Genomic DNA, 56,242 nt, shown 5'->3' with positions numbered 1-56,242 from the left:
GTGATGGACATCTGCCCGCTGGAGTTCCCGGCCGAGTACGGCAGGCTGAAGCGGCTGTACTTCGGGGTGCAGTTGCCGAGGGTGCTGCGTACGGCCGAGCTCATTGCCACCGGCAGCGACCACACGGCGCGCAAGTTGGTCGATATGCTTGAAGCTGACCCCAAGCGCCTCATCGTGGCACCCCTCGGATTCGATAGCGCACGCTTTTCCACCCAGCACAAGCCTGGCGAAGCGGGCCGCCTGTTCGATGCCTACGGGCTGGCGCCCAGGTCCTACCACCTTTTCGTCGGCCGCATTTCGCCGCGCAAGAACTTCGCGCTGGCGATCGAGGCGGTGAAGCGGCTGAAGGAACAAGGGCAGCAGCCGCTCATCGTGGTCGCAGGGCCGCGCGGGTGGCGCGACGAGGCCGACTGGGAAACGATCCGCGTGCTCGGGCTGGCCGATCACTTCCGCAAGATCAGCTACGTGCCGGCAGAACTGCTTCCCGCGCTGTACCGGCAATCGCGGGGCCTGCTCTACCCATCCTTTTCGGAAGGCTTCGGCATTCCGGTCCTGGAGTCGCTCGGCTGCGGCACGCCGGTCGTGGTCGCCCGTGCCACGTCATCCGCGGAGGTCGGCGGGCCGCTGGTGGATGTCATCGATCCGCTGGACGCCGAAGCGCTGGCGCGCTGGATGCAGGCCGACCATGTCCTTGACGACGCGGCGCGGCAGAAGTGGCTGGCGCAGTTCTCCTGGGACAAGACCGCCGAGGTGCTGGCCGCCATGCTCGCCCCGACGCTCGCCGCGCTGCGCACCCGCCGCGGATTCGCCCCGCGCCGCACCCTGGAGCAGCCATGAAGCCGCTGTTCATCAGTTCGCTGTATCACCCGAACCAGGTCGGCGGCGCGGAAAAGATCGTGCGCATCGTCGCGGAGGGCATGCGCCAGCAGGGCCATGATCCCGTCGTGGTGACCGTGCAGCAGGAATCCGGTCACCGGATCGACCAGGTCAACGGGGTGAAGGTGCACTACCTGGGACTGAAGAACCTCTACTGGCCCTGGGCCCGCGAGGAACGGTCCGGCCTGCTGCGCGCCGCCTGGCACGGCATCGATCGCCACAACGTCTTCATGGCGCGCGCGGTCGGCCGCGTGCTCGATCTGGAGAAGCCGGACATCGTCAACAGCCACCAGTTGACCGGGCTCTCCTGCGCCGTATGGGGCGCAGTGAAGGCGCGGCGGTTGCCGCTGGTCCACACGCTGCACGACTACTCGCTGATGTGTCCCAAGACCACCATGTTCAGGGACGGCACCAACTGCCAAGGCCAATGCGCGACGTGCAAGCGCTACACCTCACCGAGCCAGCGCCTGTCCGACAAGGTAGACCACGTCATCGGCGTCAGCCGGTTCACGCTGGATCGGCACCTCGTGGCCGGTTACTTCCAGCGCGCCCAGGCGCGCGTGATTCACAACGCCCTGCCCAAACCCGCGCAACAACACCCTCTGCGGCCCGATCCGGCGCGCCCCCTCCAGCTGGGTTATGTCGGGCAACTCCTTCCCAGCAAGGGCATCGCGCAACTGATCGAACAGATGCGGACCTGGGACCCTTCCCGGTGTCAGCTGGTGGTCGCTGGCAAGGGCGCCGCGGCCTACGAATCCGCACTGCGCGCCACGGCACCGCCGAACGTTCGCTTCCTCGGATTCGTGGATCCGGGCGAGGTGTACCGCGCGATCGACGTGCTGGTCGTGCCGTCGCTGTGGCAGGAGCCGTTCGCGACGACAGTGCTCGAGGCCTGCATGCACGGCGTGCCCGCAATCGTCTCGAACCGGGGCGGCTTCCCCGAAGCGGTTGAGGCCGGCCGAACGGGGCTGATCTACGAACCGCTGCAGCCGCAGGCCCTGCGCGAAGCCATCGAAGTGTTCCTGCGCGACCGCAGCATCCTGGAGGAGATGCACCGGCATGTGCGCAACCGTGCCAGCTACTTCCAACTCGAAAGAATGCAGGACGAGTACCTCCATGTCATGACAGAAGCCCAGGCGGGCGGCGGTGCAGGTGACCCCTCGATCTTGCGAAGGAGACATGCGTGAAGCCCCTGCCCAAGACCCCCTTGGTGTCGGTCGTGACGCCGTCTTACAACACCGGCCGTTTCATCGAGGAGACGCTGCGAAGCGTCGGCGACCAGGGCTACCCGCGCATCGAACACATCGTGCTCGATTCGGGCTCCACCGACCAGACCCCGGAGATCCTGGCCCGTTTTCCGGCGCTGCGTGTCATCTCGCCGGCACCCGCCGGCCTCACCGCCAAGATGGACCATGGCTTCGCCTTGGCGCAGGGCGACATCGTGGGCTGGCTTTGCGCCGATGACTGCTACCTGCCGGGCGCCATTGCGCGGGCCGTTGAAGCGCTCAAGCAGCATCCCGAGGCCGGAATGGTCTATTGCAACTTCCTGCACGTGGACGAAGACGGCGTCGAAATCGACCGGGAACGCAGCCGGCAGGCAGGCCTTCGAGAACTGCTGGAGGAAAGGAACTACGTGCCCACGCAGGGCGCATTCATCCGCCGTGAGGCACTAGAGCGCGCGGGGGTCTCCGTCGACGGCCGGTACCCGCTGGTATGCGACTGGGAACTGTGGATCCGCATCAGCAAGCTCTACCCCATCCTCCATGTCGACGACTGGTGGGGCGCCTTCCGCGTCCGTCGCGGGCAACTGTCCGACATCCACAAGTACGAGTATTGGATCCAGGGGCGGCGCATGGCGCGCGGGCACGGCGCCTCTTTCTTCTCGCCCATGTTTTGGAACTACTGGGGCGGGAAGGCCTGGCGTGCGGGACTGATGCTGCTGAAGGGCCGGTTCCGGGCATTCAACTCGAAGCTGCGGGACCTGGTGGCAGGCTTGCGCAACTGGATCGCTACACCGCGACAGGGGTAAAACCGTTTCCAAAGCCGATTTGCACGGGAGTACACAACATGAAAGTCGTCTTGTTCTGTGGCGGGCTTGGCCTTCGCATCCGTGATGCCGAAAACATCCCCAAGCCCATGGTGCACATCGGCTACCGGCCGTTGCTGTGGCACGTGATGAAGTACTACGCCCATTTCGGCCACAAGGACTTCTTGCTGTGCCTGGGGTACAGGGCCGACGCCATCAAGAACTACTTCCTCAACTACAGCGAATGCGCGTCGAATGACTTCGTCCTGTCGGGCGGCGGCAAGGACCTGCAGCTGCTCAACCGTGATATTCAGGACTGGCGAATCACCTTCGTGGACACCGGCGTGCATGCCAACATCGGCATGCGGCTGAAGGCAGTGCAAAAGCACCTGGCCGGCGAAGAAGAGTTCATGGCCAACTACAGCGACGGACTCACCGACCTGCCCCTGCCCGAACAGCTCGACGCCTTCCGGCAACAAGGCCGGATCGCAAGTTTCCTGGCCGTGCGGCCCAACCTGAGCTACCACGTGGCGGACGTCGAGAAAGGCACCGGCCTGGTGACGGATATCCGCCCGATCGACAGCGGATCAGCACGGCTCAATGGAGGCTTCTTCATCTTCAAGCGTGAGATCTTCGAGTACCTGCGCGAAGGCGAGGAACTGGTGGAGGCGCCCTTCAAGCGCTTGATCAAGGACAAGCAGCTGGGCGCCTACGTCTACGATGGCTTCTGGGCCAGCATGGACACGTTCAAGGACCGCCAGCAGCTCGAGCAGCTGTACGCGACAGGGTCCGCTCCGTGGGAGGTCTGGAAAGCAGGCCAGCCCACGCTTTGACCGCGCTGCGCGCGGCCTCAGGCGGCGTGTCCGCTCGCCCCCGGCGAATCGGCCTGGGGCTGCTCGGCCTCCACCGGCTTGAGCCAGATGGGGCGCCAGTACGGATAGATGGCCCGGGGGCAGAACATGCGGTTGTCGCTATAGGTGCCCTGGCAATGCACGCCCTGCAGGATGATCGAGGGCGACTTGAAGTGCAGCATGTAGCCCGTCTTCTCATCGATGATGTGCTGGACCAGAGCGCGCACGGTGAACTGCTTGTCGCAGTACGGCACGTTTTCCGCATCGAAGTACAGGCCTCGCGTCTTGTTGTCCGCGTTGAGCGTGGCCAGGATCTCCCGATAGGACTTCACGCGCACCTGACTGCCGGGTACCAGCTGACCGATGGCGACATCCGGCGTCGGCTGGCCTTGGAGGATCGTACCCCTGCGCCGCGGGAACGGAACGCCGCCAGGCAGCAGCCGTTGCAGTCCGTCATAGGCTTTCATCAAGCCTTTTGCGAGGCGATCCCCCAGCCCGATGCGCCGCCCAAGCCGCTCGCCCCGCCGCACCACGAACACACCCAAGCGATAGACGAACCCGCGCAACAAGGTCGCCAGATCGGCATTGCCCGAACGGTAGTCTTCGACGTATTGGCGAAGGTCATAGGGCGACAGCGGCTTTGTCGCATGCAGCAGCTCGGTGGCCTGGCAAGCGTAACGCGGCCCCTTCTCGGGATCATGGCCCCCCTGCGTCGCACGTGCCAGCTGCTCCATGCTGCAGCCGCTCGCATGCCGCCGCAAGGCTTCGCGGCGCACCGCCCGGCGGCCGGACACCGGGTCGGCGGCCGGTTTGAGCCAGGCTTCGTTCCAGTACAGCGAACATGCGGCTTGGCACCCTCCGTGCGCGCTGCCGTCGCAGCGTGATCCTTCTAGGTGCACCGTGCGTTCGAGCTTGCGTGCCCCGCTGTAGCAGACAGTGTCACAGGTCTTGTGGGCTCGCTTGAACACGCGCAGTGTCTTGCCACAGGAAGCCAGCATCTCGGGCATGAATGGCATGCCATCGAGCCGTCCGTGCTCGTCCAGCGTCGCGAGGATCTCTTCGCGGCTGCGGACCTGAACCCACTCGCCAGCACACAGGGAAGGAGCTTCCACCCCATCTTGTGCCGGCCCGCTCAAAAACTGTTGTCTTGTGTAATCCATGAGCGCCTCTGCGCGACGGGTAGTCGCTGTTCAAAAGCATTTCGGGCTTTTCCATTCTCCAACAATTCGCTTCTAATTTGTGGATCCGGAATTGCCGTTTTCACTCTGACGATGAATAAGAATGCGTTGGATTGGATAAGACCCGGTCGAGCTCAGCCATGGAAACGATTGCTGGAAAACCGCGATCCAGGTGCCACGCCCCCGGGCATCTGGAAGTAGGATGCGGTAACTGTTTCATCGCGCCATGCTGCCCTTGAACCTGCTCCCCCGCGACCCGGCCGTCCCGCCATCGCTCCTCTTCCTGGGGGCCCACTGCGACGACATCGAGATCGGCTGCGGCGGCACCATCCTGCGCCTGCTTGGCGATTTGCCGCAGGCGCAAGTGACCTGGGTGGTCTTCAGTTCTTCCTCGCAGCGGGAGCGCGAAGCGCGCGCCAGCGCTTCGCTTTTCCTGGAACAAGCCCATGGACCCAAGGATGTGCTGGTCCATCAGTTCCGCGACGGCTTCTTTCCCCACGAAGGTGCAAGGATCAAGGACGCTTTCGAGGCACTCAAGAAAACGGTGAATCCCGACCTCATCTTCACGCACTACCGTGACGACCGGCACCAGGACCATCGCACCATCAGCGACCTGACCTGGAACACCTGGCGGCGCCACCTGATCCTGGAGTACGAGATCCCGAAGTACGACGGCGACCTGGGCGCGCCGAACTGCTTTGTGCCGCTCGATCGCGCGGCCTGCGAGCGCAAGGCGCGCCTGATCTGCGAGCAGTTCCAGTCCGAACGCAACAAGGGCTGGATGACCGAGGACACCTTCCTGGCCCTGGCGCGCCTGCGCGGCATCGAGTGCGCGGCGCCAGGCGGGTTCGCCGAGGCCTTCTACTGCCGCAAGTTCACGCTCAGTGCGGCCTGAGCTGCGGCTGCATGCCCAATGTCCGTCAGTACGACTTGAGCTGCGGCCGGATGCTGATGTCGGTCACTTCGATCCGGCGAGGCAGGGTCAGGGCATGGGTCGCTACCGCGGCCACGTCCTCGGGCTGCATCAGGAGCTCGGGACGATAGGTTCTGCCCTCCATGGCATGGACCGCGGCCTGCATGGGGCTTGCCGTGCGGCCCAGGAACAGGCTGACGACTCGCACGCCGTCCGGATTGACCTCTTCACGCAGGCTGTCCGCGAACGCCTTGAGCGCATGCTTGCTGGCCGCGTACTGGGCGAGGCTCGCCCGTGCCGCGAGGCCGGCGCTCGAATTGACGAAGAGAACCTGGCCTTGCCGTGACCTAAGCTCCGGCAGAAGCCCCTGGGTCACGAGGAAGGGCGCCCGGAAATTGACCCTGTGGTGGGTGTCCAGGTCGTCAGCCGCAGTGGCGGCTACCGTCGACAGCCGGATCACCCCGGCGCTGTGCACCAGGATGTCCACTCGACCCGCGTCGCGCAGGATCCGATCGGCCAGCCCTTCAACGTCCCGGTCCAGCGCCAGGTCCGCCTGCAGGAAATGGGCTTGCACCGGGCCGGCTTCGGCTGACACCGCTTGCAAGGTTTCCAGCTTGCGTCCCACCAGGCAAAGGGTGGCGCCTTGCTTCGCCAACCCCAGGGCGATGGCACGTCCGATGCCGCTGCTGGCGCCGAGCACCACCGCGACCTGCTTGTCCAGGGCCTTCATGGCGTGCCGGGCGCGAGGGCCAACAGGTCGTGCTCCCGCAGCATCTGCGCAGCGGCGTGGATGGCGCCGAACGGGAGCCCGGACCGCTCGGCGATATCGAGCAGGCCGCAGCTGCCGTCCGAGAGGTTCAGTACCCACAACATCGCCATCTCGATCTGCCGCACGCCGCTGCCTCCCATCGCGCCATAAAGGCCGCGCTTGCCCAGCTGCGGTTCGCACTGCGGTTTGAGGTTCAGGTACCGCAGGTCGTGTTCGAGCACGTCGAACACCGACAGCACCGTCTCGCGGGCCTCCGCCAGCGACCCTGCATCGACGAACCCCGGGTTGTCGGCCGAGGTGTGGTACTCGGGAAACTGGCCCCACTGGCTGCGCATGAGGCAACCCACCGGAAGGTTGAATCCGGGGGAGCAGTATTGCCGCTCGTCGTAGCCGTAGGGCGAGAAGTCCAGGGTCGCATGGGGCCGGCCGGCGTGCTCCAGGACATGGGCGATGGCGCGGTCGATCTGCGCGTCGCCGCGCCGGCTCTTCTTGTAGGTGAAGCCCGCGCGGTCGCCGACGCAGGTCAGGACCAGGCCATGGCGGATGGCGCGCGCACGGTCCTCGTTTCGGCTCAGCCAGGTGATCGACCCGATGGTGCCAGGAATGAACAGGAAGCGGTACGAGTAGCGCCTGCGCGATCCGGCCAGCGCCTTCGCGAGGAAGGTCGCGACGGACACGCCCGACATGTTGTCGTTGGCCAGCGAGGGATGGCAGACGTGGCAGGACACCAGCACCTCATCGGCGGTGTCGCCCTCGAGCAGGCATTCGCCATAGCTCAGGTGCCCGTCCTCCAGGGTCGAATCGATGCAGACCTCGTACTCGCCTTCGGGCAGGCGTTCGAGCGTGCTGTGCGGCAGGCAAAAGCCCCAGGCCTCCTTGTAGTAGGACGTGCGGTAGGGAATCAGGTCCGGTTGCGCCGGCAGCGAGTGCAGGTGCGGCCGCAACTCGGCCAGCGACATGCGCTCGTGCACCGGCACGCTGTAGCTCACGACATGCAGGTTGTGGCGCCGGAAGTCGATGACCCGCTCGCCGGCCGCGTTCTTCACCCAGGCGTCGCGGATGTTCCACTCCCGCGGAACCGTCCAGTCGAACACCGGGGTGCCGCTGGGGACTTCATGCACCGTGAGCGGAATCTCCTGCGCGATCCGCGCCAGGGTCGCGCGCACGCCGTCGCCGGTGATGCTGCGGCAGAAGGGATAGAGCTCGCGGACCAGCGCATGCATCGCCGCGCCGAGCGCATCGGCGTCGGCGGCAGCGTCGGACCGAGCGGTCACTCCAGCACTTCCACGTCCGGAATCGGGACCACCAGTTTGCCGCCCCAGTCATGGATCCAGGCCAGCTGCGAACGGATCTCGTCCTTCAGGTTCCACGGCAGGATCAGCACGTAGTCCGGCTTCGTCTCGAACAGCTTCTCCGGCGGGAACACGGGGATGTGCGTGCCCGGCAGGAACTTGCCGTGCTTGTAGGGATTGCGGTCCACCGTGTAGTCCAGCAAGTCGGTGCGGATGCCGCAGTAGTTGAGCAGCGTGTTGCCCTTGCCCGGGGCGCCGTAGCCGGCGACCGTCTTGCCGGCCTGCCTGGCCTCGATCAGGAAGGCGAGGATCTTGCGCTTGGTCCGCTTGACCTGTTCGTCGAAGGAGCGATAGGTCGACAGCCTCGTGAACCCGGCGTTCATCTCGCGCTCGGCCAGTTCGCGTACACGCTCGGTGACCGGCCGCGACCCGTCTTCAGCGTGCCGCGCGTACAGGCGCAGGGAGCCGCCGTGGGTGGGCAGCTCCTTGACGTCGAACACGGTGAGCCCGAACTGGCCCAGCACCCGGCAGGCGGTGAGGAAGGAGAAGTAGGAGAAGTGCTCGTGGTAGATCGTGTCGAACTGGTTGCCTGCCATGAGGCGCATCAGGTGGGGAAACTCCAGCGTGATGACGCCGTGCGGCTTGAGCAGGATCTTCATGCCCTCGGTGAAACTGCACAGGTCGGGGACATGGGCGAACACGTTGTTGCCCACGATCAGGTCGGCCCGCTTGCCGGCCTTCACCAGTTCCGTCGCCGTCTCGCGACCAAAGAATCTGACGAGGGTGGGAATCCCCCTTTTCTCCGCCTGCCGGGCGACGTTGGCGGCCGGCTCGATGCCCAGCACCGGCATGCCCCTTTCCACGAACCAGCGCAGCAGGTAGCCGTCGTTGCTGGCCAGTTCCACGGTCAGGCTGTCCAGCCCCAGGTCGAAGCGTTCGATCACCTCGTCGCTGTAGGCCTTGGCATGGGCCAGCCAGCTGTCGGAGTAAGACGAGAAATACGCGTACTCGGTGAAGATGCTTTCCGGGCTGACGTACTCCTGCAGCTGGACGAGCAGGCATTCCTCGCACACGAACGCGTGCAGCGGATAGAAGGCCTCCATGTGGTTCAACTGGTCGGCCGACAGGAAGCTCTCGCACGGCGGTGACATGCCCAGATCGGTGAAGGTATGGCGCAGGGGCGTGCCGCAGAAGCGGCAGGGCGCGCCGTTGGCGGCGTGCAGGCTGGTCGGGACGGCATCGTCCATGGTCATTCGCATAGATCCTCCCTTGCTCATGTGACAGTCGCGATTCAATACCGCCAGAACAGCCGCTCGTCCAGCTGCCCGGATGCGCTCAGGTACTTCAGCTGCTTGAGGCGCGTGAACGGCCGGCCCTCGAAGGTCGCGCGCTCCATGCCGATGCGCTCGAACACGTCGTGCAGCTGGCGCGCGCCCTTGCGCGCGTCCCAGGCGCAGCGGAAGCCGGGCAGCCGTTCGTGGATCTTGGCGAAGCTGACCCGGTAGCTGCGGTTGTCGCCGCCCGGAGGCCCGAAGCTCAGCTCGCAGCCGGGATAGACGCCGGCCACGATCTGCGCGATCTCGCGCACCTGGTAGTTGTCGGCGTCGTGGCCCACGTTGAACACTTCCGCATGGATACGGTCTTGCGGCGCCACCAGCGCGCAGGCCACCGCCTCGCAGATGTCCAGCACGTGCACCAGGGGCCGCCAGGGCGTGCCGTCGCTGGTCATCGCGATCTTGCCGCTGGTGCAGGCCACGCCGCACAGGTTGTTCAGCACGATGTCGAAACGCATCCGCGGCGAGGCGCCATAGGCGGTGGCGTTGCGCAGGAAGGTCGGGGCGAACTCCGGCGTGGCCAGGGCCGCGACGTCGCGCTCGACCAGCGTCTTGCATCTGGCATATGCGGTCTGCGGATTGACCGGCGAGCGCTCGGTCATCGGCTCGGCCCCGTCGGCCACGCCATAGACACTGCACGAGGAGGTGTAGACGAAGCGCTTGACGCCCGCCGCCTTGGCCAGCGTGGCCAGCCGCACCGAAGCCTGATGATTGATCTGGAAGGTCAGCTCGGGATCGTTCTCGCCCAGCGGGTCGTTGGACAGCTCAGCCAGGTGCACCACCGCATCCAGGCCGCGCAGCAGGTCCGGCTGGATCTCGCGGATGTCGCCATTGATGGTGCGCGGGAAATCCGGCACCAGCGTGCGGTCGCTGAAGAGCCAGCCGTCCCGGTAGTAGCCGGTGTCGAAGCCCACGACCTCGTGGCCGCGCGCGGTGAGGAATGGCGCAAGCAGGCAGCCGATGTAGCCTTCCACGCCGGTGACGAGCAGTTTCATGCGTTGATTCCTTCCCTGAGGATCTTCGAATCGGGCGCCGCCGCGCCGGCCTCCCTGTTGAAGTCGGGCCAGCAGCGGTCCTTGTCCGACATTTCCTTCACCTGCACCGGCCACTCGATGCCGAATGCAGGATCGTCATGGCGGGCGCCGCGGGCGGCCGCCGGCGCGTAAAACTCGGACATGAGATAGCTCACAGCGGCGGCGTCGGTGAGCGTGACGAAACCGTGGGCGAAGCCCTTGGGCACCAGCAGCATGCGGCCGTTGGACTCGCTCAGTTCCACCCCGAACCACTGGCAGCAGGTCGCCGATGCGGGACGGATGTCGACGATCACGTCCCAGATCGAGCCATGGACGCAGCGCACCAGCTTGTCTTCCTCGTGCGGCGGCGCCTGCCAGTGCATGCCGCGCAAGGTGCCCGTGCGCTGCGTCAGCGACAGGTTGCCCTGCACCATGCGGGCCGGAAGCCCATGGGCCGCGAACTCGCGCTCGCAGTACACGCGGGCGAACCACCCGCGATCGTCCTCGTGCGGCTGCGTCTCGACCAGGACCGCACCCGGCAGCGGGGTCGGCTTGAAGTTCATCGCCGGTTCATCACGACGCCCGCAACCAGCGAGTGCCCCAGGTTCAACTGGGCCAGCAGGCGCTTGAGCAGGTCCACGCGGCTGTGCCCCTGGCGCCCGACCAGGAGCGCGGCTCCCGCCTGGGCCGTGATGATGCGCGCATCCGGACCCGCCCGGTTCGAAGGCGTATCGAACAGCACGTAATCGAATCGCTCCAGCATCTCCTGCACCAGCACGCCCAGCCGCGGCCCCTGCAGGAGTTGCACCGGATCCGGCATCAAGGTCCCCGCACCCATCAGGTGCAGTCCGTCGACGCCCTCCACCCGGACCACCGCCTCGCCCTGGCCGCTGCCCGCCAGCAGGTTGCTCAGGCCCACCGGGGTGCCGAGCGAGAACAGCCGGTGCAGCCTCGGACGTCGCAGGTCACCGTCAATCAGCAGGGTCCGGCCGGCGAACTGGCTCAGGCAGATCGCCAGGTTCGCGGCCAGGTAGGTCCGGCCATCACCGTCCTCGGAGCTCACCACCGCCAGCGCGGGCCTCTCGACCCCGGCCAACACGCCGGCAAGCAGCTGCGAACGCAGGACGCGGAACTCCTCGGCGCGGTCCGAGAAGGGGTCGCGCGCGGCGACCAGTTCGTCGGGCCATGTCTGCACCACCGGGTTGGGGACACCCGAGGGGTAGTAGAACTGCCGGACATCATCCTGCGTCGCGATGCGCGTGCTGGTGGGAAGCTCGGCCAGGCGCAGCTTGCGCTCGCGCTCCCAGGCGACGATCTTGTCGACCTGCTCGCGGCTCAGGTCACGGCGCCGGCGAATCAGCTGGCGGTTTTCGGCCGCGGTGTCGGAGATTTCGGGGTCTTCCGTCCTGCGGTTGGCGTCGTTCATGTCGTTTCCCATCACGGGCTTGCATAGGTCAGGCGGTGCCTTTCCCGGTCACCGTTGGACATCACACCGATCAGCGGTTGGTCGAGCAACTGCAGGACATCGTCCTCGAGCCGCAGGCGCCGGTCGCGCGACTCACGCCAGAAGGCCGCGAGCACGCCGGCGAACGTGCCGATCACCAGCGAGGCAATCAGGTTGACGATGAGGCGCGGCGATGACGGCAGCGCCGGCGCCGTTGCCGGCTTCACGATGGAGATGGATTCACGCGGCCCGCCGGTGTCCAGGACCGACTCATTGGTCCGCATGACGGCGCTGTCATAGGCGCGGCGCGCCAGCTCGACGTCGCGCTGCAGGCGCAGCGCCTGCTCGCGCTTGGATTTCAGTTCGATGACCTTGGCCCGCTGCGCCTCCAACGCCGACTGGATGGTGGCCACCCGTTCAGCCGCGATCTTGCTCTCGCCGGCGATGGAAGAGGTCACCCGCCGCGAGGCGGCATCCACGCGCCCGCGCAACTCCTCCAGCGCGTTGCGCTGCTCGATCACCGAGGGGTGCTGGTCGCCCAGCCGCGATCGCAACTCCACCATCCGCGCCTCCTGCCGCGCCAGGTCGGCGCTGAGAAGAGACACCACCGGGTCGCGCAGCACTTCATCCATGCCCGCGCGGTTGGCCTGCGACTGCCGCTGCCGGCCGGCTGCATTGGCCGCGACGGACTGCAGCGCGACCAGCTGTGTGTTCAGTTCCGACAGGCGAAGGTTCTCCACATCCAGCTTTTCATCGGTCACCGAAATGCCGTTCTCGCGCTGATAGGTGGCCAGTTTCTCTTCCGCCGTGTCCAGCGCGGCCTTGAACCGGCCTGTGCGGCCGCTGAAGGCTCCGGTCGTGCGTGTCGCGGTTTCCTCGCGGATCTGCCGCGCGATGTCCACATAGGCCTGCACGAAGGCGTTGGCCGTTCGCGCGGCGGAGCCGGCATCGCGCGAGGTGTAGGAGATCGTGAGCATGTTGGACTCGCGCGAGGGCTTGACGTCCAGCTTCTTGAGCAACTGCTCGCCGGCCCAGGTCTCGAAGTCGCCCTCGCCGCCGATCGATTCCTTCCACTTGTTCTTGAGCTGCTCATCGTCCTGCAGACCCAGCAGCCGCAGCGCGGCGATCGCGACGCGCACGCTCTCGATGAGTTCGGCCTCAGCGGCGACGGGACTCGAGATCGAGGGGATCGGCGAGGCGGGAGCGCGCGACTCCACCATGACTTGGGCACGCGCCACGTATTGCCGCGGCATCAGCATCGTTCCAAGCACGGTCAGCAGGACGATGGCGCTGAACGCCAGGAGGAAAGCCCCTCGCCTGCCGGCGATCACGGAAAAGAATCTGCTCAAGGACATGGTTCCCAGGCCGCGTCGCGCCCTGCTCCTCTCATGTCGCAGGCGGCGCAAGCTTCAGGCTCTGCGTCCGACTCTAAGGTCGGACATATGCCTGTGCGTGTAGGACGCAGCCTCGGCAATCTCCTAGGCTATTTCTACTGTGGTGTGCGTGTGCGTTGCTCAGCTGATCCGGACGAAACTTGCGACCGAAGGAATACCTGCGGAGTCGAGCACGAACAGCATGTAGTAGCCGGGCGGTACCATGGCGGCTGAGTTCGGTACGGTGGCCGTCAGGGTGGTGTTGTTGACCTGCACGGGCAGGCGGATTGCACGCTGGTGCATGTCAACGCCGTGGGTGGTCGCGCCCGGCGCCACCAGCATCGCCGACGCCACCTGCCGGTCGGTGGTGACGACGAAACCCTGCCCACGCGTGACGGTCGCGGGTGCCGAGACAATCTGCGGCTGTGCGCCCATGAACAGATAGGGTGGCCAGTACACCTGCGCCTTGTGCTGGGCGGCGGCAGCGGCGGACTTGTCCATGTCGTCCTGGGACAGCAGGACCGTGGCGTCAGGCAGCAGGATCGCGCTGGAGTGGTAAGCCGCCTGGATCGCGTGGGGAAGCATCTGCTGCCATTGCCCGATCGTCTCGCTGGCCTGGGTGGAATACATCTCCGCCTGCAGTACGGGGCCGTCGTAGGTGTTCTGGCCGCTGTTGCCTCCCATGGTGAGCAGCTTGCCATCGGGCAGGATCACCGTGTTGCTGTTGTGCCGGGGCTGGATCCAGCGCGGATACGCATTCCAGCCGATGCCCGGCGCACCGCCGTCCAGCCATTCGTTGCCCGAGGTCGGCGCCCGAAAGTCATCCTGGCCGCCTGCGACCATCACGACCTGCCGCGTCGTGGTGCCTGAGGCATCGGTGTAGATGATGCCGTTGCCATAGCTCCAGTGGGAGCCGCGCAAGATGGGCAGCGGTGTCCATTGGCCGTTCGCCGGGTTGAACAGGTAGCTCGAATAGTTGGACGGCCCGGCTTCCAGCATCGACCCGCCCAGGAGCTGGTACTGGAATGGATACAGACCGGAAAAAGTGTGAGTGCCGACGAAGGCGATCGTCCCCACGCCGTCCGGGCTCGCGGTGGGGGTGAAGATCTCGACCTCGCGGCTGATCGCTTCTGAGCCGGTTTCGTCATAGCCGCTGGTAATGACAACGCGGTTGTCGCCCAGCTTGGTGGTGGTCGGATACCACCGCCCTGTGACCATGTCGGGTTGGCGCACGAAGGTTTCGGTGGCGGGATTGAAGGTGTAGGTGGTCAGGGTTCCCTTCCAACCCTGGGTGCCCGGCGGCGCGTTCGGATCGGGATAGCGCAGGTTGCCGCCGGCGATGAAGACCCGGCCGTCGGCCAACACCGTCTGCCCGGCGCACCAGATGTTCTCGGGCGGCGCAATCGAGCGGCCCGTGCGGGTAGCCGGATCCCAGATGTAGGCCACGCCGTTCATGGAATTTGCCGGCTTGTCCCAGTCGTTCGGGTTGTACGACCAGAACATCACCTTGCCGGTGTGCAGCAGGACTGCCGTGACGCCGACAACCGGAATGGTGAACGGGTCGCTCCAGCGGCCTTGCGGGTAGGTCGGCGGTGGCGGTGGCGGTGGCGGTGGCGGTGGCGGTGGCGGTGGCGGTGGCGGTGGCGGTGGCGGTGGCGGTGGCGGTGGCGGTGGCGGTGGCGGTGGCGGTGGCGGTGGCGGTGGCGGTGGCGGTGGCGGTGGCGGCGGCGGTGGCGGCGGCGGTGGCGGCGGCGGCGGCGGTGGCGGTGGCGGCGCGGGTGGAGGCGTTGGAGCCGGAGTTGGAGCCGGCGTCGGCGCAGGAGTTGGCGCTGGGGTGGGCTTCGGCGGCTTGCCCTTGCCCCTGTCAGCCGCAGCCAGGAAGCCAGCGGCGAGTTGGTTGGCGGCCGCGACCTCGGCGAGGTCCTCCTGCAGCGTCTGCGGACCCGATTTGGGTTGACGACCGCGGGCGGGCACCGCGCGCTCGCCGCGCTCGACCTCGCACTGGGCGGCCCGCACGCGCGCGTGCTCCCTCGCGTGGGCCGAGCCCAGCAAATCACTTTCGCGCTTGAACACGGCCGCCTCAACCTCTGCCGGCTGGCAGGCCTGGCCCGGCACGTGCAGTGGCGGGGCTGCAGCCGTCGGCTGTGCCACCAGCAGTGACAAAAGCGCTGCCAGCTTTGTGCGCGCGCTGAAGCGGGTCGATGACATGCCCCGTCCTTTGAGTGCAGTGCCGCTCAACGTAGGATTTCTCTGTCACGGGGGCAAGCACAGCCGTCTTGGATGTCGCCGCTGTTACTTTCGTTTGCACGAGCGTCTGCTCAGCGAGGAATCCGGCCCACCCCAGCCGTCGGGCAAATGCCGGCGTCTGGCTCGACCGAGGCGCTAGGCCAGCGGCCCGGCCAGCTCGCGCAGGCGCTCGGGCGTGGCCACCGGCAGGCCGAAGAATTCCAGGTACGCCGGGATCATCTCGAACAGCATGTCGGTGCCGACCTGCGTGCGGCAGCCGCGCGCTTGCGCGGCCTGCAGCAGGGGCGTGAGCTCGGTGCGCATCACAACCTCGCCGACGAAGGTCTGGGAATCGAGGCGGTCGGCATCGAAAGGCAGCGGGTCCTGGTCCGACATGCCCAGCGGCGTGCAATTGACCACCACGTCGAAGCCGGCCGGGTCCTTGCTGCCCGTGCTCACGCGCAGCTGCGGATGAAGCGCGCGCAAGCGCGCGGCCAGCGCCTCGGCCGCGGGCGCGTTGAGGTCATGCAGCGCGATCTCCGCCACACCCGCGCCGGCCAGCGAAGCGGCGATCGGGCAGCCCACGCCGCCGCAGCCGACGACCAGGGCGCGCGCGCCGCGCAGCACCAGGCCCTTGCGCTGCGTGCCGCGCACGAAGCCGGCGCCGTCGAACTGCTCGCCGCACAGGCGCCCGTCCGGCAGACGCTTGACCGCGTTGCAGGCGCCGGCCACCTTGACCGCATCGCTGGCCTCGTCCAGCAGCTGCACCACCCTCACCTTGTGCGGCATGGTGATCAGCGCGCCCCGCACGTTGTCCAGCCGGAAGAGCCCTTCCAGCACCAGCGGGAAAACCTCGGCGCGGCAGGCCATGGGCACCACCAGCGCGTTGATGCCCTCGGCCTCGAAATACGGGTTGTAGATCAGCGGCGCCTTGAAGGAATGCGTCGGGAAACCGAGGTGCGCGATCACCTCGGTGTGGCCATCGATGCGCATGAGCGCCGAGCCCTTACTTGCGCGCCTTGTCCAGCTCGGTCATCAGCGCCTTCACCGTGGCGTCGCCCACGTTGGCGGAATGCTTGGCGATCACGGGCTTCATCTTTTCGCGCATCTTCGCGACTTCCGCCGGCGGCAGCTCGCTCACCTGCATGCCCGCTTTCTTCAGGGCGTCGAGGATGCCCGCGGCCGCGGTGCGCGACTGCTCGCGCTGGTACTTCGCCGATTCATGCGCGGCGTCCGCCAGGACCTTCTTCTCGTCGGCCGACAGCGCATCCCAGAACTTCTTGCTGATCACCACCGACTGTGGGTTGTACTGGTGGTTCGTGAGCGTCATGTACTTCTGCACTTCGTACAGCTTGGCGCCCTGGATCGTCGCGACCGGGTTCTCCTGCCCGTCCACCGCCTTCTGCTCGAGCGCGGCATAGAGCTCGGGGAAAGGCAGCGGCGTGGGATTCGCGCCGAGGGCCGTCACCCAGTCCACGTTGATCGGGTTGGGGATGACGCGCAGTTTCAGGCCCGCGATGTCCTCGACCTTGGCGATCGGCCGCTTGCTGTTGGTGAGCTGGCGGAAGCCGAGTTCGTAGTACGCCAGGCCGACCAGGCCCTTCTCTTCCAGCTTCTGGTGCAAGGACTGGCCGAAGGGGCCATCGGCCACCGCGTCCGCCTCCTTCGGGCTGCCGAAGAGGAAGGGGAAGTCGTAGACCGCGAACTCCTTGACCACGCTCGCGAAGATGCCGGAGTTCATCGCGGCCATCTCCAGCGTGCCCCCCTGCAAGGCCGAGACGTTGGCCTGGTCGCTGCCCAGCGCGCCGCCGGGGAAGACGTTCACCTTGAGCTTGCCGCCGGACTTCTGCTCGACGATCTCGGCGAACTTCTCCATGCCCATCACGACCGGATGGCCCTTGGCGTTCTGGTTGGCGAACTTGATGGTCTTCACCTGCGCCTGCGCGATGCCGGTGGCCAGTGCCAGGGCGACGAGCGCGGCAGCCTTCAGTGTTGTCCTCTTATCCATGGTGTTGTCTCCTAGTGGGCAGAAGCTTAACCGTAGAACCAGCGCGCCGGAACCATGACGAGTTGGGGGAAGAAGACCATCAGGAACATCACGGCGAACTGGGCGACCATGAAAGGCCACACGCCTTTGGTGACCTCATCCATGCTGATCTTGCCGACGCCGGCCACGGTGCTCAGGATCGTGCCCACCGGCGGCGTGATCAGGCCGATCGAGTTGTTGATCATGAACATCACGCCAAAGTAGACCGGGTCGATGCCCGCGGCCTTCACCAGCGGCATGAGCACCGGCGTGAGGATCAGGATGGTCGGCGTCATGTCCATGGCCGTTCCGACGACCATCGTGAGCACCATGATGGCCACCATCAGCAGCGTGGGGCTGTCGAGCAGCGGCTTGAGCAGCGCCACCAGTTCCGCTGGCAGGTTGGCGACCGTGATCATCCATGCGGACACCATGGCGGCCGCGACCAGGAACATGACGACGGCGGTAGTCCGCGCGGCCGACAGGAACAGGCCGTGCAATTCGGACCACTTCAGCTCGCGGTAGATGACCATCGACACCAGCAGCGCGTACACCGCGGCCACGACGGCGGCCTCGGTCGGCGTGAACACGCCGAACTTCAGGCCGACGATCACGATCAGCGGCAGGCCGAGCGCGAAGGTGGCGTCCTTGAGCGCGACAAGCACCTCGGCACGCGTGGCGCGCGGCGGCGGCTCGCCGCCCTTGTCCTTGCGCACCATCCACCACCAGGTCACCCACAGCGAGGCGCCCAGCAGGATGCCCGGGAAGATGCCGGCGATGAACAGCTTGGAGATCGAGACGTTCGCGGCCACGCCGAACACCACGAACCCGATCGACGGCGGGATGATCGGCCCCATCACGGCGGCCGAGGCCAGCAAGCCGGCGGAGCGCGGACGGTCGTAGCCTGCGCGGGTCATCATCGGCAGCAGCAGCGCGGCGAGCGCCGCCGCATCGGCCACCGCCGAACCCGACAGCGCGGACATCAGCGCCGCCGCGATGATCGCGACATAACCCAGTCCGCCGCGCACGTGGCCGACCAGCGTCATCGCCAGCTTCACGATGCGCCGCGACAGGCCGCCGGTGTTCATGATCTCGCCCGCCAGCATGAAGAAGGGCACGGCCAGCAGCGGGAAGCTGTTGGCGCCCTCGAGCGTGTTCTGCGCCAGGATCTGCGCGTCGAACATGTTCATGTGCCACATCAGCGCGGCGCCGGAGGCGAGCAGCGCGAAGGCGATCGGCACGCCCAGCGCCATCGCGCCCAGCAGCGACCCGAGGAAGATGGCGATGGTCATGCGGAGCGCCTCCCGAGCGGCGCGGCTTCGGCACCTGCGGACTCTTCTTCGGATTCGACGATGCCCACCAGTTCGTCCTCGGCGAGTTGGCCGCTCACGAGCTTGTAGAACTCGTGCGCGATCACCACGGCGCCGAGCACCGCGAACACGACACCGCTGGAATAGAACCATGCCATGGACGCCTCCATCACGGCGCTGGTCGTCTGGTAGTTGATCACCGTCTGCTGCCACCCGCCCTTGGCCATCAGCCAGCATATGTAAAGCATCAGCAGGTGCGTGGCCGCCAGGCACAGCTTCTTGCCGGCCACGGGCAGGCGCGAGACGAGGGTGTCGGTGCCCAGGTGGCCGTGGGTGCGAAGCGCCACGACGGCCCCCAGAAAGGTCATCCACACGAACAGCCAGCGCGACAGCTCCTCCGACACCGTGATACCGGAGTTGAAGCCGTAGCGCAGCACCACGTTGCCGAACACCATGAGCACCATCAGGGCCAGGCAGGCGACCATCAGGTGGCCGAACAGGCGGCACAGTGCGTCGATGGCTCTCTGGATCATGGTCGAGTCTTCCAGTGTCCTGTCCCGCAAATTTCTGGGCCCTCGTTCGTATGCATGCGGGGATGAGCGGTGGTTGGCCAGATAGGGTCAAGACTGGGCGTCTTGACCCTATCTGGACGGCCGCCGGGCGCCCCGCAGGCGCCGAACCCTTCGGGCTGCCTCGTATCGGGCCGCATGCCGCGTTGCGTCCACGGGTCAAGCCGGCCAGGCTTGACCCGCGCCCGCGCCTTGCCTGCGGCCCGATACGAGGCAGCGAGAGCCCAGGAATTTGCGGGACAGGACACTAGGCGCCATTCTCCATGCGCCGGCTCGATTTGGCGCATGGGGTCAGCCCGCGGTCTCGCGCACGATCTCCACCAGCGCCCGCAGGCCCGCCGTGTAGGAACGCCAGCCCAGGCCCTGGATCGTGGCCTTCACCGCCGGCGAGATGATCGAGTGCTGCCGCCAGGACTCGCGCGCCGCGATGTTGGACATGTGGATCTCCAGCACCGGGAAAGGCATGGCCTTGATCGCGTCGTGCAGCGGCACCCCGTGCTGCGTGAGCCCGGCCGGGTTCAGCAGCGCGCCGGCGGCCGAATCGATGTTCTCGTGGAACTTGTCGACCAGCGCGCCCTCGTGGTTGGACTGGAAGATCTCCAGCTCGACCTGCAATTCGCCGGCGAGCGAGCGCAGGCGCTCGTTGATCTCGGCCAGCGTCGTGTGGCCGTAGATGTGCGGCTCGCGCCGGCCGAACAGGTTCAGGTTCGGCCCGTGCAGCACCAGGATCTTCAGCTGCTGCGTCACTTGCGCGCCTTGGCCAGTTCGTCGTTGTAGAGCTTGACGATCGCCGGGTCGTAGCTGGCGGAGAACTTCTCCGTCACCGGGCGGGCGATCTCGCGCATGCGGCCTTGTTCCGCGGCGCTGACTTCGTTGTATTGCATGCCGCGCTTCTGCAACTCGCCCACCGCTGCCTGCGCCGCGGCGCGGCTGGTTTGCCGCTGGTAGGCGCGGGCCTCGTTGGCCGCATCCTGCATGATCTTCTGTTCGGCCGGGGACAGCCGGTCCCAGAACTTCTTGCTCACCAGCATGATGTTGGCCGCGTACACGTGGTTGGTGGCGCTGACGAACTTGTTTACCTCGAAGAACTTGTTCGACAGGATCACCGCGAACGGGTTCTCCTGTCCGTCCACCGCCTTGGCTTCCAGCGCGCCGTACAGCTCCGCGAAGGGCATGGGCACCGGGTTGGCCTTGAAGGCCTTGAAGGTTTCCAGGAACACCGGATTGGGGATCACGCGGATCTTCAGGCCGTCCAGGTCCTCCGGCCGGGCGATCGGGCGCTTGCTGTTGGTGACATTGCGAAAGCCCAGGTCCCAGTAGCCGAGCGCGACCAGGCCCTTTTCCGGCAGCTTGGCCAGCAGCGCCTGCCCGAAGGGGCCGTCCAGCAGCGCGTCGGCCTGGGCGAAATTCGCCACCGCGAACGGAAAGTCGATCAGCCCGAATTCCTTGACGATGCCGGCCAGCGATGTCGTGGCGGGCGCCGACATCTCCTGCACCCCGCCCTGCAGCGCCGACTGCTGCTGCAGTTCGTTGCCCAGTTGATTGGACGGGAATTCCTGCACCTTGAGCTTGCCGCCGCTCTTGGCGGACACCAGTTCGGCGAAGCGCTTGACGCCCAGGCTCACCGGATGGTCGGTGTTGTTCAAGTGCCCGAACTTGATGGTGCGCTCCTGGATGTCCTGCGCGCCGGCGGCGAATGCGGCGAGGACGAGAACCGCACCCAGTGCGGTGCGCAGCAGATTTGTTTTCACGCAAAGTCTCCTTCGTTGGATGTGCGGCATGATAGGAACGCGTCCAGAACAGTGTTCCGAACTGGAAACTCATTTCACATGGCAAACACACCGCCCGCCTCCGGCACCGGCGCCCTCGCCCGCGCGCTGCGCATCCTCGAAACGCTGGCGCAGGCGCCGGAGGGACTGCCGCTGTCCGCGCTGGCCGACGAACTGGAGCTGCCGCGCAGCGCCTGCCACCGTCTGCTGGCCGACCTCACGCGCTGCGGCTACGTGCGGCAGGTGCGCGCGCACGGCGACTACGCGCTCACCACCAAGCTGCCCGCACTGGGCCTGAGCTACCTGGGCGGCGCTGGCATCATCGACATCGCGCAGCCGATCATCGACCGCCTGGCCGACGTCTCGGGCGAGCTGGTGCGGCTGGCCCTGGTCGACGGCGACCGCCTCACCTTCGTGGGCAAGGCGCAAGGCGCGCGCTCGGGCCTGCGCTACGACCCCGACATGGGCATCGACGTGCGCCTGTCATGCAGCGCCGGCGGGCATGCCTGGCTGATGACACTGTCGGAGGAACGGGCCACCGAACTGGTCGCGCACCAGGGCTTCGGCAGCCCGAAGGAGTTCGGTCCCAAGGCGCCCACCACCTTCAAGGCGCTGATGAAGGTGCTCGAGGAGGACCGGCGCCGCGGCTTTTCGATGATGACCGAGATGTATGCGCCGGGCATGAGCGCGATGGCGGCGCCGGTGCAGCGCCGCGGCCAAGGCACCGTGGGCGTGATCACCATCGCCGGGCCGCTGATGCGCCTGACGCCTGCCCGCATGCAGGTACTGGGCGAGCCACTGGTGGCCGCCGCGCAGCAGCTGGCACTGGCCAGCGCCAGTTCGCCCTTCTTCTCGCACCGCCGGCACTCATAGGCCGAACGCAGGCCTGCAGGTTCTCACCACCGAGGCGCAGAGAGCACAGAGGGTCGCAGGGGAAACGAATCAAGGGACTCAAGGCACGTCTCCCGGCGGGCCTCTGCGCGCTCCGAGCCTCTGCGGTGAGTGAATTCGGGTTGCCACTACGCCCCCGGATACCCGCGCAATACAAAACGAGTGCAAATCAGCGCCCGCCTGAAATGGCGCGAATACCGCCGTCGCCCAAAGTACATACACCCCACGGGGCAGGCGGACACCGAGCGAAGGCCGCCACGCCGCCGGTCCATCCCACCCTTCGCTCAATGGAGAAAGTCATGAACCGCCGCACCTCTTCCGTCCTCGCCTTCAGCTCCACCATCGCCGTCGCCATGCTGGCGGCCAGCGCGATGGTCGGAACCGCCCGCGCCGACGACATCACAATCGACAACACGCCCTTCGTCAGCACCAAGACCCGCGCCGAAGTGAAGGCCGAGCTCTTCGCCAGCAAGGTCAGCAGCGCCGGTGGCGAATATGCCCTGCAGCAGAACGGGCAGCACATCGCCAGCGACTACACCCGCGAGCAGGCCCGCGCCGACTACATCGCCTCGCGCGACCAGGTCCGTGCGATGAACGCCGAAGACAGTGGCTCTTCCGCGCTGGCCCAGGGCCGCGCCAAGTCCTCCGGTGTCATGGTTGCGAAGGATTCCCGCTGAGCTTGACCGGAGCTTGCGCCACCCCCTCGCCGTCCGCCAGCCCCGTGCGGACGGCGAACTCCCCTCCCCCGCTTTGCAACCGGCGCGTATCGCGCGTGTATCCGCAAGGCAATTCCCGCCCCAGCCGCCCCAGCCGCTTGCCGCCCGGCCTAGACTTCGGCCCATGAGCAGGTCAGCGCGACGGCGTCCATCCCCGGCTGAAGGGATTCCCAAACAGCAGGCGCTGCACGACCTGCGCCAGAAGGAGGAACAGTACCGCGCGATCTTCGAAGGATCGCTGGACGGCCTGTTCCTGTGGGACGAACACCTGCGCATCGTGGACGTGAACCCTGCCGGGCTCGCGATCTACGGCTATCGGCGCGATGAAGTGGTTGGCAAGACCTATCCGAGCTACATGCCCGAGGAGTACGTGCGCGAGCGCCGCGAGATGGTGCGGCGTGCCCTGGCGGGCGTGAGTACTCATGTGGAAACCACCGTGCTGCGGCCCGACGGCAGCACCTTCGATGCCGACCTGCGGGTGATACCTTTCGTGCAGCGCGGCCGGCCGCACGCGCTGGCCGTGGTGCGCGACATCAGCGAACGGCGCTGCCGCGAGCGGCAGCTGCAGCGCAGCGAGGCGCGCCTGCGCGCCACCGTCGATGCCGCGTTCGACTGCGTCATCAGCATGGACGGCGAAGGGCGCATCGTCGAGTTCAACGCCGCGGCCGAGCGCGTGTTCGGGCATCGCCGGCAGGACGTGATGGGGCAGTCCTTCGCGGAGCGCCTGATGCCGCCCCGCCTGATGGACGCCTACGAGCGCGAGATGCGCAGCTTCCGCGAGCAGGGCAACGCGCCAATCATCGGCCGGCTGGTGGAAAGCCGCATGCTGCGCGCCGACGGCAACGAGATTCCGGTGGAGATCGCGGTCAGCGTGGCGGCTGTGCCCGAGGGGATGATCTTCGTCGGCCATGTGCGCGACATCAGCGAGCGCCAGCGTGCCGACCGCCAGTTGCGCGACAGCGAGGAGCAATACCGCGCGATCTTCAACGCCTCGATCGATGCCATGGTGCTGCGCGACGCGGATTTCCGCATCGTGGACGTCAACGCCACCTATGAGGCCATGAGCGGCTTCACCCGGGCCGAAGTGCTGGGCCTGGACCGCGTGCTGGCCAACCCCCCCTCGGCCGGCGAGACCATCCGCGCCCTGCACGGCAAGGCGCTGGCCGGCGAGACGGTGCGGCTGGTCACCCAGTTGCTGCGGCGGGACGGCCAGCGCTTCGACCTCGAACTGCGCGGCGTGCCCATCCAGCACCGCGGCAAGCCGCACGTGCTGTATATCGGGCGCGACATCACCCACGCCACGCGCGCCGAACGCGCACTGCGCGACAGCGAGGAGCAGTACCGCGCGATCTTCAACGCTTCGGCCGACGCGCTGGTGCTGCGCAATGCCGACTACCGCGCCGTCGAGGTGAATCCTGCCTACTCCACCCTGACCGGCTATTCGCGCGATGAAGTGCTGGGCGCCACCTTCGTTCTGACCCAGATGGACCCGGCGGTGCGGGCGCATCACCGCGCCCAGCACGAGCTGGCCCTGCTCGGCAAGGAATTGCGCTTCGAGGTCACGGCTACGCGCAAGGACGCCACCAAGCTGCAGGCCGAGGTACGCGGCACGCCCATGATGTACCGCGGCGAGCCGCATGTGCTTTACGCGGTGCGCGACATCACGCAGCGCATCGCGGCCGAACAGCACCGCGCCGAACTCGAGCGGCAGCTGCGGCAGGCGCAGAAGATGGAAGCCATCGGCCAGCTCACCGGCGGCCTGGCGCACGACTTCAACAACATCCTGACCAGCGTCCTGGGCTACGTGGCCATGGCGCAGGAACACCCGGCCGCCGAAACGGACCTGGCGCTGGGCCGCCAGCTCGGCCAGGCCCGCCTGGCGGCCGAGCGCGCGCGCGAGCACGTGGCGCAGTTGCTGGCCTTCTCGCGGCCCCGGCGCGGCGAACGCCGGCTGCTCCATGCGTCGCAGGTCGCCCAGCAGGCGCTGCAACTGCTGCGCCCCAATCTGTCGTCCTCGATCACGGTCAACTGCTGCGACAAGGCGCCGGGCACCTCGGGCACGCTGCCGCCGGTGCTGGCCGACCCGGTCCAGCTCGAGCAGGTGCTGTTCAACCTGTGCATCAATGCGCGGGACGCCATCGGCGAGCACGGCACCATCCGCGTGCGGATCGGCCATTCGCTCTCGGGCGGCTGCTGCGCCTCGTGCGGGGCGCGGCTGGGCAGCCACCGCTGGGTCTGGTTCGAGGTCGCGGACGACGGCTGCGGCATGACACCCGAGGTGAGCGAGCGCATGTTCGAGCCCTTCTTCACCACCAAGGAGGTGGGGCGCGGCAGCGGCATGGGGCTGGCGATGGTGCACGGCATCGTGCACGACCACGGTGGACACTTGCAGGTGACCTCCGTTCCGGGCGAGGGCTCGACCTTCCGCGTCCTGCTGCCGGCGGCGGCCGAGGAGGCGCTGCCGAGCCACGAGGCCCCACCCGCGCAGCAGCCCTCGCTGGCCCTGCCGCGGCTGCACGGCTGCGTGCTGCTGGTCGAGGACGAGCCCATCGTCAGCGGCTACATGAACGACCTGATGAGCGCTTGGGGCCTGGACGTGGTGATGGTCCAGGATCCGCGCGCGGCGGCCCGCCGGCTGGCGGCGGGCGAGGAGCATTTCGACCTGCTGCTGACCGACCAGACCATGCCCGGCATGACCGGCCTGGCGCTGGCGCGGCACGCCAGGCAGCACCGGCCGAACCTGCCGGTGCTGCTCTATACGGGGAACGCTGCCGACATCGCGCAGGAGGACTTGTCCGCCAGCGGCGTGGCGCGACTGCTGCGCAAGCCCATCGATCCTGCGGTACTGAGGGGGCTGCTGGGCGAGCTGCTGGCGCAGCCCGCCCGCGTGTCCATCCCCATGGGCTGAATCAGCAGTCTCAGCAGCCGATGCGCCGCCGCGTGCAGTCGGCCAGCCCGTGATGCTCGGCCCAGTACGAGTCGAACTCCGAGGGGCTGATGCCGAGGTCGCGCAGGGCGGCGGCATCCAGGCGTTGGAACTCCCGGCGCGCGACGGCGTAGCGCCAGGCGCGGGTCAGCTCGGTCACGATGTGGGTCAGCGTATTCATTTCAGTCAGGCCGCAAGCGGCAATGGGGTATCGGGTTGATCTGGCAGGGCGTAGGTCAGCGGCGCGATCGCGTTCTTGATGCGCATGCCCTGCTCCTCGTCGATGAGTCCGAACAGGACTTTCTGGAAGCGCGGCTCCATGACGCCGGAGACGAGGAACTGCCAGCGGTAGGCCTTGAGGAACTTGGCCTCGACCTGCTCGCGTTGTTCGCTGGTGAACGGCGTGCCGCAGACCTGCAGGAAGTAGCGCGCGTCGGATTCGGCCTGCCCCTGCAGGATGCCGTCCACGGCGCCCACCAGACCGATCAGCTGGTCCACGGCGGCGGAGCGCTGTTCGCGGTCCAGCTTGGCGTCTTCGCGGATCAGCTCCATCTCGTCCAGGATCGCGTGCTGCGCCTCTTCCTTGGCGTGGAACAGGAACACGTCCTTCCATAGCGGCGACAGGTCTTCCTGCGGATCGATGCTGGCGCGGTAGTGCGCCAGCACGAACAGCTCGATGTCCAGCGTCAGCGCCATCACGGCCCAGGTGCTGTTGCCCAGCACGACCTTCGCCACGTCATTGGGCGAAGCCGTCTGCACGTAGCCGGCCGGCATGTCCTTCTGCATCTGCATCTCGAGGCGGCGGAAGAGCTCCTGGTGCTTGATCTCCTCATCGCCCATGCGGACGATCGCCTCCAGCGCGACCTGGTCACCGAACCAGTGCTCGCGGCTGATGTCCAGCACCTTGGCGCTGATGAAGCGCTCGACCAGGCCGAACAGGTAGGCGTAGGTGCGACCCTGCACCTGGCTCATCAGTCGGCGCTGGGCAGGCGTCAGGAACGCCAGCTCATTGACGAGCGACAGGCCATCGGGCATGAAGCGCTTGGCGTAGTCGAAGCGTCGGCCGCGCACGACGTCGCGCTCGATCTCCCATCGCACGCGCTTCGAGACCTCGATGACGCGGGCATAGCGGTCGGTGTTGGGGGCGGCGGTTTCCATGGCGGGGCTCCTGGGTGAATGGGAATCGCCAATGTGTCCGGCACGGGTATCGCGCACGCGTCCGGTGGCCGCCGGTGTGTTGCGCCTTTGTATTGCATGGCTGGGCACCGGACCGGCCTCGGCCGGCTTTTGTAACGGCCTTGTATTTGGGCTTCCCCATCGCCCATGCGGGACGGCAGAATTTCGCGCATGAACGTAAGCGCACGCGTGCTGGTGGTCGACGACGACCCGTCGGTGCGCGCGCTGCTGCGCGAATACCTGCAGGGCCATGGGTTCGAGATTGCCGAGGCGGCTACCGGATCGGAGATGCGCGAGCAGATCGAGCGCGAGCTGCCCGACGCCGTGCTGCTGGACGTGCGGCTGCCGGGCGAGGACGGCCTGGTGCTGGCTCGCTACCTGCGCGAGCACTACGACCTGGGCATCATCATGGTCACGGCTTCCGGCGACGTGGTGGACCGGGTGGTCGGCCTGGAGGTCGGCGCGGACGACTACATCGCCAAGCCCTTCGATTTGCGCGAACTGCTGGCCCGCCTCAAGAGTGTGCTGCGCCGGTCGCAGGCGACGCCGGGCGGCAAAGGCCCCCTGGCCGAAGCCGAGCCGCAGCCCAGCGCGCCGCCGTCGCGCCGCAAGCGCTTCGGCCGCTGCGAGGTCGACCTCGAGTCGCACCGCATGTTCGAGGTGGGCGGCCCGGAAGTCACCATCACGGCGATGGAGTTCGACCTGCTCAGCACCTTCCTTGCGAACCCCAACCGGGTGCTGACGCGCGACCAGCTGCTGCAGCAGACGCGCCACCGCGAGTGGGAGCCGTTCGACCGTTCGATCGACATCCGCATCGGGCGCCTGCGCCGCAAGGTCGAGCCCGATCCGGGCGGCGAGCCGCAGTGCATCCGGACCGTCCGCAACGCCGGCTACATGTTCGTGCCCGGCAGCAGCAGCAGCGGCTGAAGCGCGCGCGCAGGCGACGCGCGCCGCCTGCGATCCGCACTCATTTGATCTGAATCAGGATGCGCCGGGCGGCGTGGTGACACCCTTGCCGCATGGCTGGCACCGCTCTTCGCATCATCCGTGACGAACACGTGGCGATCGCCGCGATGTTGCGTTCACTCGAAATGCTCGTCCTGCGCGGACGGGGGCGCAGCCGTGATCGCTTCTTCGACACGGTGCGCGCCATGCTCTTTTATCTCGACGAGTTTCCGGAGAAGCGGCACCACCGCATCGAGTCCGAGCTGCTGTTTCCGCCGCTGGTGCGCTGCGCCCCCGAACTGCTGCCGGTGATCGAGCGGTTGGAGATCGACCATGGCGCCGGGGAAAGCAAAGTGCGCGAACTGCAGCACCTGCTGCTGGCCTGGGAGATCGTCGGCGCCAGCCGCAAGGAGGCCTTTTGCCAGGCCCTGCACGAGTACGTGCGCTTCTACCTGGAGCACATGCAGGTCGAGGAAAAGCAGCTGCTGCCCACGGCGCAGGCGAAGTTCAGCCCGCAGGACTGGGAGAAGCTGGACGCGGCCTTCGTGGCCGGGCTGGACCCGCTCGCCGGTGGCCCGCGCGATCCCGTCTATGACGATCTGTTCACGCGCATCGTGACGCAGACACCGGCGCCGATTGGGGTCGGGGACGACTGAGGGAAGCGCCCGGAAGCGCGTTGAGGAGCGCCCCCACCCCTGCCCTCCCCCGGAGGGGGAGGGAGGAAATTTCAAAACAACCCGCCGGCGCGAAGCGTCGGGCGCTGCACGGCTTGTTCGAGCAGGCCGTCCTTCAGCGGACCGGCGAGGGTGAACCAGGACTTGGCGCGTGTGACCGCGGTGTACACCAGTTCGCGCGTGAGCACCGGGCTGGGCCGGTCCGGCAGGACCAGCGCGGTGTGCACGAACTCCGAGCCCTGCGACTTGTGCACCGTCATGGCGAACGCGGTTTCCACCGATTCGAGGCGACTGGGCAGCACCCAGCGCACGCCGCCGCCATTGGCGGGAAAGGCCACGCGCAGCATGGGCTTGCCCTGTTCCGGCACCTGCAGCGCGATGCCGATGTCGCCGTTCATCAGGCCCAGCGTGTAGTCGTTGTGCGTGACCATCACCGGCCGCCCGGCGAACCAGCCCTGCGCCGCGGCAACCAGGCCTTCGGCGTGCAGCAAGTCGGCGATGCGCTCGTTGAGGCGCTCGACGCCATGGCGGCCGCCGCGCACCGCGCACAGCAGCTGGAACGACAGGCTGGCGTCCAGCACGCCGCGCGCCCAGGTGTCGATGTCCTCCTGGGCGTCGCTGCGGGGACCGCGATTCATCACGCCCAGGTAGTGCGACAGGCCCACAGGCGGCGCGACCACCCCTGAACTCTCCAGGCGGCCCTGCCCGCGCCCGCCGAAGAACTCGGGTCCGCCCTCCAGCACCAGCCGGCGCAGTCCCGCTTCGCTGTTCGCCAGGTCCAGCCACGCGAGGTCGGCGCGGCCCTTGCTGCGGATCTCCTGGATCCGCTTCACGTCGCCCTCGTTGACGGCCTGGGCGAGCTGCCCGATCCCGCTGCCTTCGCCGAAACGCCAGCTCTTGCGCAGCTTGACCACGCACTGGTCGAGCGGCCTGCCGGCATCGTCGGCCTGGGCCGGCGGAATGGCCTCGCCGCTCACCGTGTACACCCAGTCGCGCGTGGCGGCGGTGTAGCGCCCGGCGTCGGCCCAGCGGCACAGCTGGCCAAACAGGCCGCCGGCCTCCACCGAGGCGAGCTGGTCCTTGTCGCCCAGCAGCACGAGGCGGGTGCGCGGCGCCAGCGCGGCGACCACGGCCGCCATCGCCTCCAGGCCCACCATCGAGGCTTCGTCCAGCACCAGCACGTCCAGCGGCAGCGGGTTGCGCGCGTCATGGCGGAAGCGCCGCGTGCCGGGCACCGGGACCAGCAGCCGATGCACCGTGGTCACCTCGGTGGGAATCGCCTCGCGCAGCGCCTGTGCATCCGGCAGGCCGCCCAGCGGCAGGTCCTTCACCGCGCCGGCGATGGATTCGTTCAGGCGCGCGGCGGCCTTGCCGGTCGGCGCCGCCAGGCGGATGCGCAGGGGTCGCAGCTTCCCCTGCGCATCGCGCGGCGCGAGGTGCTGCAGCACCGCCAGCAGCTTCACCACCGTCGTGGTCTTGCCAGTGCCCGGGCCGCCGGTGACGATGCCGAAGTGCGAACGCACTGCCAGCGCGCAGGCGATCTTCTGCCAGTCCGGCTCGCCGCCGGCCGAAGCCGCGGGACCGAACAGCGCATCGAGCGCCTGGCGCAGGCTGCCAGCCGTGGATGCGTCCAGCGGTTCCGCTGCCACCCGCTGCTCGATCGCCGCCCGCACCGTTTGCTCGTATTGCCAGTAGCGGCGCAGGTAGAGGCGCGAGCCGGCCAGCACCAGCGGCGTGTCGCCCGCACCGCTGCCGACCAGGCGCTCATTCGATAGCGCGGCGACCCAGGCGGCAGGCGCCAGGCCGGACAGCCATTCGACCGGCGTCTTGGCGGGCGCAGCGTCCGCATGGCGACCGGCCTCCTCAGCGCGCTCGGGCGGCAGCGCCAGCACCAGCGCGGGGTCTTTCAGCACCGCGGCCGGCTCCAGGCACACATGGCCGCGGCCGAGCTGGTGGCTGGCCAGGGCCGCCGCGAGCAGCAGCAGTGGATCGGCGTCCGGCGACTCGCGCGCCAGGAAGGCCGCAAATACGAAGTCGAGCTCGCGCAGCCAGCCCGCATCGACCCACACGCGCAGCTGCTGCAGGCACTCGCGCGCGCGATCGGGCATGTCGTGCTCGTTGGCGATCATGCGTCCAGCTCCAGCTTCGCTCCCTGGAACAGCGCGTCCAGCGCGTCCATCAGGGCGCGGGGCGGCCGCTCCAGGTGCAGGCCCTGCGTGGCCGCCGCATGCCCGCGCAGGAAGAGGTACACGGCGCCGCCCACATGGCGGTCGTAGTCGTAGCCGGGCAGGCGCGCCCGCAGCAGCCGGTGCAGCGCCAGCAGGTACAGGCAGTACTGGAGGTCATAGCGCTTGGCCAGCACCTCGTTGCGCATCGCGCGCGCGGTGTAGTCGGCATCGGCCGGGCCCAGCCAGTTGGACTTGTAGTCGGCGACGTAGTAGCGGCCCTCGTGCTCGAACACCAGGTCGATGAATCCCTTGAGCATGCCGTTGAGCTGGGCGGCACCGACCGCCGGCCGCGCCTCGCCGGCCAGCGTGTGCCGCGTCACCAGCTGGTCGAGCGCGCGCACGCTCACCGCGCGCGCCGAAAACCAGAACTCCATCTCGACCTGGCAGGCACGCAGCTGCGCCGGGGCCACCGCCGTCGCGTCCGGAAGCCGCAGCGGCGTGACGAGCCACTGCTGCAGCCAGTCGCGCAGCACCGGCAGCTGCTCTTTCCAGGCGGCGGTCACGCAGCGCCGCGCGACGCCGGCTTCGAGCTCGGCCGGCGCGAAGCCCTGCTGGCCGGCCCATTCGAGCAGCCCGTGCAGGAAGGTGCCGGCCGCCGCGCCCCGCGGGAAGGCATGCAGCGTTCCGGCGGAGGGCTGCGCCGTTGCGGCCGCGCCGCCGCCCTCGGCTTCGGCCGAGCCCTCTTCGTAGTTGGCCTGCTCCGGGCTGTCGGACGCGTGCGGGACCGCTTCCATCGCGCCGAGCAGGCGCGAGTAGCTGGCGATCCACCAGCGCTCGCGCGCCGCCGCCGCGACCAGCGGAGCGGCCAACGACCCGGCCATCTCGCCGCCATGGGGCACGCGCTCACCCGAGTGCACCGGCGCCGGCGCCACGACAGCGCCGCCCGCGCGCACGGCCTCCTGCAGCGACTCGGCGGCCAGACCGGGCACATCCAGCAGCCAGCCCAATGCCGTTTGCGGCAGATCGCGCGTGGGCGCCACGCCGATCCAGGTCGCGTGCACCGCACGCGTCAGCGCCACGTACAACTTGCGCAGATCCTCGCCCAGCCGCTCCTCGTCGGCCTGCCGCACCTGCGGCGCATTCGGGCGAAGCGAGACGCGCAGGTGGCCGTCCTCGTCGTGGTACTTGACCTGCACCGCGCTCGCCCGCACCGGCCGGCAGGTGCAGGGGAAAGGCAGGAACACCAGCGGGTACTGCAGTCCCTTGGACTTGTGGACGGTCACGACCTTCAGCAAATCGGCATCGCTTTCCAGGCGGACCTGCCGGTTCTCGCCCAGCTCGCTGCCCGTGGCCCGCTCCTCGGCCAGATGGCGCACCAGCGCATGCTCGCCCTGCAGCAGCCCGCTGGCCTGCTGCAGCAGCTCGGCCAGGTGCAGCAGGTCGGTGAGCTGGCGCTCGTCGCCGGCCGACAGCAGGCGCCGCGGCACGTCGAAGTCGTTGAGAAGCTGGCGGACCATCGGCAGCACGCCTTGGCGCCGCCACTGCTGCAGATAGCCGCGGAACTGCTCGATGCGCTGCTCCCACGTCAGCTCGTCCTCGCCCAGCGCGTCGAGCTCGGCCCAGGACAGCGCGAGCAGCGGCGTGGCCAGCGCGGCGCGAACCAGTGCGCCGTCTTCTGGCGCCGCGCAGGCCGGCAGCAGCCGCTGCAGCTCGGCGGCCGCGGCGGTCTTGAACACGCTGTCGCGGTCGGAGAGATAGACGCTGCGCACGCCGCCCCGGGACAGCGCCGCGCGCACGGCCTGCGCCTCCGTCCGGTCGTTGACCAGCACTGCGATGTCGCGCGGATGAAGCGGCCGCAGCACGCCCCCGGCATTCCTGAAGCCCGCTTCGCCGTCCTGCGCCAGCCGCAGCAGCCGCACGATCTCCGCCGCGCAGGCGTCGGCCATGGCGGACCGGTAGCCGCCGGCGTCACGCTCCTCGGACCACCAGCAGGTCAGCGCCGGGGCCGGTGCGCCGTGGACCTCGAAACCGTCCGGCCGGCCCCCGGCCTGCACCTCGAAGAAGGGCAGCGGGTCGGTGCCTGGGGCGCGGAAGCGGAAGGCGCCGCTGCCCTCGCGCTGCTCGGCTCGCATGAAAAGCTGGTTCACGGCGCGGACCATGGGCTCGCTGGAGCGGTAGTTCATCCCCAGCGTGAAATGGCGGCCCGCCGTGGCGCGGCGCGCCGCCAGGTAGGTGTAGATGTCGGCGCCGCGGAAGGCGTAGATCGCCTGCTTGGGGTCGCCGATCAGGACCAGCGCGCTGGCGGCCTGCCTCGCGGGCGCGCCGTAGATCTTCCGGAAGATTCCGTACTGCACCGGATCTGTGTCCTGGAACTCGTCGATCAGCGCCACCGGGAACTGCGCGCGTATGGTCTGCGCCAGCCGCTCGCCCGTGACCGGCCGCTGCAGGGCCTCGTGCAGCTGCGCCAGCAGGTCGTCGAATCCCATCTGCGCCTGGCGGCGTTGCGCGCGGCCCATGCGCTGCGCCACCCAGCGGGCGGCGTGGCTGAGGATGGCGTCGCGGCCGTCGGGCATGGCTTCCAGCGCGGCCTTCAGGTTTTCCATCGCGGCCAGCGCGGGGTGATCCAGCGACTTGTCGCCGGACCACACCTGCGCGATCCCGGCGCGCGTGAGCCGCTGCCAGCCCGTGCTGGTGGCCCCCAGGGGCCAGGGCTCGGGGCCCTCAACCCAGTCGCACATCTTGCCCGCGAAGTTCAGGACATGGCGGCAATGCGTGCGCTGGATGTGGCCGGCGTCGCAGGCCTGTTGCAGCAGCGCCTTCAGTTCGCCGGCCCAGCGCTTCCAGGGCGCCTTCAGCGCCTCCAGCTCCCGCGCGCCCTCGACGCCCGCCGCTGCCAGCGCCTGCTTCGGCTCGGCGCCTTCGGGCAGGGACTGGGCATTCGCCAGCAGCGCGCGGACCTGCGCGGTGAAGGCGCCGACGTTGGGCCACCACTCCCGCACGCGCTCGGCTTCCTGCGCATCCAGCCCATAGAAGAAGCTGCGCCAATAGTCGTGCGCCGCCTCCTCGAACAATTCTTCGATGTCGGTGACCAGCGTCTGCTCGAACAGGCTGCCGCTGTCGAACGCATGCTCGCGCAGCATGCGATTGCACCAGGCATGGATCGTCGAAACGGCAGCTTCGTCCATCCATTCCGCCGCGCCTTGCAACAGGCGCGCGCAGGCGGGCCATTGCTCGCGCGGATAGCTCGCCCGCAGCGCCCGCAGCAGCTCGTCGCCCGGATCGGGCTCCTGCTGGAAGGCCCGGGCCGCATCAGCCAGGCGCGCGCGGATACGATCGCGCAACTCCTTGGTCGCCGCTTCGGTGAAGGTGACCACCAGGATCTCCGGCGGCACCAGCTGCCGGCCGAAGCTGGCCGCCGGCCCGCCGTGGTCCAGCACCAGCCGCAGGTAGAGCGCGGCGATGGTGAAGGTCTTGCCGGTGCCGGCGCTGGCCTCGATCAGCGAGTTGCCGCGCAGCGGGAACGCCAGCGGCTCGAGCATGACGGGCGAAGTCATGAGCCTCCTTCACCCTGCGGGCCGGGCGTCCGCAGCTGGTCACGCAGGGGCCGCAGCAGCCTGTCGATCCAGGTCACGAAGGCGCCCTCATCCCAGAGCGCATCGAAATCGGGATAGGCGCGGGCGAAGCTGAGGTCGCGTTTCAGTTCCTCGGCGTGGGCCTTTTCCGCTTCCTGCGCCGCGTCGGCTGCGTCGGCCTTGAGCCAGGCCATCGCCGGCTGCGGCGCGAAGGGCAGCGGCCGGCGCATGCCCTCGTCCCAGGCCTGCAGCAGCGCGGCCCACCAGGCCTGCACCGACTCCGGCGGCAAGGGCGGCAGCAGCGCCTGCCCGGCCTTGCTCAGGATGACCGTGGTCATGCCGGCGCCGCCGAGATGGCCCGCGAGGTGCGCAGCCCAGTGCGGCAGCAGCTGCTCCAGGCGCCAGGCCTGGTTCCTGCCGCTCACGATGCCGGTGCTGGCCAGCACCAGGCGGCAGCGCTCGCCGGCCTCATTGGTGCGCAAGCCGGTGAGCCAGTCGTGCAGCTGCAGCGGGTCATCCCCCGCGGCCGACCACTCCAGCGGTTCGTCGGCCAGCACCTGGGGCCAGCGCTGCAGCTGCTCGACATAGGCCTCGAACAGCTTGGGCATGGGTTCCTCCAGCTGCGCCAGCACCTGCGCGCCGAATGCGCCGTGCGGCAGGTCGCCGCGCCGCGTGATGCGCGCCAGCGCCGCGGCCAGGGCCTCCTCGCGTCCGCCACCCGTGTCCACCGCCGCCTTCTGGGCGCGAATCAGTTCATCCTGCAATTGCCAGTTCTCGAGCCCGTCCAGGTCGAAGGGCTCCTCGTCGCGCGTCACCGGGTCGTCGTCGCCGAAGTGGATGCGAAGACGCTGCCGCAGGAAGGCACGCGCGGGATTCTTGAGGAAGTCGCCGAGCTGCTTGAGGGTGATGGCGCGCCCGTTGGCCGGCGGCGCGAGGACCCCGGGGGCGGCCGGCGGCAGCTCGCCCGCAGCGAGGCTGCGCCGCCATTCGCCGGCATAGCTGAAAAGGCGCGGCGAGCTGCCGTCGAAATAGGCCGGATGAAAGGGTTGCAGCCGGTGTTCCACGGTCAGGGCCGCAAGCAGGTCCTGGCCCGGATCGCCCTGCAGGCGCCAGCCGGCAGCGAGGTGGTCGCGCAGCTGCGCCACCAACACCGACGCCGGCCGCAGCTCGTTGTCCTGGATGCTGCGGCCGACCCAGCTCAGATGCAGGTGGTCGCGCGCGGACAGCAGCGCCTCCAGGAACAGGTAGCGGTCGTCCTCGCGCCGCGAGCGGTCGCCCGGCCGGTGGTCGCGCGCCATCAGGTCGAAATCCATCGGCGGGCGGCTGCGCGGGTAGTCACCATCGTTCATGCCCAGCAGCGCCACCCAGCGAAAGGGTATGGCCCGCATCGGCATCAGCGAGGCGAAGGTCACGCCGCCCGCGAAGAAGGGCTGGCGCAGGCCCTGGGGCTCCAGCCGGCCCAGCCAGTGGTCGCGCACCACCGCCAGCGTCAGCGGCTCGGACAGCTGCGCGTCCTCGCAGGCCTGGCGCCACTCCTGCAGCGCGGCGCGCGCGCGCAGCAAGGTCAGGCCATCGGCCGTGCCGTCCGCGGCCTCGAAGAAGTCGTCCAGCAACTGCTGCAGGCGCTGCGCCCACTGCTCCGGCGCGCCGGGCTCGCGCAATTCGCCCCAGTGCTTCTCCAGCGCATCGGCCAGGCGCACCAGCGGCCCGAGCAGCGCGGCTTCCAGCCCGCCGACGTCGACCATCGGCTCGATGCCGTTCCAGTGCTCGCCCTCGCCCACCGCATAGCCCAGCAGCATGCGGCGCAGCCCGAAGGCCCAGCTGTTGCCCTCGATGCGCTCGGGCAAGTCCAGCGCGCCGCGGTGCGAAGCATGGAGTCCCCAGCGGATGTTGGCGCCGTCCACCCATTGCCGCACCAGCGGCAGCTGGTCTTCGTCGATGCCGAAGCGCGCGCGCAGCGCGGGCACGTGCAGCAGGTCCAGCACGCTGCTGGCGCCCAGGCGCGATTCGGGCAAAGACAGCAGCTGCTCGATCGCGCCCAGCAGCGGGTCGCGCTGGCGCTGTCCCTGGTCGGCGATATAGAACGGCAGGTAGCGCGCGTCGCCCGGCTCGACCGGCCCGAACACCGCCTGGATGTGCGCCGCATAGTCCGTGATGTCGGGCACCATCACGATCACATCGCGCGGCTGCAGCGTCGGGTCCTCGCTGAAGGCCTTGAGCAGCTGGTCGTGCAGCACTTCCACTTCGCGCTGCGGGCCATGGGCGATGTGGAAGGCGATCGAACTGTCATGAGGCGCTACCGGCGGCCATTGCGACTGCGTTTCCGCCAGCGGCCGCAGCTCCAGGATGTCGTCCTGCAGCTGGCGCAGCAGCGAGTCGCCGGGATTGGACGAGAACAGGTCGATGCGCTGGTCGATCGCCTGGAACTGTGCCTCGTACGCGTCGCGGCGGTCGTACTCGTCGAGCAGGCGGACGAAGTCGCGCCCCTGGCGGCCCCAGGCCGCGAGCAAGGGATGGGTGTCCAGGTGCAGCGCATCGTCACCGGCCCGCGCCAGGCCCGGCCGCCGCTGCTGGCGCCGCGCGCGCTGCACGTCGCGCTCGGCCACGATGTGCGACCAGTCGTGGCGGCAGGGGTTGTGCACGCACAGCAGCACCTGGCTCCAGCGCGACACGGCCGCCAGCGCCTCCAGCGTCTGCGCCGGCAGCGAAGACACGCCGAACACCGTCACCCGCCGCGGCAGGCCCGCGGGCGCCTGGCCTTGCCAGCGGCCCACCGCCTGCAGGAAATCCTCGTGCACCTGGGCGCGGCTGGCCGCCAGCTTGCCCTCCTGTTTCGCATCCTGCAGCAGGGCGCGCCACAGCAGCGGCTGCCAGCGCATGGCCTCGGGCAGGGCAATGCGCTCATCGCCGGCGAGGGCCAGCACGTCCTCGCCTTGCGCCCAGCGGGCGAGCCAGTCGGCCCGGTAAACCTGGTACTGGTCCAGCAGGTCCGCCAGGCGCACCGCCAGCTGGTATTTCTTGCGGCCGTCCTCGTCGCTGTCCAGGAAGCGGCGCAGCGGCTCGAACTCGGGCTGCGCCAGCAGACCGGGCAGCAGGCGCATCAGCCACCAGGGCAGCTGCGACTTGTCGAAGGGCGACTGCGGCGGCACCTGCTCGCGTCCGAGCACCGCCCGGTAGACATCCCACAGAGCCTGGGCCGGCAAGCGGGTCCGGACCGCGGCCGCGACACCCGCGCCGCCAGCCGTGACATCGGCGGCCAGCGCGAGCTTGAGCCACTGGGCGATGCCGCTGCTTTGCACCAGCACCACCTCGTCCTCCAGGGGCGCGAGCGGATGGGCCTTCATCCAGGCCACCATCAGCTCGCACAGCGCCTCGGGATGGTTGCCGTGAACCACCATGAAGCCGGGGGTCAGGGACTCGCTGGTCAGCGCCATGTCGCTCCGGTCGTCTTGCCGGGAGCCTGGCGCGGCGGAACTGCGTGCGTGCTGGCGCTCATGCGGCCAGTGTACGGCCCCGCGGGATCGGCAAGCGAGCCTGCAGGGCGAGCCGGTCAGACGACGTACAGCGTGCCGGACCGGAACGAAAGATAGGTGGGCGCGCGCTCCGGGCTTAGACTCGGACGCCCATGAATCCCGACGCCGACAAACTCTGGCGCGCTCCGCGCTGGGCCCTGGCCTTCCTGCTCGCCGTGCTCGGCATGCTGGGGCCCTTCTCCATCGACACCTACATCCCCGCCTTCGCAGGAATCGCCAAGGCGCTGGATGCCACGCCGGTGCAGATGCAGCAGACGCTTTCGGCTTACCTGTTCGGCTTCGCCTTCATGAATTTGTTTCATGGCGCCTTGTCGGACAGCTTCGGGCGCCGGCCGGTGGTGCTGACCGGCATCGCGATCTTCACGCTGGCATCGATGGGATGCGCGCTGTCGCAAAGCATCGGCCAGCTGGTGTTCTTCCGCGGCCTGCAGGGCCTTTCCACCGGCGCGGGCATCGTGGTGTCGCGCGCGGTGATCCGGGACATGTTCCCGCCGGCCCAGGCCCAGAAGGTCATGAGCCAGGTCACCATCTATTTCGGCGTCGCGCCCGCCGTTGCGCCCATCATCGGCGGCTGGCTGTTCGTGCACCTGGACTGGCACAGCATCTTCTGGTTCCTCACCGGCGTGGGCGTGGTGCTGTGGGTCGCCAACTACCGGCTGCTGCCCGAGACGCTGCACGACACCCAGCGCCAGGCCTTCAACGTGCGCAACCTGATGCGGGGCTACTGGCAGCTCGGCGCCAACCCGCGCTTCCTGCTGCTGGCACTGGCCAGCGGCGTGCCTTTCAACGGCATGTTCCTCTATGTGCTGAGCGCGCCGGCTTTCCTCGGCGAGCACCTGCGCCTGGCGCCCACCCAGTACTTCTGGTTCTTCATCCTCACCATCTCCGGCATCATGGGCGGCGCGTGGGCCAGCGGGCGCGCGGCCGGCCGGATCACGCCGCGCCGGCAGATCCGCCACGGCTTCGAGATCATGACGGTTGTGTCGCTGCTGAACGTGGCCGCGAATTTCCTGTTCGAGCCGCACGCCGGCTGGGCGCTCGCCCCGATCGCGATCTTCTCCTTCGGGTGGGCTTTCATGGTGCCCGTGATCACCTTGCTGGTGCTGGACATGGCCCCGGAACGCCGCGGCCTGGCCTCTTCGCTGCAGGCCGTGATCGGCTCGACCGCCAACGGCGTGGTGGCCGGGGCCATCGCGCCGCTGGTGATGCACTCCACCCGCGCGCTGGCGCTCACCTCCATCGCCTTCATGGGCGTGGGGCTGGTGGCCTGGGCGGTCGTGCAGAAGCGCTGGCCGCAGACCGGGCGGGCGATCTCGGCGGCTGCCTAGCGCCGGCCGCCGCTGGCCGGCGGGTCCGGGCCGCTCCTGCTCATCCGGGAACCTGCGGTTCCCTCATGGATGGAACGATGGTTCTCCACCAAGTGGATGACCCTGGCACCCGTTCGTCCTGCGATTGGGGGATGACGGTCTGTCTCCTCACGCGCAGTCTGGGCGGGCAACCCACCGACCATCGGAGCCCGCTCATGGAACACAGCCCGCATGCCCTGGCGAAAGCGAAGTTGTGGACCATGGCTTTTGCGTCTCTTGCGACGTTTGCACTGAGCGCCGACGCCCAGGTCCCCCCTCACGCGCCCGGCACCATCTGCTTCACGCCGAAGTTCTGGTGCTGGGCCCAGCCTCCAGGTCCCGCCAATACCCAGTGCTCGTGTCCGACGCAGTGGGGTTGGGTCACCGGCATTCGCGGTTGATACGGCCATGGCGAACGAGCTGTTGAAAGGCCTGGTCCACGACGCGACGCTCGTCGCCGAGGTGGGTGTGCGCACGGGTGCCCTCAGCAACGCCCACTTGCTGGACGCTTTGACGGCGGCGAACCGATCGCTCGCCGACAACACTTCCGATCCGTCGGTCGTCGTGGCGCTGCAGCTCGCGCTCAACGCCGCCATGAAGGACATTGCACCCATCACGCTGGACGATCTCCGCCGCGGCTGGAGGCCCTACCATGACGGACGCCGGCGCCCGTCCACCCTCCTGTTCTTCGTCATGTCCATTCTCGTGATGGGCGCCTGCGCCTATACGACGCAGATCTACGAGCGCGCGCGCAACATGTACGCGATCACGCTTGAACTTCAGCAGGCGCGGGGGGCCGAACAGGCGATGCGGCTGTTCGGAACGCTCAAGCGCAACCAGCAGGACGTGGTCGACTCGCTGAACACGGGCAAGAAGGAGTTTCTCTACGAGGTCTTCAGCAAGTCGCTGTTTGATCTGAAGGCGCTATACCTCAAGAACCTTGCCTATGCGCCCATTGCGTCCAAGGTCCTGAACGACATCGAAATCCTCGCAAGCCCGACGGAAGCCATCAAGCGCATCGGCAACGCCACCAACCCGACCGGCGATGCGAACCTCCAGGCCATCATCAGTCAGCAAGACTACGGCTCCACCCCGCCACCTTCGATCCGCGAAGATCTCGAGAAGGAACTCGAGAAGCTTGCCGCCACCTTGCCCGCAGAAGATGCCAAGACCCAGCGAGCCTTGAATGTCCAGGGCTTGCTCGACAGCTACCTGGCTCAACTGCGCCGGTTCAATCAAAGCATCAACGTGGGCATCGACCCATTGCAGCCCAGCGACTACTCCGAGACCTTGTTCCGGCTGCAGAATGCGATCGGCTTCGTTGGCCTTTGGGTGCTGCCCGCGCTGTACGGCATGTTGGGCGCCATCATCTTTCACATGCGCCGGCTGCTCGATCCCGCTGTCCCTGACCCACCGTGGATGCGGATCACCTTCCGGGTTCTGCTGGGCGCCTTCGCGGGCATCATCATCGTGTGGTTCTGGACACCGTCTTCGCAAAAGATCTCGCAGGGGGAGTTTGTGACGCTAACCTCTTTCGGGCTTGCCTTCCTCGTTGGCTTCAGCACGGACGTCTTCTTCCGCGCATTGGATCGCCTGGTGGACTACTTCACGCGGGTCGCCGGCGGCGCAAGCCGATAGCTCGCGGCAGCCGCCCTCCAGCCCGCTAGCCCACGGTTGGCGTCCACACGCCGTCGACGAAGATCGCCTCGCTCTCGCCGGGCCATGGCGGCATGGTCACCGCCACGGCACTCACCGATTGATCGGCGGCCGCCCGGAACTGGAAGTGCGTGCCCTGGGGGATCGAGAGGCAAAGGCCGGGAACCAGCCGGACGATGTCCTGCTGCTCGCCATGCCGGCGCCACATCTCGCCCGCGCCGGAGACCACGAACCACAACTCATCCACGGTCCGGTGGGTCACCGCCTTGGCCACCGCGCCCGCCGGCAGCGTGAAGTGCGCCATGCTCCCGCCGCTCGCTGCCAGCAGCACGCGCACCTCGGATCCGTCCGGCGCCAGCACCGTGGGCTCGGTGGGCAGCGGCAAGGTCTGGGGGGCGTTCATCGGTGTGCTCAATGAGGCTCCTGGGAGTGCGGCGGCTTGACCAGCACGGTCGCCGTTCCATGGACGGCGAGTTCGCCCTCTTCCGTCCAGATCTTGCCTTCGACGAACGCCACGCTGCGACCGGCGCGGATCACCCGCCCTTCGCCGATGCATTTGCCGATCCGGGCCGGCGCCACGAAGCTGGCCTTGATCTCCACGGTGGGCAGCCACTGCCGCAGCTTGGCGAACACGGCGCAGGAAATGGGAGCATCGAGCATGGCGACGGCGAAGCCGCCCTGGATGTTGCCGAAGTGATTGCCAAACGCAGGCTGGGGCAGGAACTCCACCTTGACGAAGCCGGCGTCCGCGTCCAGTTCGACGATGGTGAAGGGCATCAAGGCCGCGCACACCGGCTTCGGCTGCTTTTCGAGCAACGCACGGACATCGTCGTTTGAAGTCAATCTGGCCTCCGCCCGGGGATGGCAGGTTCAGCTTGCATCGGATTGTGCTTCACAACCAGCGGCGAACCCTGGCCTGGCAGGAGGCGTGCTCCGCCCGGCACGACCACTTTTTGACGCCTGCTCCACAAATGACGGGCGCACATCACGCCCCCAGGATCGCACGGGCCAGCGCGATGGCAGCCTTGGCGCGACGGCGCGCCTCCGGCCCGGCTGGATCCGGGGTATCCGCCAGGCAGAAGCCGATCATGGCCATGGTCCGCAGCCACCCCAGGTCCCAGGTCCGGTCGAACTCCGCGCGGTCGATCGGCCCCAGCACGGCTTCGAGCTCGGCCAGGTAGAACTCGCGCAGCGGCGCACGGGCTTCGGGTGGATTGCCGTCGGGCGGATAGGCCCAGAAGTGCAAGAACCAATGCCACTGCAGATCGCATGCGGCAGGCGCGCGCGACGCGAGTTCCCAGTCGAACAGGGTGACGGTCTCGCCCGTCAAGGAGATGTTCGCGCGGCGCAGGTCGCCGTGGTTGAGCGTCGGCGTGGCGTCGTCCAGGCCCTTGTGCCATGAGCGGTCGGAAACGAGCCGGAGGAAGAAGTCGGCCTCGGCGGGATCGAGCATTTCGAGGAACGTGGGCAACAGCGCCATGAGAGGCGTGAAGTCCTCGACGCACCGGCGCACCCAGTCCGCCGACGCCTCCGCACGCCCGGCAGCAACCGCGACGGGCTCTGCGATGGCGGCGGTGGTGCCGCGGACCGGGGCGATCGGCAGGCTGTCGAGGCCATGGCGACCGTCCCAGAAGTGCGCATGCAATCGTGCGAGTCCCGCCAAGAACACCCGCTCGTCGCCCAGCGTGAAGGCCCCGCGGGGCCGGATGCCATGCGACACGTCGCGCATCAGCATCCACCATTCGTCCTTGTCGGCGTGGATCGCCACCTCGATCGTCGGGCACGCCACCCGCGCAGGCAGCTCGCGCGTGGCGCCGCTCAGCCACAAGGGCCCCTCCCCGGCATCGGGCGCTTGCATCGCCGTCACACGCCAGTTGTTGCGCGGCAAGACTTTCAGCACGTAGCCTGGCTGGATCGCGAGGACCTGCGCACCGGTTCGTCCGCCGGTCAGGGGCTCGATGCCGTCGACCTGGAATCCGGCAGGAACAACCCCTCGCGCCTGCGCCTCGCGCAGGTAGTCCGCCAGCGTGCCGCGGGTCAGCGGCGCTTGAATCGTCGACAGTTCGCGCGCGTCAGCCATGGGCTTGCTCCCCTGTGCCGTGCAGAGCTCTACTCTAGCGAGCGGAGCGGCACAAGGCCAGCCGCATCGAAGGACTCAGCCGGGCAGTTCGGAATCGGTGCCCTGCTGCTGATGAGCGGCTGTACTCGCCGCGCTGAAACGCGCTTGCGCCTGCTGCAGAATCGCTCGATGCCCATCGCAACGGCATGAAGACCCAGTACTACACCGCGACGAGCCTCGACGGATTCATTGCGACCGAGGACGACTCCCTGGACTGGCTGTTCCCCTTGGGCGACGTGAATGACACGAGCTACCCGTCATTCATTGCCGAAGTGGGCGCGCTCGCCATGGGCTCAAGCACCTACGAGTGGATGCTCCGCCATGCGCTCACCGTCAAGGACCAGATGGGGACGGCCTGGCCCTACGCGCAGCCTACCTGGGTATTCTCCAATAGAACGCTGCCTCCCGTCTCCGGCGCCGACTTGAGGTTCGTGCGCGGCGACGTGCGGCCCGTTCACGAAGCCATGAGAGCGGCCGCCGGTGCGAAGAATCTCTGGATAGTTGGGGGAGGCGACCTGGCGGGACAGTTCTTCGACGCCGGTCTTCTGGATGAGATCATTGTCCAGATCGGGTCCGTGACTCTGGGAAAGGGCAAGCCGCTGTTCCCTCGGCGCCTGACGTCGCCACCACTGCGGCTCATGTCAACAAAGCAGGTGGGAACTGGCTTCGCAGAACTTCGATACGAAGTCTTCCGGGGCAAGGCCGCTGGCTAGTCGCCGCCCTCGATGCCTTCAACCGCGGGAATCCAGTTCCGCTTGCGCCGCGCGAGGCGCGCCTCCTCGCTCTCGCCATCGAAGGAAGCAGGTGCGTGCTTCAGGAGCGACGCATCCACCGACTCGAAGGCATTGACGTTGACCACCGCGTAGGTCCTGCCGTCGATCCGGCTGGTCACGACGGGCACGATGCCGCACCGGGCGCAGACATGGAATCGCGCGGTCTGGGTGCCGAAGGCGTACTTCGACACCAGCAGCGGATCGCCGATGGCGACCTTGAGACGACCGGTGCTGCAGGAGGTCCACACGCCGCCATGCTTGGTGCAAAACGAGCAGCCGCAGGCGCGCGCCGGGATCTCTTTCGGCTCGGGTTCCCATGTGAGCTCGAAAGAAATGTTCCCGCAGTGGCAGCGCCCATTGATCAGCATGGTGACTCCCGGCTGGCGGAATTATCCGGGTGTGGCCCCGGACGTATCAGGCGTCGCCGCGGACGGCCGTGATATGGGTGGGAGGGGCTCGGTCTTGGCAACGTCCGATGTCCAGCTTGCCCCTGTTCCGTGGCATGTTAGTCAAGATCGAACGTAAGGGTGACCGGTGACTTGCGCCGGGAGCGCTCGGACGCCGCAAGAGGTCCGTGTTGACTAGAGCCATTGGCCAACCGCCTTGGTAGGCGAGGTATTCCGCTTCCTCGGGCGTCGTCTGGCGACCCAAGGTCGCGTTGCGGTGAGGGAAGCGCCCGAAACGGGCAATCACGTCGTAGTGGCGGCGCGCCCAATCGACGCTATCGACATAGGCCTTCTGCAATGCCGGCTGTTTCGTTACGGCCATGATCGCGTGACGCTGCGCGAGATCAACCGCCATGCGCTGTGCGGCCAAGTCCTCCGCATGCCGAAATGGCATCGCCGCGAACAAGTGTTCCGTGAGATCGAAGCCGTTGAACTTCCCGGACGCGTAGCCCTCGCGAGCCAGCTCCAGGCCCAGTACATCTGCGCCGAAGGCTTCGGCCTTACCTCGATACACGTTGCGCGAGAACTGATCGATCAAGAGGATCAGGGCCAGCGTCCCGTGCGGCGAGGACTTCCAGCCATCGAGTTCGCGCTTTCGCGCCTGCTCGAGGAGTTGGCCAAAACGATCAGTGATGATGCGATCGAGTTCGGGGCTCGCCTCGAAGAACCACCTTTTCCAGGCCGCTTCGCTCTCAGAGGCGGTCGTGGGTTTGGGCTCGAGCCAGAATGTGAGGATTGAGTCGATGTCGTTCATGGCGTCCCTGCCCTCCCTTCAGGTTGTACCTTGTTGGAGTTGTTTGGCCAACTTGGCAAGGCGTCGTTGGCGTGTTTCAGGTGTCTTGGCATCGACCAAGGACCGGATGTGTTTCTGCTTGAGGCCAAACGCCAAGCGAGTAAACGCGGCGCGGAGAGAGGGATCGGCGTCCAATGCTTCTTTCAAGTCCGGGGGCTCCGTCACTTCTCTGGGAACGTCGTCCAATTCAAGGATGACGTCGACGGTTTCCCCACTGGCGATGCCGGCTGCCGCCCTGTTGGCGGCACTGATGCCGACCAAGCATTGACCTCGCATCAGGGCGATACGGGTTCGCCACGTATGCCCGTTGATGGAGACAGAGATCGGCGGTCTGGCCCCGGCGCCCAGGGCCTCGACGGCGGCTTTCGGAATCTCGACGGCTGTCGCATTGCCGGACGGAATGACTTTGCACGTGAACTTCATGTCGGGCGGGGCTCCCTGTAGTGCGGTCTAGGATTGCCGCTGAGACATGGGATTCTCTCGGGATGTCTGCTGCCCAAGCTGTTGAGCAAGTCCGATGAGAAGTCCTTCGGGCCCCCGGATGTAGCAAAGCCGGTACATGTCTTCATACTGGACCACTTCGCCGACGAGCTTTGCACCGCGTTTGCCGAGCCGGGCGAGCGTATCGTCGATGTCCTCCACGGTAAACATGACGCGCAGGTAGCCGAGAGCATTTACTGGGGCGCTGCGGTGATCGGCGACCACGGGCGGCGCGAGGAAACGGGACATCTCGAGCCGGTTGTGACCGTCCGGCGTACGCATCATGGCAATCTCGACGCGCATGCCGTGCAGTCCAGTAACGCCATCTGCCCAGTCTCCTTCGATTGGGGCGCGCCCCTCGAGCTCGAGACCAAGTTCGGTGAAGAACTCAATGGCAGCATCAATGTCTTCCACCACGATGCCGACGTTGTCCATACGTTTGACCGTCATGATGCATCCTTGCAACGCCGCCGGCGGCACGTCCGCTCGACCATATGGTCAGCCTTCACGTCGCCGGAATACCAGACTGAAGTTGTTGGCTGGCATCTGAATAGTCTCGGCCAGAATGAACCCCGTGCCAGTGGCCACGTCTGACACAGCTTCCAGGTCACGAAGGCCCCACTCGGGATTGTGCGCACGAAGATCAAGATCGAACTGCGCGTTGCTCTGCGAGGTGTGGCCACCGAAACGACGGTACGGTCCGTATAAGAACAGAACGTCCTGCGTCGAAAGCAAGACCTTCGCGCCTTCGAACAAGGCCAGCGTCGCCGACCACGGAGCGACGTGAATCATGTTGATCGCCACCACCGCATTCGCCGTTTGCAACGGCCACGGGTGCTTGGTCACATCAAGGTCAATCGGCCCATTGACGTTGGCCCGGCGCTCCTCCTGAATGCGCAGGGCAATAGACTCGCGAAGTTCCGCGTCCGGATCGGACGGCTGCCAGGTGAGGTCTGGGAGCGCCGCGGCGAAATGCATGACATGCTGTCCGGTGCCGCTGGCGACCTCCAAGACCAGGCCGCGGCTCGGTAGAACCCGCGCAAGTACGCCAAGGATTGGGTCCTTGTTGCGTTCCGCCGCTGGTATGGACCATTTCCCGTCGGCTGTCTTTTCGCCTCGTTGCTTAAGCATCGCACTGATCCTTTAAAGCTAACGTTGGAATTCAGCGGACGACGCCGTAGGGGTCCGGTGAAATGACCTATTAGAGCTTGCTTGCACTGCCGTTCCCTTTATCTTCAGGTGCGGGCTCTTTCGCGCCCCAAATCCAGGCTTCCAGCTTCCATAGGGGGCGCAGTACGAGAAACCAGATGCAGACGGGCCAAAGAAGCAGCGCTGTCTTGGTTTCCATCCAATCAAGCGACGCAAATGGAGAGGCCCAAGGCGGATCTGGATAGCACTCGCCTTTCTGACATCCCAACGCAGTGGAAACCTCTGCAAAGATCTCATGCAAATCCAATGGAATTGTGGCAATCCAGAGCCACCAAAGCCATACAAAAATCGAGCTGAGGTACTTCACGAGTTCTAACGCCTGAGTTGAGCCGCGCCGCGAAGCGGCGTCGGCTTGAATGAATTATTAGCCTCACTCGCGCCGGTAGTGAATGGCGACCGCGCCGCTGCGGAGCGGCCTCACGGAGACCAGATCGAGCCGTCGCGTGCTGGGCAGCCCGCTCTGGTACAGGGTCGGGCCGTGGCCGGCAATCCTAGGGTGGACGAGGAACATGTACTCGTCGATCAGATCCAGCCGATCTAGCTCGGTCGCGAGCTTGCCGCTACCAAGGAGCACACCGGCCGGAGTCGAGTCCTTCAGCTTCTGCACCCCCGTGCGAAGGTCACCGGCGATGTGGTGGGTATTGGTCCACGGAAAGTCCTTTCGCGTCGACGACACCACGTACTTCGGCTTAGTCCCCAACTTGACCGCCCACTCTCGGATCGCCGGCTGCGCCTCCACGTCGCCTCGGGCGACCGCCGGCCAGTAGCTCTCCATCATCTCGTAGGTAACGCGGCCAAACAGCATCGCCCCGCTTTCGTCCATGAGGCGGGTGAAGAAGGCGTGTGTCTCGTCGTCGGAGATCCCCTCCCGGTGGTCGACGCAACCGTCGAGGGTGACGTTGATGCTGAAGGTCAAAAGTCCCATGACTGCGAATTCCTCGTGGGAGGGTTGGGCGTCATTGCTCGGTGCGCGAGGGGCCTGGTTGCAGTTCCTTGCCTACCCAGACACTACCGTCACCGTCTGTTCGAACAACGGTGAATCCCGCTGCAAGGTACATCGCGAGAGGCCCGAAGTGGTTCTCGGCACTGTCTTTCGCGCTGGGACGCGGATTCGCCTCAGCGACGTGGAGGCCTTGCGCTTTGAGATGCTCGCATGCCGCTTCGAGCAAAGCTGATGCGACCCCGCGGCCCCGGGCGCTTGGCGCTACGAGAAAGCAAAGAATCGTGCCGACCCGCCCCGGATTCGCGAGCGGTTCGGCGTCGAGCGCGTGGAGTAGCTGCCGCGGCGCTGCATTGCACCAACCGACAACCTGACCCTCGTTGTACGCGAGGAGGCCTTGCATTTCACCATCGGCGATGCGGTGGCTTGCGCACTCGCGGTTCTGCGCCGCTGTTCGACTGGCCCATGTGATCTTCGAGTGATCTTCGTAAAAGCATTGGCAGTAGCAAGACGACCACCTCGGGTTGTCGCTGAAGGCTTCGCCCTCGAAGAAGGCCATGAAATCCGCAAGTCGAGCCGGCGACAGGGGGTGGATTTCGATCGTGGTGGCAGTCATGCAGGCCTTGGAGGCAAGGGCATCCTATGACGCCCAACGTTCGACATGAGCGGCAGGCGAATGGCAGCGAAGCCGCCTTTCGCCTGCCCCCTCGATGCACGGGTTACGCATCGCTGTTCTGCCGTGCCATGACCGGCGTTTCGTACCTTACGGCTTCCTCTGCCTGGCCATCGAGTGACGCCCGCGCTCTGGCAAAGCAATCGACTCCCGCTGGCAAGGCCACACCAGTTTGAGCGGAGCGAGTCCAAATGTGGCTTGTGACTTCGACTGCGTTCGGGTCGTCATAGCAACCGCGGGAGATGGCGCGAATGTCCGGCCAGCGCTCGAAGGTAAGCCCGACTGTCGTTCCACACGATGGACAAAAGTGAACAAAGACCTTCTTCTTGCTGCCGTCTGACAGGTGCTCGTACCGGCGAAGCTCCTCTTCATTGAAGCTCACCGCGTCGAGCGGAAAAATGGACTCAGCGTAGAAGGATGTACCCGTCATGCGTTGGCAGAACGTGCAGTGACAGGCAAGCGTCCGTAGCGGCGCCTGACTCGCGGTAAACCTAACCTTGCCGCAGAGGCAACCGCCTTTCAGTACGTTTGACATGGGGATACCTGAAGTGCTGATGCGTGGGGCGTAGACGCGATCTGCGTGCGATGCCTAACGTTTGGGCTGAGCGGCCGGAACCGGCGAGGCGTTTGGCCGCGAGGCGCAGGATAAGCCAGAGCGCCTCGCGGCCCAAGTGCCTTGCCGGTGGCGGTCCGCACGAGCAAAGGGTTAGGCGTCTTCATACCGCCTAGAGCTTCTCGCTCCAGTGAAAGTGATGAATGACACGATGCAGGATTGGCGTGAACACCAGTGCTGCAGTGCCGATGAAGACCAGACCTGCATAGAGAGCATAGATGCCGGCGAAGAGCTTCCCGCCTTCTGTCTGTGGCGGATTGACCGGACCCATGCCGCCCAGGAGCATGGCTGAGTTTAGGAATGCATCCATCCAAGAAAGATGCTCAAGCTGAACGTACCCGACCATGCCAGCGCCCAACGACACTAGAAGCAGGCAGCTTGCCAGCCCAAGATGAACGCCCAGTCGCAGAGCGAAGCTTGCGCGAGGTATGGGCGGCTGACTCTTGGACTCGTACATGACGCTACGGAGGTGTTGGTGAGACGTCTAACGTAGAGGTGAGCGGACGCCGTAGGCGATCCGCTCGACTGGCCAGTTAAGTTGCATTGGCGCGCCTCGCTAGCAACGGGTGCCCAGGTGGAGCAAGTTCCGCCACCGCCCGCACGAACTCCGGCGACTCACAGATCGATCTTGGAACTCGGATGGTCATGAATGGAAGAGGGATACCCATTTCGTCCATTTTTCCCACCAAATACACCGGAACTGACCTTGTGTGCGGAATGAAAGCTCCATTGATGGTTTCCCACTTCAGACGCCGGCGGACTACCAGGAGAGTGCGACCCTCCATGCCACCCTGGGACACTCTGACCCAAACTCGGCGCCGCGCCAAATGGACCAATGCGGCACAAACAATCAGCACAGGAACGCTACCAACAAGGGCCGCGGCTAGCGAGAGCTTTGCCAGCAACATTCCAAGAATTGAGAGATGCAGAAAGATCAACGCGTGCAGGTATTGCCGAGGTGCTCCGTTGGGCACGCGAAACTCATACACGTTGCTCGACTCCATGCGACTTAACGTCGGAGTTGACCGGCAACCAAGGAACAGGAGCGGCGCAGCCGCGGACGCCCTTGAGTGTCCGTGTCGAACGACCTGTTAGAGCGCTTCATCCATTGCCCCTGAGAAGGTGATCAAGACCAACACAGGCGACAACCTGCACGATGAATGCGGCTGCCACCGAAAGAAAGTAGCGTACCTGCAGATCGGCTTCGAAGGAACTCCACGGCTGCGAGCCCGGGACCGCTTCTCCAGACAGTGCCACACCCTGAAGGGGACGCAAGTGCCACCAGAACGAGACAACGCCGAGCGCAATTGCGCTCACCACCGCGACCGCAAGGAACAGTGCACGACGGCCCTCAACACCGGGCCACGCGAAGACGTATGCCAAGCACACAGCCAAGGGCACCAGCACTGCGACGGCGAAACTACCAACAATCCCGAAAGGCATGACTATGACCCTGCGCTCTAACGTTGAAGTTGACCGGCCGGCAGTGGCATTGCACAGCGAGGCGTATGCTCACCTGCACGCCTCGCTGCGCAATGCCGCTGCGTGTCCGTGTCGAACGACCTGTTAGAGCGCATCACCTGAGCTCCCGAAATAGTGCCACGACCAAGCAACTTCCGGCCAGTATCGACCAAAGCCACACGACTTCGCCAGGAGCCCCTAGACCGTAAAGGCGGTGCCACGACTGGCGCCGCAATTGCTCTGAGACGGGCACCCCCGCGACAGACTCTCCCCGTTCTTTCGCCTCCACCTCATACGGCGCATTGTGTGGTGGCCTACCCATACGCCAAGCATCGATCGCCAGGAACCCAAAGGCAGCAGCTGCGACGAGGAGCAACAGCGTCATGCGATCTAACGTCGGAATTCAGTGGACGCCGTAGCCGGTCCGCTGCAATGACTTGTTAGAGCTCATCTTCTACGTCACCTCTCAAAATGGACTTGCTCATGATGACGCTCGAGTAGTTCGTGTGGGGCCGCCAGTCTGCTTCCCCAACCACTTCATAACCCCACCGCCGATACATTGCAATGAGGCTCACTGCCGGCTGCGCCGTGTCTAGGGCCATTGTGACCGCTCCGTGGTCCCGAGCATGCTTGACCGCCCGTTCATGCAATTGGCGACCCAAGCCATTGCCCTTCAACTCCGGATGGACCGCGTACTGCCCGATTGACCACGTGCCCGGATCACGATAGATCTGCACGGGCGATGCGGGCTGCGGTGGTCTAACGGTGATGGTGCCGACGAATCGACCGTTCAGTTCCGCGACGAAACCGTGACCTGCCGCGAAGCGGGTGCGTGTATCTTCAACGGTCTGGTGCGTACCCCAGTAACGCAAGCCACGCTCGGCCTGTGGTGCATACGCGGCGTGAATGAGAGCAGTGAGCGCCACGAGATCATCGCTCGGGTCGAGGGCACGGATCAAAGTCTGACTTGGCACAATGAGCTCTAACGTAGAAGTAACCGGCGACTAGCGCCAGGATCTCGCGAAGCGGGCGTACGCCGCAAGACGTCCGCGTTGACTGCCATGTTAGAGCTCACCTCTCCAGGTCTCCAGTGGAGTCGGAGGATGAGACTGCGAACGTGGCAAAGGAGTCCGACTTCAGAATGAGCGTCGCGGCGAGAACCAATTGGAAGACGATGACTGCCATGTCGACTTTCGCATCGGCGTTGAACGCTTCTATGGCGGGGGCAGAGCCTGTCACAACTGCCATGCGAAAGACGTACCAAGCAGCGGTAGGCAGTGTCTTCACAAATAGCCATAGGCCAAGCAGACAGGCTCCCGCACGGGCGATCTCGATAGCGCCGGCGGACAGTGCATTGGATTGGGTTGTACGCGGCAACAGGCGATGTGCCACCACCATTGGAAAGAACCAAAGTACCGCCGATCCGACGAGATAGGCGACTCCCATGCCGATCCCCAAGCCCTTTGGCGCCCCCTCTGGGAGTTGCGTGCTGAGAATGGCAGTGATCGTCCCAATGCTGGTCAGCGCCAGCCAGAGAGCGAACAGACGGACCCCAAGCCCTACGAGTTGTTGTGGCGTCATGTTGTGAGCCTTAACATTGGAGATAGTCGGGGCCAGGCACCCGCCGCGATGCGGCTACCTGCGCCTGGACGTTCGTGTCGATTGACTTGTTTGGCCGGATGTGATTGGGTCTCATCGTACTCTGGCAAGAGCGATGGCATCGCGTGGCTCTGAGCCGAGTGCCGGAAGTGATAGCCACTTCTGCAAACACCCCTCCTCGCTAAAGCCAGCCTTTTCAAGCACACGTCGTGAGGCCGCGTGGCTCGCGTCGACCGCAGTCCAGACTCTCCGAACGCCTGATTGGCCCAACAGCCAATCTGTCGCGAGGCAGACGGCATGGCCAGCGATGCCCCGACCACTGACGACAGGAGCTACGCCGAAGTGAATTTCCGCGACGTGTCGGTCGCGAATGACAAGGACAATACCGTTCGGACGGCTCGACTCAACCCCACAAATCACCCAAGCAAAGCTGTCACGAAGGTCGCCTAACTTCCAGTTGCACCAACGTTCAACAAAATGCTCCGTCTCGGCAATTCTCGTGTGGCACTTACGTTGCAGAAATGTCGCGGTTTCGGCCAACCCAAAATAGTCTGTGAAGAGTGTGTCCGCGTCCGTCTTGACGGCAGGACGAAGCCTCACTTCGGCGAAAAGCTCTGCGGGTGAAAGAGCGACCATGTCTACTGCGGTCTAACGTTGAAGTTCAGCGGCCGCGTCAGAGCGCTGCCAGAAAGCGCAGCTTGGCGGCGGTCCGCTGCAACGCCGGGTTAGGCGATACAAGCACGTCATGAGGAATCTCCGTTCCGCATCAATGGCTCGGCCCGAAGAAAGCTTGCAGGAATGAACAGTAGCCCGAACGGCGGCGACTCAAGCATCACTCCCGCCTCTTCTACGTTCCACTCAGCTAGCTCCTCGGGGGTAACGATGAAGTTCCTGACAACAGCGGAGACCTTGCCCCCTTCCGCAAGCACTTGATCTCCGATGGCTACCGAAGAGCCGTCCGGATAAGTGGCAAACGCGGCAGTAAGGCTCATCGCGCCTAACGTTGGAGGTAAGGGGCCGTCTGGAGGCGGCATGCCGGAAGACGGTCCCGCTTGACCGAAGTGTTAGAGCGCATTTCCGACCTCGACCTTAGCTAGTGACCAAGAGGACGCAGTAATACGCAAAACATCTCCTGACTGCAGCTCAACCTCAAACTCAAAGGGAGTTGGAGAACGAAGGGCATTTATTGAGACAGAGGGACCCCATGGCTGTTGTTTGGGCACGGTTAGCTCCGATACGTCGGAATGATTGCCCCCTCCAACCAGAACAACGTCAAGAACGCATGTTCCTTTGGCCCAAATCAAATTGGATGCTGTTTAGGGTTGCATCATGAAGCGGTAATTCGTGAAACATGTGCGCTCTAACGTAGAGGTGAGCGGACGCCGTAGGCGATCCGCTCGACTGACATGTTAAGTTGCACTGGCGCGCCTCGCTAGCAACGGGTGCCCAGGTGGAGCAAGTTCCGCCACAGCCCGCACGAACTCCGGCGACTCACAGATCGATCTTGGAACTCGGATGGTCATGAACGGAAGTGGGATACCCATTTCGTCCATTTTGCCCACCAAATACACCGGGATTGACCTTGTGTGTGGAATGAAAGCGCCATTGATGGTTTCCCACTTCAGACGCCGGCGGACTATCAGGAGAGTGCGACCCTCCATGCCACCCTGGGACAATCTGACCCAAACTCGGCGCCGCGCAAGTTGGACCAATGCGGCACAAACGATCAGCACAGGAACGCTAACAACAAGTGCCGCGGCTAGTGAGAGTTTTGCCAGCAACATTCCAAGAATTGAGAGATGCAGAAAGATCAACGCGTGCAGGTACTGCCGAGGGGCACCGTTAGGCACGCGAAACTCATACACGTTGCTCGATTCCATGCGACTTAACGTTGGAGATGACCGGCGGCCAGTAGGCGGGCGCAGCCCGCCGACAGGACGTCCGTGTCGATTGACCTGTTAGGTCGCAGTTCCACCTTCATCCTAGCCATTCTGCCAGTGCGTCCGGCGACGAGAAGCCCCAAATGGTGAGGTGCTCCACATCCGGGCCATGCGCTAGAGAGTACTCACCCTTCACCGGCCGAAACAGCAACCATCTATCAGCGTCGTGCGCCACGGCGAGCACGTGCTCCGACTTCAGTTCGTCGAAGACACCGTAGCCGTACGTTTCGCCTATGACGGTGGCGGACGAAGGTTCGATAACTGAGCCAATAAGCAGCTCGGTCTGTTCCGCGAGGTACTGGGCTCGATTCGGCCCCAGGGTCGGAGTGGCGGAGCCACGGGATGCGGACTCGCGGATGCGCTCGATAACATCCTGGCGCGTCATCTGCGACCTAACGTGAAATTGAGCGGCTGCCTTTGGCAGTCCGCTCGAATGTAATGTTAGGGCTCATGCTTCGTACCTAGACGCGCGTATAGCCAAGCAAGAGCGCAGCGAACGCTAGACACGGAAGCCCGAACCATAGAGCGCGCCACCGCGGCCGGGGGCGAAACGCCAAGCTCAGAGCCAGGAAGAACAAGCCAGCGGCGAATAGCACGCCCCCGGTGATCACACCGCCAAAGAGGATGCCAACTCCCAGCGTAAGCCCCTTGGCGACAGGTGGCAAAACTACGTTCGGTGCGGCGGCGGCGCTGTAGTAGGCCCACACGAGCGACACGACTGCGAGGGAACCAAAAAGCGTTGCAAGGCCGCCCAGAACTCGTGATGCCAGCAGTTCCCAACGTTTCGGGACGACAGAAGGCGAAGGGTTGGACGGGCTGGTCATCGAGGTTGGATACTTGAGCTCTAACGTTGGAGATGACCGGCGGCCAGGCGCTGCCGCGAAGCGGCCACCTGGGCCGGGACGTCCGTGTCGATTGACCTGTTAGACCTCATATCGTTTCAACATGACGATAGCTTCATCTGGTACAGCGCCGTAGCCGGAGCCATCGGGAGGCATCTTCGCGACGATCCGCCATTGCTCGATGGCTTCCGACTTGAAGCCATTTCGAATCAGAAGGTCGGCCATGAAAAGGCGCGTTCCCCCTTCAAAGTACTTCGGCTCCTTGCCCAAGGCAGCTTGCAGACAAGCTACGGCCTCCTTCCAATCACCACCTGCGCGGACAAGGCATTGAGCGTAGGCCAAAAGGTGCCTTGGGTTTTCACGGCTCTCGACGAGCGACTTCAAAAGCTTCACTGCTTCCGCGGACCGACCGGCCTCGTCCAGGTCAAGGGCGGCCTGGAACAGCTTCTCTTCGTCGGACAGCGGGCTCATCGTGAGGTCTAACGTCGGACTTGACCGGCGCACACGAAGCCCGTGCGCATAGCGCGCGGAGCCCCTTGTGCGTCCGTGTCGAAGGACCTGTTAGAGCGGCGTCGATGGCGATTCTTCATTTTCCCTTCGATGCCTTTTCCCAAACACGGCCCATCACCTCCGACACAACTTCGGTCAGCAAAGGTTCGGACGTGGATTGCATCGTCGCCCCTGCCTGGTTCTGCATAGACAAAAACTTCGACGCAAACGGAGACTGTTGCCGCTTGTCTGCGATGGACTTGAACTCCTCCGCGGACATCAAGGGCGCCCAAGCTTGCGCAAGGTTCTGATCCCACTTGTCCTGGTACTTCGGCACCACCGCCGCGATTTCCGCACGAAGCAGCTCGTCCGCCTGGACTGGGCCGAGCCGAAGCACAACCCCTTGCTGCGTCTGCGTAAGCTTTGACATTCGATACGTCATGCTCGGAAGATTTGACCCAAGATTCAGCGCCCGGACCATGGCCATGGCAGCGTCTCGGGACTGTGCGCCGGCATTAGCAAGGAGCGCGAGCGCCATAACCGTCGTAGCAGCAAGCCGGAGGATAAGTTTTGGCAACATGAGCTCTAACGTTGAAGGTAAGCGGCGGGCCGAAGGCGCGTCCGCTTGAGTGACGGGTTAGAGATCATGGCGGAACACAAACTCATAGTGAGTAACCTCAGGCGGAGCCTCTTCGAGCTGGGCAACGATCTCGGCCGCGCTGGGCACGGCGGAAGCAGACCAGCTTGCACTCCACTCCAAGTTCGGCTGGTACTTGCCATCTGCAAACAGCGTGAAGCCTTCGTATCCGAACAGGTCACAGCCTTCCCTAAGAAGTCGACCTATGCAGGCGGCACAACGGTCCCGAGCAACCAGGGTCACACCGCCGGCCGCGATGAACGGGATATCCCATTGAGCCAACTTCGCGCGCCGATTCATGTGAGCTCTAACGTAATTTAGACGGCACGTTCAGACCTCTTATCCCGCAAGTGCCGGATAAAGCTGGCCGAGGCGCCGCCGTAAGTAGCTGATCTGGCTTGATTTTTTTGTCCCCCCGTCAAAGTTCAGGTCCCAAGAATGAAGACCTGATATCCCGCAAATCGCCATGTTGGCCCCTGCCGGATAAAAGTGCCGGATAAAACAAATCCGGTAGCCGCTTTTACTGTTGAGGTGAGTCTGCCAGCAAGCGTTCATGCGGGCAAGCTGTTTACTACTGTATACCGATACAGTATAAATGCAGCGTGAAATACCGCAACGTTTTCGCCCTGGGCGCACCGCGGCTGCTGGACCAGCTG

At 66.1% G+C, this 56,242-nt stretch carries 56 protein-coding genes (2 of these 56 cut by a window edge); 14 read left to right on the top strand and 42 right to left on the bottom strand.

Going from position 1 to position 56,242, the window contains the following annotated elements; genetic code table 11:
• The 4 genes in view from UC35_RS17960 to UC35_RS17945 are tightly spaced (at most 38 nt apart) and all read left to right on the top strand, a layout consistent with a single transcriptional unit that may run on beyond the window.
• A protein-coding gene (locus tag UC35_RS17960) for a glycosyltransferase family 4 protein (RefSeq protein WP_158513934.1) crosses the window boundary here: on the top strand, positions 1-837 show its 3' portion. The gene continues 324 nt to the left of window position 1, outside the view; only the last 837 of its 1,161 coding nucleotides appear in the window; its start codon lies beyond the left edge, outside the window; its stop codon occupies positions 835-837.
• Entirely contained in the window at positions 834-2,063 is a 1,230-nt protein-coding gene (locus UC35_RS17955) for a glycosyltransferase family 4 protein (RefSeq protein WP_061502107.1), read from the top strand. Before UC35_RS17960 ends, UC35_RS17955 begins: the two co-directional genes overlap by 4 nt.
• The gene (locus UC35_RS17950) at positions 2,060-2,905 is read left to right on the top strand and encodes a glycosyltransferase family 2 protein (RefSeq protein WP_061502104.1); all 846 of its coding nucleotides are present in this window, start codon (positions 2,060-2,062) and stop codon (positions 2,903-2,905) included. The genes UC35_RS17955 and UC35_RS17950 overlap by 4 nt, the downstream gene beginning before the upstream one ends.
• Positions 2,906-2,943: 38 nt before the next feature.
• Entirely contained in the window at positions 2,944-3,735 is a 792-nt protein-coding gene (locus UC35_RS17945; protein WP_061502102.1) for a hypothetical protein, read from the top strand.
• 17 nt (positions 3,736-3,752) lie between these two features.
• Here the strand turns inward: UC35_RS17945 and UC35_RS17940 are convergent, their stop codons facing one another.
• Positions 3,753-4,913: a hypothetical protein gene (locus UC35_RS17940; RefSeq protein WP_227820369.1), complete on the bottom strand. Its 1,161-nt coding sequence runs from the start codon at positions 4,911-4,913 to the stop codon at positions 3,753-3,755.
• A gap of 253 nt (positions 4,914-5,166) precedes the next feature.
• On the opposite strand from UC35_RS17940, the gene UC35_RS17935 reads away from it, so the two are divergent.
• A complete protein-coding gene (locus tag UC35_RS17935; protein ID WP_227820368.1) occupies positions 5,167-5,826 on the top strand; it encodes a PIG-L deacetylase family protein in 660 nt (219 codons plus the stop codon).
• Positions 5,827-5,851: 25 nt separating this feature from the next.
• On the opposite strand, the gene UC35_RS17930 is transcribed toward UC35_RS17935, so the two are convergent.
• The 14 genes from UC35_RS17930 to UC35_RS17865 form a co-directional block, all read right to left on the bottom strand.
• Entirely contained in the window at positions 5,852-6,574 is a 723-nt protein-coding gene (locus UC35_RS17930; protein ID WP_061502096.1) for an SDR family oxidoreductase, read from the bottom strand.
• Entirely contained in the window at positions 6,571-7,887 is a 1,317-nt protein-coding gene (locus UC35_RS17925) for a DUF4910 domain-containing protein (protein WP_227820367.1), read from the bottom strand. The genes UC35_RS17930 and UC35_RS17925 overlap by 4 nt, the downstream gene beginning before the upstream one ends.
• Positions 7,884-9,158 carry a class I SAM-dependent methyltransferase gene (locus UC35_RS17920; RefSeq protein WP_061502094.1) on the bottom strand — a complete coding sequence of 425 codons (1,275 nt, stop codon included), beginning with the start codon at positions 9,156-9,158 and terminating at the stop codon, positions 7,884-7,886. Before UC35_RS17920 ends, UC35_RS17925 begins: the two co-directional genes overlap by 4 nt.
• A gap of 38 nt (positions 9,159-9,196) precedes the next feature.
• Entirely contained in the window at positions 9,197-10,234 is a 1,038-nt protein-coding gene (locus UC35_RS17915) for an NAD-dependent epimerase/dehydratase family protein (protein WP_061502092.1), read from the bottom strand.
• Positions 10,231-10,815: a dTDP-4-dehydrorhamnose 3,5-epimerase gene (gene rfbC, locus UC35_RS17910; RefSeq protein ID WP_061502091.1), complete on the bottom strand. Its 585-nt coding sequence runs from the start codon at positions 10,813-10,815 to the stop codon at positions 10,231-10,233. Before rfbC ends, UC35_RS17915 begins: the two co-directional genes overlap by 4 nt.
• Entirely contained in the window at positions 10,812-11,678 is an 867-nt protein-coding gene (locus tag UC35_RS17905; RefSeq protein ID WP_158513933.1) for a CpsD/CapB family tyrosine-protein kinase, read from the bottom strand. Before UC35_RS17905 ends, rfbC begins: the two co-directional genes overlap by 4 nt.
• A gap of 11 nt (positions 11,679-11,689) precedes the next feature.
• Positions 11,690-13,045: a GNVR domain-containing protein gene (locus tag UC35_RS17900; protein WP_158513932.1), complete on the bottom strand. Its 1,356-nt coding sequence runs from the start codon at positions 13,043-13,045 to the stop codon at positions 11,690-11,692.
• Positions 13,046-13,210: 165 nt separating this feature from the next.
• Entirely contained in the window at positions 13,211-14,572 is a 1,362-nt protein-coding gene (locus tag UC35_RS17895; RefSeq protein ID WP_227820574.1) for a galactose oxidase early set domain-containing protein, read from the bottom strand.
• Positions 14,573-15,451: 879 nt separating this feature from the next.
• Positions 15,452-16,288, bottom strand: coding sequence for a shikimate dehydrogenase family protein (locus UC35_RS17890; RefSeq protein WP_061502085.1), 837 nt, complete (start codon positions 16,286-16,288; stop codon positions 15,452-15,454).
• A 13-nt stretch (positions 16,289-16,301) separates the two neighbouring features.
• Positions 16,302-17,303 carry a TRAP transporter substrate-binding protein gene (locus UC35_RS17885; RefSeq protein ID WP_061502083.1) on the bottom strand — a complete coding sequence of 334 codons (1,002 nt, stop codon included), beginning with the start codon at positions 17,301-17,303 and terminating at the stop codon, positions 16,302-16,304.
• Positions 17,304-17,329: 26 nt separating this feature from the next.
• Positions 17,330-18,613, bottom strand: coding sequence for a TRAP transporter large permease (locus UC35_RS17880; protein WP_061502080.1), 1,284 nt, complete (start codon positions 18,611-18,613; stop codon positions 17,330-17,332).
• Positions 18,610-19,164: a TRAP transporter small permease gene (locus tag UC35_RS17875; RefSeq protein ID WP_061502078.1), complete on the bottom strand. Its 555-nt coding sequence runs from the start codon at positions 19,162-19,164 to the stop codon at positions 18,610-18,612. The genes UC35_RS17880 and UC35_RS17875 overlap by 4 nt, the downstream gene beginning before the upstream one ends.
• A gap of 327 nt (positions 19,165-19,491) precedes the next feature.
• Positions 19,492-19,935 carry a type II 3-dehydroquinate dehydratase gene (locus tag UC35_RS17870; protein WP_061503911.1) on the bottom strand — a complete coding sequence of 148 codons (444 nt, stop codon included), beginning with the start codon at positions 19,933-19,935 and terminating at the stop codon, positions 19,492-19,494.
• An 8-nt stretch (positions 19,936-19,943) separates the two neighbouring features.
• A complete protein-coding gene (locus UC35_RS17865; RefSeq protein ID WP_415752684.1) occupies positions 19,944-20,951 on the bottom strand; it encodes a TRAP transporter substrate-binding protein in 1,008 nt (335 codons plus the stop codon).
• Between the two features lie 78 nt (positions 20,952-21,029).
• Between UC35_RS17865 and UC35_RS17860 the strand changes: the two genes are divergently transcribed.
• From UC35_RS17860 to UC35_RS17850, 3 genes are all read left to right on the top strand, one after another.
• Positions 21,030-21,842 (top strand): IclR family transcriptional regulator, encoded by an 813-nt coding sequence (locus tag UC35_RS17860; protein WP_061502074.1) that lies wholly within the window; start codon positions 21,030-21,032, stop codon positions 21,840-21,842.
• A 317-nt stretch (positions 21,843-22,159) separates the two neighbouring features.
• Positions 22,160-22,537 (top strand): DUF4148 domain-containing protein, encoded by a 378-nt coding sequence (locus UC35_RS17855; protein ID WP_158513931.1) that lies wholly within the window; start codon positions 22,160-22,162, stop codon positions 22,535-22,537.
• A gap of 163 nt (positions 22,538-22,700) precedes the next feature.
• Entirely contained in the window at positions 22,701-25,484 is a 2,784-nt protein-coding gene (locus UC35_RS17850) for a PAS domain S-box protein (RefSeq protein WP_061502070.1), read from the top strand.
• A gap of 10 nt (positions 25,485-25,494) precedes the next feature.
• Here UC35_RS17850 and UC35_RS17845 read toward each other — a convergent pair whose 3' ends face one another.
• Positions 25,495-25,683 carry a DUF1127 domain-containing protein gene (locus UC35_RS17845; protein WP_061502068.1) on the bottom strand — a complete coding sequence of 63 codons (189 nt, stop codon included), beginning with the start codon at positions 25,681-25,683 and terminating at the stop codon, positions 25,495-25,497.
• A gap of 5 nt (positions 25,684-25,688) precedes the next feature.
• Positions 25,689-26,660 (bottom strand): hypothetical protein, encoded by a 972-nt coding sequence (locus tag UC35_RS17840; RefSeq protein ID WP_061502066.1) that lies wholly within the window; start codon positions 26,658-26,660, stop codon positions 25,689-25,691.
• A 189-nt stretch (positions 26,661-26,849) separates the two neighbouring features.
• Here UC35_RS17840 and UC35_RS17835 point away from each other — a divergent pair, with 189 nt between their 5' ends.
• Both UC35_RS17835 and UC35_RS17830 read left to right on the top strand, forming a co-directional pair.
• Positions 26,850-27,605, top strand: coding sequence for a response regulator (locus UC35_RS17835; RefSeq protein ID WP_061502064.1), 756 nt, complete (start codon positions 26,850-26,852; stop codon positions 27,603-27,605).
• Positions 27,606-27,697: 92 nt separating this feature from the next.
• Positions 27,698-28,279, top strand: coding sequence for a hemerythrin domain-containing protein (locus tag UC35_RS17830; protein ID WP_061502061.1), 582 nt, complete (start codon positions 27,698-27,700; stop codon positions 28,277-28,279).
• Between the two features lie 71 nt (positions 28,280-28,350).
• Here the strand turns inward: UC35_RS17830 and recD are convergent, their stop codons facing one another.
• The 3 genes from recD to recC are packed head-to-tail and all read right to left on the bottom strand — an operon-like array spanning position 28,351 to position 37,471.
• Complete coding sequence (gene recD, locus UC35_RS17825; RefSeq protein ID WP_227820366.1) at positions 28,351-30,426, bottom strand: exodeoxyribonuclease V subunit alpha; 2,076 nt, start codon at positions 30,424-30,426, stop codon at positions 28,351-28,353.
• A complete protein-coding gene (gene recB, locus UC35_RS17820; protein ID WP_061502059.1) occupies positions 30,423-34,019 on the bottom strand; it encodes an exodeoxyribonuclease V subunit beta in 3,597 nt (1,198 codons plus the stop codon). Before recB ends, recD begins: the two co-directional genes overlap by 4 nt.
• Positions 34,016-37,471 (bottom strand): exodeoxyribonuclease V subunit gamma, encoded by a 3,456-nt coding sequence (gene recC, locus UC35_RS17815; RefSeq protein WP_061502052.1) that lies wholly within the window; start codon positions 37,469-37,471, stop codon positions 34,016-34,018. The genes recB and recC overlap by 4 nt, the downstream gene beginning before the upstream one ends.
• A gap of 191 nt (positions 37,472-37,662) precedes the next feature.
• On the opposite strand from recC, the gene UC35_RS17810 reads away from it, so the two are divergent.
• Complete coding sequence (locus tag UC35_RS17810; protein WP_061502050.1) at positions 37,663-38,898, top strand: multidrug effflux MFS transporter; 1,236 nt, start codon at positions 37,663-37,665, stop codon at positions 38,896-38,898.
• A gap of 426 nt (positions 38,899-39,324) precedes the next feature.
• Positions 39,325-40,554 (top strand): hypothetical protein, encoded by a 1,230-nt coding sequence (locus UC35_RS17805; protein ID WP_061502049.1) that lies wholly within the window; start codon positions 39,325-39,327, stop codon positions 40,552-40,554.
• Between the two features lie 25 nt (positions 40,555-40,579).
• Here UC35_RS17805 and UC35_RS17800 read toward each other — a convergent pair whose 3' ends face one another.
• The 3 genes from UC35_RS17800 to UC35_RS17790 all read right to left on the bottom strand — a co-directional run bounded on the left by UC35_RS17800 (position 40,580) and on the right by UC35_RS17790 (position 42,652).
• Entirely contained in the window at positions 40,580-40,975 is a 396-nt protein-coding gene (locus tag UC35_RS17800; protein WP_145979529.1) for a cupin domain-containing protein, read from the bottom strand.
• Positions 40,976-40,983: 8 nt separating this feature from the next.
• On the bottom strand, positions 40,984-41,415 hold the full coding sequence (locus tag UC35_RS17795; protein ID WP_145979528.1) for a PaaI family thioesterase: 432 nt from the start codon (positions 41,413-41,415) through the stop codon (positions 40,984-40,986).
• A gap of 142 nt (positions 41,416-41,557) precedes the next feature.
• Positions 41,558-42,652 (bottom strand): phosphotransferase family protein, encoded by a 1,095-nt coding sequence (locus UC35_RS17790; RefSeq protein ID WP_061502045.1) that lies wholly within the window; start codon positions 42,650-42,652, stop codon positions 41,558-41,560.
• A 185-nt stretch (positions 42,653-42,837) separates the two neighbouring features.
• On the opposite strand from UC35_RS17790, the gene UC35_RS17785 reads away from it, so the two are divergent.
• Entirely contained in the window at positions 42,838-43,404 is a 567-nt protein-coding gene (locus UC35_RS17785; RefSeq protein WP_061502043.1) for a dihydrofolate reductase family protein, read from the top strand.
• Here UC35_RS17785 and UC35_RS17780 read toward each other — a convergent pair.
• From UC35_RS17780 to UC35_RS17710, 19 genes are all read right to left on the bottom strand, one after another.
• Positions 43,401-43,832 (bottom strand): GFA family protein, encoded by a 432-nt coding sequence (locus UC35_RS17780; protein ID WP_061502041.1) that lies wholly within the window; start codon positions 43,830-43,832, stop codon positions 43,401-43,403. The two genes, UC35_RS17785 and UC35_RS17780, sit on opposite strands and share 4 nt — an antisense overlap.
• Before the next feature lie 46 nt (positions 43,833-43,878).
• Entirely contained in the window at positions 43,879-44,664 is a 786-nt protein-coding gene (locus tag UC35_RS17775; RefSeq protein ID WP_061502037.1) for a DUF924 family protein, read from the bottom strand.
• Between the two features lie 18 nt (positions 44,665-44,682).
• Positions 44,683-45,126, bottom strand: coding sequence for a YdeI/OmpD-associated family protein (locus UC35_RS17770; protein WP_061502035.1), 444 nt, complete (start codon positions 45,124-45,126; stop codon positions 44,683-44,685).
• Between the two features lie 27 nt (positions 45,127-45,153).
• A complete protein-coding gene (locus UC35_RS17765; RefSeq protein WP_061502033.1) occupies positions 45,154-45,633 on the bottom strand; it encodes a VOC family protein in 480 nt (159 codons plus the stop codon).
• 48 nt (positions 45,634-45,681) lie between these two features.
• Positions 45,682-46,314: a DUF938 domain-containing protein gene (locus tag UC35_RS17760; protein WP_061502028.1), complete on the bottom strand. Its 633-nt coding sequence runs from the start codon at positions 46,312-46,314 to the stop codon at positions 45,682-45,684.
• Between the two features lie 70 nt (positions 46,315-46,384).
• Positions 46,385-46,699, bottom strand: coding sequence for a hypothetical protein (locus UC35_RS23745; protein ID WP_145979527.1), 315 nt, complete (start codon positions 46,697-46,699; stop codon positions 46,385-46,387).
• Between the two features lie 63 nt (positions 46,700-46,762).
• Positions 46,763-47,317 (bottom strand): dihydrofolate reductase family protein, encoded by a 555-nt coding sequence (locus UC35_RS17755; protein ID WP_061502026.1) that lies wholly within the window; start codon positions 47,315-47,317, stop codon positions 46,763-46,765.
• Between the two features lie 31 nt (positions 47,318-47,348).
• Positions 47,349-47,948: a GNAT family N-acetyltransferase gene (locus UC35_RS23285; protein ID WP_082793357.1), complete on the bottom strand. Its 600-nt coding sequence runs from the start codon at positions 47,946-47,948 to the stop codon at positions 47,349-47,351.
• A gap of 103 nt (positions 47,949-48,051) precedes the next feature.
• Positions 48,052-48,540, bottom strand: a complete 489-nt coding sequence (locus UC35_RS23280) for a GFA family protein (protein WP_082793356.1) — start codon at positions 48,538-48,540, stop codon at positions 48,052-48,054.
• Positions 48,541-48,730: 190 nt separating this feature from the next.
• Positions 48,731-48,928, bottom strand: a complete 198-nt coding sequence (locus tag UC35_RS24310) for a hypothetical protein (protein WP_227820365.1) — start codon at positions 48,926-48,928, stop codon at positions 48,731-48,733.
• Between the two features lie 791 nt (positions 48,929-49,719).
• Positions 49,720-50,061 (bottom strand): hypothetical protein, encoded by a 342-nt coding sequence (locus tag UC35_RS17745; protein ID WP_061502022.1) that lies wholly within the window; start codon positions 50,059-50,061, stop codon positions 49,720-49,722.
• A gap of 458 nt (positions 50,062-50,519) precedes the next feature.
• Positions 50,520-51,038, bottom strand: coding sequence for a GNAT family N-acetyltransferase (locus UC35_RS17740; RefSeq protein WP_227820364.1), 519 nt, complete (start codon positions 51,036-51,038; stop codon positions 50,520-50,522).
• A gap of 112 nt (positions 51,039-51,150) precedes the next feature.
• Entirely contained in the window at positions 51,151-51,660 is a 510-nt protein-coding gene (locus UC35_RS17735) for a hypothetical protein (protein ID WP_061502018.1), read from the bottom strand.
• Positions 51,661-51,771: 111 nt separating this feature from the next.
• Complete coding sequence (locus tag UC35_RS24520; protein ID WP_082793355.1) at positions 51,772-52,314, bottom strand: GNAT family N-acetyltransferase; 543 nt, start codon at positions 52,312-52,314, stop codon at positions 51,772-51,774.
• 107 nt (positions 52,315-52,421) lie between these two features.
• Positions 52,422-52,670 carry a hypothetical protein gene (locus tag UC35_RS23740; RefSeq protein WP_145979526.1) on the bottom strand — a complete coding sequence of 83 codons (249 nt, stop codon included), beginning with the start codon at positions 52,668-52,670 and terminating at the stop codon, positions 52,422-52,424.
• 985 nt (positions 52,671-53,655) lie between these two features.
• On the bottom strand, positions 53,656-54,003 hold the full coding sequence (locus UC35_RS17730; RefSeq protein WP_061502016.1) for a hypothetical protein: 348 nt from the start codon (positions 54,001-54,003) through the stop codon (positions 53,656-53,658).
• Positions 54,004-54,541: 538 nt separating this feature from the next.
• Positions 54,542-54,931 (bottom strand): tetratricopeptide repeat protein, encoded by a 390-nt coding sequence (locus tag UC35_RS17720; RefSeq protein WP_145979525.1) that lies wholly within the window; start codon positions 54,929-54,931, stop codon positions 54,542-54,544.
• A 115-nt stretch (positions 54,932-55,046) separates the two neighbouring features.
• The gene (locus tag UC35_RS17715) at positions 55,047-55,391 is read right to left on the bottom strand and encodes a hypothetical protein (RefSeq protein ID WP_145979524.1); all 345 of its coding nucleotides are present in this window, start codon (positions 55,389-55,391) and stop codon (positions 55,047-55,049) included.
• A 195-nt stretch (positions 55,392-55,586) separates the two neighbouring features.
• Complete coding sequence (locus tag UC35_RS17710; protein WP_061502010.1) at positions 55,587-55,886, bottom strand: hypothetical protein; 300 nt, start codon at positions 55,884-55,886, stop codon at positions 55,587-55,589.
• A 302-nt stretch (positions 55,887-56,188) separates the two neighbouring features.
• On the opposite strand from UC35_RS17710, the gene UC35_RS17705 reads away from it, so the two are divergent.
• Positions 56,189-56,242 carry the beginning of an integron integrase gene (locus UC35_RS17705; protein ID WP_061502009.1) on the top strand. It continues 939 nt past the right edge of the window, so only the first 54 of its 993 coding nucleotides appear in the window; the start codon lies at positions 56,189-56,191; the stop codon falls past the right edge of the window.

It is taken from the genome of Ramlibacter tataouinensis (genome assembly GCF_001580455.1).
In the GTDB taxonomy this organism is placed as follows: domain Bacteria; phylum Pseudomonadota; class Gammaproteobacteria; order Burkholderiales; family Burkholderiaceae_C; genus Ramlibacter; species Ramlibacter tataouinensis_B.
This window is presented reverse-complemented; position numbering and strand designations above follow the sequence as displayed.

Bases quoted from the DNA above. Each gene is read 5' to 3' on its own strand.
- UC35_RS17800 (WP_145979529.1), bottom strand. From the start codon at position 40,975: ATGAACGCCCCCCAGACCTTGCCGCTGCCCACCGAGCCCACGGTGCTG.
- UC35_RS17905 (WP_158513933.1), bottom strand. From the start codon at position 11,678: ATGAACGACGCCAACCGCAGGACGGAAGACCCCGAAATCTCCGACACC.
- UC35_RS23285 (WP_082793357.1), bottom strand. From the start codon at position 47,948: ATGACTGCCACCACGATCGAAATCCACCCCCTGTCGCCGGCTCGACTT.
- UC35_RS17710 (WP_061502010.1), bottom strand. From the start codon at position 55,886: ATGAATCGGCGCGCGAAGTTGGCTCAATGGGATATCCCGTTCATCGCG.
- UC35_RS17875 (WP_061502078.1), bottom strand. From the start codon at position 19,164: ATGATCCAGAGAGCCATCGACGCACTGTGCCGCCTGTTCGGCCACCTG.
- UC35_RS17850 (WP_061502070.1), top strand. From the start codon at position 22,701: ATGAGCAGGTCAGCGCGACGGCGTCCATCCCCGGCTGAAGGGATTCCC.
- UC35_RS17755 (WP_061502026.1), bottom strand. From the start codon at position 47,317: ATGGGACTTTTGACCTTCAGCATCAACGTCACCCTCGACGGTTGCGTC.
- UC35_RS17785 (WP_061502043.1), top strand. From the start codon at position 42,838: ATGAAGACCCAGTACTACACCGCGACGAGCCTCGACGGATTCATTGCG.
- UC35_RS24520 (WP_082793355.1), bottom strand. From the start codon at position 52,314: ATGGTCGCTCTTTCACCCGCAGAGCTTTTCGCCGAAGTGAGGCTTCGT.
- UC35_RS17765 (WP_061502033.1), bottom strand. From the start codon at position 45,633: ATGACGGTCAAACGTATGGACAACGTCGGCATCGTGGTGGAAGACATT.
- UC35_RS17860 (WP_061502074.1), top strand. From the start codon at position 21,030: ATGGCAAACACACCGCCCGCCTCCGGCACCGGCGCCCTCGCCCGCGCG.
- UC35_RS17715 (WP_145979524.1), bottom strand. From the start codon at position 55,391: ATGACGTATCGAATGTCAAAGCTTACGCAGACGCAGCAAGGGGTTGTG.
- UC35_RS17780 (WP_061502041.1), bottom strand. From the start codon at position 43,832: ATGCTGATCAATGGGCGCTGCCACTGCGGGAACATTTCTTTCGAGCTC.
- UC35_RS17940 (WP_227820369.1), bottom strand. From the start codon at position 4,913: ATGGATTACACAAGACAACAGTTTTTGAGCGGGCCGGCACAAGATGGG.
- UC35_RS17805 (WP_061502049.1), top strand. From the start codon at position 39,325: ATGGCGAACGAGCTGTTGAAAGGCCTGGTCCACGACGCGACGCTCGTC.
- UC35_RS17760 (WP_061502028.1), bottom strand. From the start codon at position 46,314: ATGCTTAAGCAACGAGGCGAAAAGACAGCCGACGGGAAATGGTCCATA.
- UC35_RS17790 (WP_061502045.1), bottom strand. From the start codon at position 42,652: ATGGCTGACGCGCGCGAACTGTCGACGATTCAAGCGCCGCTGACCCGC.
- UC35_RS17720 (WP_145979525.1), bottom strand. From the start codon at position 54,931: ATGAGCCCGCTGTCCGACGAAGAGAAGCTGTTCCAGGCCGCCCTTGAC.
- UC35_RS17735 (WP_061502018.1), bottom strand. From the start codon at position 51,660: ATGACGCCACAACAACTCGTAGGGCTTGGGGTCCGTCTGTTCGCTCTC.
- recB (WP_061502059.1), bottom strand. From the start codon at position 34,019: ATGACTTCGCCCGTCATGCTCGAGCCGCTGGCGTTCCCGCTGCGCGGC.
- rfbC (WP_061502091.1), bottom strand. From the start codon at position 10,815: ATGAACTTCAAGCCGACCCCGCTGCCGGGTGCGGTCCTGGTCGAGACG.
- UC35_RS17945 (WP_061502102.1), top strand. From the start codon at position 2,944: ATGAAAGTCGTCTTGTTCTGTGGCGGGCTTGGCCTTCGCATCCGTGAT.
- UC35_RS17730 (WP_061502016.1), bottom strand. From the start codon at position 54,003: ATGACGCGCCAGGATGTTATCGAGCGCATCCGCGAGTCCGCATCCCGT.
- UC35_RS17745 (WP_061502022.1), bottom strand. From the start codon at position 50,061: ATGCCTTTCGGGATTGTTGGTAGTTTCGCCGTCGCAGTGCTGGTGCCC.
- UC35_RS17855 (WP_158513931.1), top strand. From the start codon at position 22,160: ATGAACCGCCGCACCTCTTCCGTCCTCGCCTTCAGCTCCACCATCGCC.
- UC35_RS17930 (WP_061502096.1), bottom strand. From the start codon at position 6,574: ATGAAGGCCCTGGACAAGCAGGTCGCGGTGGTGCTCGGCGCCAGCAGC.
- UC35_RS17955 (WP_061502107.1), top strand. From the start codon at position 834: ATGAAGCCGCTGTTCATCAGTTCGCTGTATCACCCGAACCAGGTCGGC.
- UC35_RS17835 (WP_061502064.1), top strand. From the start codon at position 26,850: ATGAACGTAAGCGCACGCGTGCTGGTGGTCGACGACGACCCGTCGGTG.
- UC35_RS23740 (WP_145979526.1), bottom strand. From the start codon at position 52,670: ATGAGCCTTACTGCCGCGTTTGCCACTTATCCGGACGGCTCTTCGGTA.
- recC (WP_061502052.1), bottom strand. From the start codon at position 37,471: ATGGCGCTGACCAGCGAGTCCCTGACCCCCGGCTTCATGGTGGTTCAC.
- UC35_RS17880 (WP_061502080.1), bottom strand. From the start codon at position 18,613: ATGACCATCGCCATCTTCCTCGGGTCGCTGCTGGGCGCGATGGCGCTG.
- UC35_RS17840 (WP_061502066.1), bottom strand. From the start codon at position 26,660: ATGGAAACCGCCGCCCCCAACACCGACCGCTATGCCCGCGTCATCGAG.
- UC35_RS17770 (WP_061502035.1), bottom strand. From the start codon at position 45,126: ATGAAGTTCACGTGCAAAGTCATTCCGTCCGGCAATGCGACAGCCGTC.
- UC35_RS17895 (WP_227820574.1), bottom strand. From the start codon at position 14,572: ATGTTCTGGTCGTACAACCCGAACGACTGGGACAAGCCGGCAAATTCC.
- UC35_RS17775 (WP_061502037.1), bottom strand. From the start codon at position 44,664: ATGAACGACATCGACTCAATCCTCACATTCTGGCTCGAGCCCAAACCC.
- UC35_RS17920 (WP_061502094.1), bottom strand. From the start codon at position 9,158: ATGACCATGGACGATGCCGTCCCGACCAGCCTGCACGCCGCCAACGGC.
- UC35_RS17915 (WP_061502092.1), bottom strand. From the start codon at position 10,234: ATGAAACTGCTCGTCACCGGCGTGGAAGGCTACATCGGCTGCCTGCTT.
- recD (WP_227820366.1), bottom strand. From the start codon at position 30,426: ATGATCGCCAACGAGCACGACATGCCCGATCGCGCGCGCGAGTGCCTG.
- UC35_RS17830 (WP_061502061.1), top strand. From the start codon at position 27,698: ATGGCTGGCACCGCTCTTCGCATCATCCGTGACGAACACGTGGCGATC.
- UC35_RS23280 (WP_082793356.1), bottom strand. From the start codon at position 48,540: ATGTCAAACGTACTGAAAGGCGGTTGCCTCTGCGGCAAGGTTAGGTTT.
- UC35_RS17810 (WP_061502050.1), top strand. From the start codon at position 37,663: ATGAATCCCGACGCCGACAAACTCTGGCGCGCTCCGCGCTGGGCCCTG.
- UC35_RS17885 (WP_061502083.1), bottom strand. From the start codon at position 17,303: ATGGATAAGAGGACAACACTGAAGGCTGCCGCGCTCGTCGCCCTGGCA.
- UC35_RS17845 (WP_061502068.1), bottom strand. From the start codon at position 25,683: ATGAATACGCTGACCCACATCGTGACCGAGCTGACCCGCGCCTGGCGC.
- UC35_RS24310 (WP_227820365.1), bottom strand. From the start codon at position 48,928: ATGGATGCATTCCTAAACTCAGCCATGCTCCTGGGCGGCATGGGTCCG.
- UC35_RS17890 (WP_061502085.1), bottom strand. From the start codon at position 16,288: ATGCGCATCGATGGCCACACCGAGGTGATCGCGCACCTCGGTTTCCCG.